Origin of the sequence: Glycomyces sp. NPDC021274, from assembly GCF_040641195.1 — a bacterium.
In the GTDB taxonomy this organism is placed as follows: Bacteria; Actinomycetota; Actinomycetes; order Mycobacteriales; family Micromonosporaceae; genus Glycomyces.
Genome location: NZ_JBFADC010000004.1, coordinates 113,064 through 169,556, shown reverse-complemented (window position 1 = coordinate 169,556; position 56,493 = coordinate 113,064). Strand labels below are relative to the sequence as shown.

Sequence of the window (56,493 nt, the reverse complement as noted above, 5' to 3'; positions counted from 1 at the left end):
CGATCGCGTCGAGGCCGCGTGCGGCGGCTTCGCGCTCCACCGCGGGGGCGACGCCGTGGGCGCTGAAGACCACGAGCGCGTCGGCGGGCACTTCATCGAGCTCGCCGACGAAGACCGCGCCCCGCGACTCCAGGTCCGCCACCACGTGCGCGTTGTGCACGATCTGGTTGCGCACGTAGACGGGCGGGCCGTGCTCTTCGAGCAGGCGCTCGACGATCTCGATCGCCCGCTCCACCCCGGCGCAGAACGACCGCGGCGCCGGAAGGAGCACGCGGCGCGGCTTGCGAGCCATGAATATGCCCTCTTTGCGAAGCTTGCGAGCCATCAATTGGCTCTGTGGACCGTGCTCGCGGCCAGATGCGTCAGTTCTTCCACGGCCTCGGCTTGGAGGCCCGCCACGTTGAGGCTGTCGGTCGCCGCCTCGGTGAGCATCTCGGCGGAGCGGCGGCTCGCCTGCCTGCCGCCGCAGGCTTCGACGAGGTCGGCGGCGCGGCGCAGCTCGGGCTCGGTGAGCTGACCGGTGGCGCCGTAGATCGCGGCGAGCTCGGGCGCGTCGGGGTGCCCGGAGCCGAGCGCAGCGGTGACCGGGAGCGACTTCTTGCGGTTGCGCAGATCCGAGTACACGGCCTTGCCGGTGACGGCGGGATCGCCCCAGATCCCCAGCAGGTCGTCGACGTGCTGGAACGCCAGCCCGAGGCGGAAGCCGAAGTCCCGCAGCGCATCGACCTGCGGCGCGGTGCCGCCGCCGAAGAGCGCGCCGAGTGCGGTCGCGCAGCCCATGAGCGAGGCGGTCTTCGCCTCCGACATCGCGACGCATTCGGCGAGTTCGACCCGCTCGCGGGTCTCGAACCGGGTGTCCTCGAGCTGGCCTTCGATGAGCGCCCGCACGGTCTGGGCGAGCAGGCCCGTTCCCGCGGGGACCTTGTCGCAGCCGGACTCGGCGATGACCTCGAACGCCAGTGCGTGCAGGGCGTCGCCGACGAGGATCGCGTCGTTGACGCCGTAGACCTTCCACGCGGTCGGGCGGTGGCGGCGGAGGCTGTCGCGGTCGATGATGTCGTCGTGGATGAGGGAGAAGTTGTGGACCATCTCGACGGCGACGGCCGCCGGGACGGCCTGCCGCCAGCCGTCCTCGCCGCCGACGGCCTTGGCGGCCAGGAGTGTCAGGAGCGGCCGGAGGGCTTTGCCGGAGTTGGCCTGGACGGGCGAGCCTGAGGCGTCGGTCCAGCCGAAGTGGTAGGCCGCGATGCGCGCGGCGGGGGCGGGGAGCCGGGCGGCGGCGGCGCGGAGTCCCGCGTCGACGGCCTCGCGGGCGGCGGTGTGGTCGGTCAGGACGGTCAAGCGGGGCCTCCCTGGGCGGCGGGGTCTGCGGGGAACGTGGCGGGAGCCCGGGCGGCCGCCTCAGTGCGGAAGCGGCCGCCCGGGGTTCTCAGCGCCCGATCTCGACGTGCTCGAGGATGCCGAGCGCGTCCGGTACCAGGACCGCGACGGAGTAGTAGGCGCTCACGAGGTAGGACATGACGGCCTTCTCGTCGATGCCCATGAACCGCACCGAGAGCCCGGGCTCGTACTCGTCCGGCAGGCCGATCTGGTGCAGGCCGATGACGCCCTGCTCCGACTCGCCGGTGCGCATGCAGAGGATCGACGTGGTGCGCGAACCGGTGATCGGGATCTTGTTGCAGGGCAGCATCGGGATGCCGCGCCAGGCCGGGATGTGGTGCCCGTGGTAGTCCACCGTGGACGGGTAGATGCCGCGCTTGGTGCACTCGCGGCCGAACGCGGCGATCGCCTTCGGGTGCGCGAGCAGGATCTCGGGCTTGCGGCGGCGGCTGATGAGCTCGTCCAGGTCGTCCGGGGTCGGCGGGCCCGTGCGGGTCGGGATGCGCTGGCTCAGGGCCGCGTTGTGCAGGAGGCCGAACTCCTTGTTGTTGACCATCTGGTCTTCCTGCAGTTCGCGCAGGGCCTCGACGGTGAGCCGCAGCTGCTGCTCCATCTGGTTCATCGGCTGGTTGTAGAGGTCGGCGACGCGGGTGTGGACGCGCAGCACGGTCTGCGCGACCGAGAGCTCGTACTCGCGCGGCGCGAGCTCGTAGTCCACGAACGTGCGCGGCAGGTCCGGCTCGCCGGTGTGGCCCGCGGCGACGTCGATCGCGGCCTCGCCGTGCTTGTTGGCCTTGACCGAGCGGCCCGCCTTGTAGCGGTCCAGGTGCGCGGCGAGTTCGGGGATGCGCTCGATCAGCTCGGCCGCGGCGGCGGCCGGGAGCGTGAGGACCGTGACCGGGGTCGCGGCGACCACGTCGTGCTCCCACTTGGCGTCGTCCTCGACGAGGAGTTCCTCGCCGAAGTGGTCGCCGTCGACCATGAGCCCGAGCGAGGACTGGTCCCCGAATGGACCGGCGCCGAACTGCTCGACGCGGCCGTGCGCGATGAGGTGCACGCCGTCGACGGGCCGGCCCTCCTGCGCCAGGTGCTCGCCGGCGCCGACCTCGCGCTGCTCGAAGCGGTCGGCGAGCGCCGTCAGCACTTCCTCGTTCTCGATGCCGCGCAGCTGCGCGATCTCGCCGAGCTCGGTGGGGATGACGCGGACGGCGTCCCCTTCGGTGCTGAACTCGACGCGGCCGTCGCCGACCGTGTGGGTCAGGCGCCGGTTGACGCGGTACGCGCCGCCCTGCGTCTGGACCCACGGCAGGACCTTGAGGAGCCACCGGGAGGTGATCTCCTGCATCTGCGGGGCGGACTTCGTGGTGGTCGCGAGGTTGCGGGCGGCGGCGGTGCTGAGGCTGGTCTGGGGATGCTGAACGTTCGCGGTCTGCGTAGGAACGGCCGGCGTGCTGTCGACGACAGAGTCGGTCATGCAGTCACTTCCTCACATTGGGGCTGCTTTGGCTCGTAGAGCATCTTAGCGTTCACTATAGCTTGAAAGCCAATAATTCACCCATAAGGGTCATTATTGTGAATACTCCGCATCAATGACGTCGAAGCGTTCGATCGCCGTCTCGTACGCCACCGGGTCCGTCGCCCCGCCCCGGCTGAACGGGTACTCCAGCTGGAAGGCCGCGAACAGCATGAGCGCCACCATCCCGGAGATCAGCCCGACGAGCACGAACTGGTACTTGCGGGTCGGCGTGCCCAGCGTGAGCATCACCGCGAACACCAGCAGCGCCCCCGGCACCAGCACCGTCCACATCACCGGACCGAGGCCCCGCTGCGCCGTGAACAGCCGATCGGTGCGGTACTCCTCGACGACCGCCACGCCGTCGCGCACGGTGTCGAGCCGCGCCTGCTCCACATCGTCGTCGGTCTGCTGACCGGACACCGGCGCGCGCATCTCGTCCAGCAGCAGCAGCCCCTCGGAGGACACCGGCTCCTGGTCGCGCATCGCGGGCCACTCGACCTCGATCACCTCGGCCGTGTAAGCCCGCACCGCCGCGCGCACCTCGTCGCGGTCCGCGGGCTCGAGCGCCGCCGCGGACCAGTACACCCCGACCAGCTCGTTCGACTCCTGGAACGTCACGTGGCCCGCCTCGTTCTTGTCCTCCCACGCGGTGATCAGCACGAACGCCAGCACGATCGCGTACAGGACCGTGAGCAGCTCGAACAGCGTCGTGCCCAGCTCGTTGTTGTGCCCGCGGGTGGTGGGCGGCGCGAACTTCTGAAGGAGCGCGACGACCACGCTCGCCGCCGCCACGACCAACAGGAAGAACAGCAAACCTTGCAGCCAAATGGCCATTTGTGCCTACCAAATCTCATAAAGCAGAATATTCACGTGGATACTAGTGAATTCCGGAATCAAGGTCGGAGACGGACATGCGACGGCTCATAGCGCTCGTGATCGGGGCCGTCCTGCTGACCGGCCTGCCCGCCCTCGCGCTGGCCTTCGACGGCGGGTCCGCCCCGCCTGAGCCGGCCACCGAGGGGCGCCACGGTCACCACGGCCACCCGGCCTGGCCGGATTACCCGAGCTGGCCGGACTACCCGACCTGGCCGTGCCTGACCTACCCCCCGTACCCGAGCTGGCCGGACTACCCGACCTACCCCGACATCCCTTGGGAGCGGGCCGAAGGCCGGCATCACCATCACCACCACCACTGCCCCGAGCCTCCGGAACCGTCGCCCGAACCGCCCTCCCCCGAGCCGCCGACGCCTTCGTCGCCGGAGCCCCCGAGCCCGCCTGCGCCTTCGTCGCCGCCTGCACCCGAGCCGCCGAGTCCGCCCGCTCCCGAGCAACCGGAGCCGGAACGCCCTGAACCCGAACCGGCGGCCCCGCCCGCGCCACCGACACCGGCGGCTGCGGAGCCCACGCCGGTCGCGGACCCGCCGAGCGAGGCCGCCGCCTCGCCGCAAGCGCCCGGGCCACTGCCCGAGGCGCTCGCGGTCGAGGAGGAGGCCCCCGCTGCGGTCGCGGAGGAGTCCGATGACGGGACGGCTCAGCGGCGCATGATCGCCGCGATGGTCGGGTTCGTCGTCGCCGTAGGCGGAGGCTCGGCACTGTCGCGCCGCGTCGGCAGGTAGTCCCGCCACGACGGCGGCCGCAGTCCAGCGGTCGCCGTCGCGGGCAGCCGGAATTCCTTGGGGGCCTCGGCCTCCACGGGGACGCTCTGCGGCATCGGCCTGGGCCCGCCCGCCGCTCCGGGTCCCGCCACCATGAGCGGGCGGAGCTTGTCGTCGTCGTAGCGGGCGGTGACGCGGTGCCAGTTGAGGATCGCCGCGTTCCAGTCCCGCAGGCTCACCACGTACGCGTCGACCGCCTTCCTTGCGGCCGAGTCGAGGTCGAGTTCGGCGATGACCGGCGGCAGGTCGTGCTCGGCGATGAACTGGAACTGCTCGACCCGGGCGGTCATGAGCGCGTTGACGACGTCCATCGCCTGGACCGGCCCGCAGCCGAGGTACTCCTCGACGATGGTCACGGCATTGGCGATCTGCCCTTCGAACTCGATCTCCTTGCGGTAGGAGAAGAGGTCGTTGACCAGGCACGACTGGTCCATGGAGGCGGTCTCCATGGCGCGGATCGGCCGGGACTGGAACACCGCGTCCGGCACCTCGCGGCCGGCCTTCAACCTGGCGAGTGCCATGGTGAGGTCGGAGCCGAACGTCCTGCGGCGCATCTCGATGTAGTCGACCGGGTCGGGCACCCGGTTCTGGTTCTCCGAGTTCAGCTCCCAGAGCCAGGACTCGATCATCACCGTGACGGCGCGCTTGAACTCGGCGCGCGCCCGGTCGTCGAACTGGGCGGCGGTGCGCCGCCACAGGTCCGCCAGGCCCTTCTCGATCGGGTTGACCGGGACCGGCGTCGGCCCGAGGTCCAGCGGCAGGAACTCCAGGAGCCGCCGGTGCTGCGCGATCGCGGGGGCGAGGGCACGGCTGCGCCCGAACACCGCCGGGTAGTAGTCGTCCCCGTAAGTGCCCCAGGCGAGCCAGTCCGCGGAGGTGTCCAGCTCCGCCTGCTCCGCGTCGGGGGCGATGCCCGCGGAGCAGATGGCGAAGTCGAAGCCGAGGAACTGCTCCCGGTCCCACAGGCCCGAGCCCGGCAGCGCCGGGTCGGGCGCGAGGAAGCCCATCGCCGCCGCCCACTCCTCGCCGTGGCGGCGAGCCTCGTCGAGCAGCGGGTTGAGCCGCAGCTCGTACGGCAGGTGGATCTCCGGCAGCGTCATCGGCCCGACCTTCCGGAACGGTTCGCGCGTGTGCTGCTTCAGCCCCGACAGCGAGATCCGGGCCGCGCCCGTCCCGATCCCGTTGGGCCCGCCCAGGACCCGCTGCGCCGCGTCGTTCATGTACCGGCTGGACCGCATGTGCCATTCGTGGCCGCCGGCCTGCCAGTCCTGGAGTCCCTTGGCGTACAGGGCGATCGCGGTCTGCTCGGCAGGGTTCAGCCGCCGGTCGGCGGCGAGGACCGGCAGCTCGGTGAGGGCCGTGTTCTCGAACTGGTGGAGCCGCGAGGTGAGGATGTCGTTGACCAGGTTCGCGGCCTGCTGGGTCTCCATGCCGAGGAACCGCTCGAAGACGAGCACGGCGTTGGCGTTCTCGCCTTCGTCGGTGACCTCGCGCTCGTAGGAGAACAGGTCGTTGCGCAGGTGAACGGCGTCGCTGAAGGTGTCGCGCAGGACTTCGAGCGGCCGTTCGCGCGCGACCGTGTCGGGCACTTCGGCACCGACGGCGTACTCGACGATGCCAGCCGACCACGGGGCGCCGCCGACCTTGCGGCGCATCTCGATGTACTCGATCGGGTTGGCGACCCGGTCGGTGGTGATGTTCGTGAGCTCCCACATGGACTCGAACAGCAGGTTGATCGTGCTCTCGAGGAACCGCTCGCGCCAGCCCATCGACATCGATGGCGCCGTGCGCCGCCACAGGTCGATCAGGCCGAGCTCGACCGGGTTCTCCGGCTCCGGCGGTTCGCTGAGGTCGAGCGGCATGAACAGCGGGATGCGGTCGAGGTACGCCTTGGCGCCCTTCATGTCCCGGGTGCGCTTGAACGCGTCGAGGAAGTGGTCGTCGAAGAAGAACACCCACACGTACCAGTCGGTGACGAGGTCGAGCGCGGGCGCGTCGCAGTCGGGGTGCGTGTACGCGCACAGCAGCCCGTAGTCGTGGCGGTCGAGCTCGGCCTCGTCCCAGATGACGCCGCCGCCTTCGGCCGGGGCGTCGAGCATCCCCATCGCCTTGGCCCACACCCGCGCGTGGGCGCGCGCGCCCTCCACGTTCGGATTCAGGCGCGCCGGGTAGGGAAGATAGAACACGGGTAGCTCGAACGGGTGATTTTCTGGCATAGCACTCCCTAGGGGCGAAACCGGCAGTTTGCAACGCCACTGTAAGGCCTCCGGAGTGAAGCCGCTACCCCCAGTTCGGGTTGCGTCGCCCGCGAACGAGTCAGGCGCGCTCCCCGTGCGACGGGAAGCGCGCCTTTGTGTTGCGACGTGCGCTGGGTCAGGCGAGCGTGAGCCGGTCGGTCAGGTCGGCCGGAGTGTCCGGCGGCAGGGTCACGTTCTCGAGGAGCCACCGGAGCGTCGGCACGTCCTTCGGGTCGACGGGCACCTGGGCCCTGACGAGGGCGCTCACGAAGTCGGCCGCGGCAAGGGAGAGCTCACCCACGATCACCTTCTCGCGCAGCGAGTCCACCACCTGGCCGGCCAGCGAGGGCGCGTACTTGCGCACCTGCTCGACCAGCGTGGTCCTGTAATCGTTCTGCACTGTGCTCCTCGATTCCTAGAACAAGAGGCCCTTGTCGTTCACGACGACGCCACTGCTGATGTTGCCCGGGGTCGGGGTCGGATAGCCGGTCCACACGGTCCCGTCCTTGTTGAGGATCACCTTGATCTCGACCCCGTTGTGGACGCCCACGGCCTCATAGCCGCCGCCGTCGCGCGGCTTCATGGAGGTCGGGTTGCGGGCCACGTGCTCGATGCCCTCGATCATCTGGTTCTCCGACCACGTGTCCGGGAATTCGGTGCCGCCGCCCGATCCGGGGGCGTGGCCGCCGCTGATCAGGTCGCCGCCAGTGCCGTATTCACCGTAGAGGATGTGGGTCCTGCGCTTGGAGGTGTCGCCGAGGTTCGGCATGTTCTGCAGTTGCTCGGGGGTCCAGCCGCTGGTGCCCGGCTGGTTCGGCGTCGTCGGGGTGGTCCCGCCGCCGGCCTGGCCCTGGTCGAACTCGTCCCACGCCGCTTTCGCGGCCGAGGAGACGCCGCTGACCGGTGGCTTGACCCGCGGCGGGCCCGGCTTGGGGCCCGGTTTCGGCCCCGGCTTGGGAGTGGCGAACGCCAGAGCGATCGCGGCGACTACGAGGAGCTTGGTGAGCGCGCGCATGGTCACCTAACTGTCGAGAAGCTGCTGGAGAGCCTGGAGGCTCTGGACGAGCGCGATGACGACCCCGACCACCGTCGCGAGGACCTGCGCGATCATGCCCGCCGCCTGTACCGCGACCGCGGGGATGCCGACGCCCGTGGCGCAGAGCCCCAGCCACACCGGGAGGCGGATGAGCAGCGTGGCGACGAGCTGCGCGATGAGGTCGCGCACGAGTTCCCTGGTCACCGTGACCAGCGTCCCGGCGCCGGTGGTCGCGGCGCTCATGGCCGCGCACAACTGGGCCAGCCCATCGGTGCCGACCACGTTGTGCCCCATGTTGGCCTTGTACGCCGCGGCGGCGTCGTCCTGCCAGCCGGCGATGTCGGCGTCGATGAACGCGGTGAGGTCGTCCTTGATGCTCATGAGCTCTTCGGCCATGTTGGTCCACGTCTGGGCGTGGGCGGTGAGGATGTCGGCGTCGCCGGTGAGGTCGTCGAGGAGGTCCCGCAGCGGCTCGATGAGCTCGATGAGCCACGAGACGCCCGTGGAGACGATCGCGCCGAGCGGGTCGAGGAAGCCGACCGCGCTGAGTCCGGCGCCCACACCCGCGAGGGAGGCGTCCACCCACTCCTCGGATTTGATGGCGGCGACGATGTCGGCGATGTCCTCGCCGATGCCCGCGCCCTTCCAGAAGTGGTGCGAGTCCTGGACATCGGCGACCAGGGGGTTGTCGCTCATCTACAGGCCTCCGGTAAGCCGGTCGAAGTCGCTCCCGGTGCTGGCGTCGGACTCCTCGTAGAGGTCGGCGCAGGTCCTGAGGGCCTCGACATGGGTGCCGAGGTTGGTGATGCCCTTGCCGAACAGGGGCTCGACCAGCTGGTGCTTCTCCTCGAGGATCCCGGCCATCCACTCGCACAGCGGCCCGAACGCATCGGGCGCGGCGGTGATCTCGGCGGAGGCCGCCTTCACGGTCTCGAAGCGCTGGATGAGGCCGTCGATGTGCCCGGCGTGGGTGCGCAGTTCCTCCGGGTCGACCTCGATGCCGCCGCTCACGGGCGGCCGCCGAGGCGGCTCTGGAGGTCCTGGGCGACGGCCCGGCCGGTCGCGGAGTCGGCGCCCACGGTGTCGGCGATGACCTCCTGGGTCTGCGCGGCGACCCGCTGCTTGGCGTCGGCGAGGGCCTCCATGAGCGCACGGGAGACGGCTTCGGGGGCAGTGCGCTGGATGCGCGCGGAGAAGTCGGCCTTGAGCAGGACTCCGCTGGAGTCGACGGTGACGGTGGCGAGCCCGTTCGCGTCGCTCGCGGTCGCCGTCAGGGTCCGCATGCGCGTCGCCATCTCCTGGGTCGCCGCCACGGTCTGCTGGAAGGCCGCCTGGCGTTCCTGAAGGCGGGCGACGGCGTCGTCGCCGCTGAGTACCCGTCTGTCCATGCTCGATCACTCCTCGTACCGCCGGCGGTCCGGGTGCCGGCGCCCATCAGGTGGCGAGAATAGCCCAGGTGTTCCAAGGCTCCTCACCTCCCGGACGCCTGCCGTCGGCCCGCGTCGTCCCATGGCTCCGCCCCTGTATCTGCGTTGCCGGTGCTCATGCGGGGTCCTGTTCCGGGCGCGAGCTGTCGAGTGCCTGAAACGGGAGAGTGCGGACTACTTAGCACACGCGAAACATTCACCGCTCGCTCGCGTAACAGCCCCGGGTGAACCTAGACGCCAGTCGGGGACTGACAGCGTCGTCGCCCAGACAGCGCGCGGCGGGCGGGCTTGCGGGAAACGCAAGACAGCGAGCCCACCGCCGCCTACGCAGTCAGTCCAGCACCGGGAGGTCCAGCGCGTGAAGGTCGCGATCGTCGGTTACGGCATGGCCGGGGCCCGTATCGCCCGCGAGCTCGGGCGGCGCGGGGTCGAGGTCACCGTCTTCGGAGACGAGCCCCAGGCCGCGTACAACCGCATCCTGCTCTCGAGCATGATCGCGGGCAAGCAGACCGAGGACGAGATCGCCCTGCCGGCCCCGCCGGAGAACGTCGAGGTGCGCCTCGGCGAAGCGGTCGAGACCGTCGACCTCGAGCGCAAGACCGTCAACGGCGTCGCCTTCGACAAGCTGGTCCTGGCCACCGGCGCGGACGCGTTCGTCCCGCCGATCCCCGGCCTCGACCCCCTCCCCACCGGCGCCTACGTGCTCCGCACGATCGAGGACGCCCGCGCCATCCTCGACGAGGCCGCCAACCGCGCCAGCGCGATCGTGCTCGGCGGCGGGCTCCTCGGCCTCGAGGCCGCCCGCGGCCTCGCCAAGCGCGGCATGGACGTCACCGTGGTGCACGCGGCCGGGCACCTCATGGACCGGCAGCTCGACTCCCTGGGCGCGAAGGTCCTCGCCGACTCCTACGCCGAGGTCGGCGTCCAGTCGATCGTGGACGCGCAGACCACCCGGGTCATCCACGGCGACGACGGCCTCACCCTCGTGCTCGCGGACGGGCGCACGATCACCGGTCAGCTCATGGTCGTGTCGTGCGGCATCCGCCCCAACGCCGACCTGGCCCGCTCGCTCGGCATCGAGTGCGGGCGGGCCGTGAAGATCGACGACCAGTGCCGCACCTCGCACCCGGACGTGTTCGCCGTGGGCGACTGCGCCGAGCACCGCGGCATCCCCTACGGGCTCGTGGGCCCGGCCTGGGAGCAGTCGGACGTGGTGGTCGACCTCCTCTCCGGGGTGAACCCGGACGCGGCCTACGAGGGCTCGCGCCTGGTCACCCGCCTGAAGGCCTCCGGGATCGAGCTCGCCGCGATGGGCGAGGTCGAGGGCGACGAGGTCGTCTCGTTCGCCGACCCGACGCGGGGCACGTACGCCCGCTTGGTGATCGACGCCGACGGCCGCCTCGCGGGGGCGGTCATGCTCGGCGACAACCCGATGGTGGGCCAGGTGGTCCAGTTGTTCGACACCGGTGACCCGGTGCCGCACGACCGCCGCACCCTCCTGATGGGCCGCCCCGGCGAGTCCGTGTCGGTGGCCCCCGATACTCCGGCGTCCATGTCCGACGAGGTCGTGGTCTGCCGCTGCAACAACGTCACGAAAGGGGCCCTGGGCAAGGCGTTCCTCAATGGAGCGCGCTCGCCCGAGGCCCTGTCGGAGGTCACGCAGGCCTCGACGGGCTGCGGCACGTGTGCCGAGGACGTCGCGGGTCTGTGCAAGTGGCTGAACAGCACCGTCGCTGGAATCGGTCAGGCTGCCGAGCAATTGAATGAGGTGTCAGCATGAGCAAGTTGGTAGTCATCGGCGACGGCATGGTCGGCCGCCGGTTCCTGGAGGCGGTCACCCAGCGCGACCCGTCCTGGGAGGTCACGGTCCTCTGCGAGGAGCCCCGCCCGGCCTACGACCGGGTGCGCCTGTCGGCGTTCTTCGACGGGGTCAGCGCGGAGGAGCTCTCGCTCGCCTCGGACCTCGACGGCGTCGACGTGCGCCTGGGTGAGGCGGCCGTCGCGATCGACCGCGAGGCGAAGGTCGTGCGCTCCGCGACCGGCGAGTACGCCTACGACAAGCTCGTGTTCGCTACCGGCTCTTACGCGTTCGTGCCCCCGATGGAGGGCGCGGACCTCGAGGGCGTGTTCGTCTACCGCACGATCGAAGACCTCGAGGCGATCAAAGCCCACTCCGAGGGGCGGCGCCACGGCGTGGTCATCGGCGGCGGGCTGCTCGGCCTCGAGGCCGCGAACGCGCTGAAGCTCCTCGGGCTCGAGACGCAGATCGTCGAGTTCGCCCCTTGGCTCATGGCCCGCCAGCTCGACGAGGCCGGCGGCGGCATCCTCAAGCAGCACATCGTGAAGCTCGGCATCGGCGTCGACTGCGGCACCGGCGGCACGAAGATCGAGGCGGTCGACGGCCGCCTGCGCATGGAGACGAACCGCGAGGGCGTCGCCTACGACACCGACCTGATCATCTTCGCGGCGGGCGTGCGCCCCCGCGACCAGCTCGCCCGCGACTGCGGCATCGAGGTAGGCGAGCGCGGCGGCATCATCACCGACCTGTCGTGCGTCACTTCGGATCCGGACGTGTACGCGATCGGCGAGGTCGCGGCGATGGAGGGCATGTGCTACGGCCTCGTGGCCCCCGGGTACTCGATGGCCGAAGTGGTCGCCGACCGCCTCGCGGGCGGCGAGGCCACGTTCCCCGGCGCCGACATGTCGACGAAGCTGAAGCTCCTCGGTGTGGACGTCGCCCAGTTCGGCGCGATGGAGGGCCCGCTCTCCACCACCTACCTGGACCCGGCGCACGGCACCTACGCGAAGCTGATCCTCTCGGATGACGCCCAGACGCTGCTGGGCGGCATGCTCGTCGGCGACGCCGAGCCCTATCCGCTGCTGCGCGCTTCGGTGGGCGGCAAGGTCCCCGGCAAGCTTGCGGACCTCCTCGGCGGCGGCGAGATCGAGGGCGCCCTGCCCGACGGCGCGCAGGTCTGCTCCTGCAACGCGGTCACCAAGGGCGACATCATGGGCGCCATCCACGAGCAGGGCTGCACCGACGTCGGCGAGCTCAAGGCCTGCACGAAGGCCGGCACCTCCTGCGGCTCGTGCATCCCGATGCTCAAGCAGCTGCTGAAGGAAGGCGGCGTCGAGGTCTCGAACGCGGTGTGCGAGCACTTCACGCAGTCGCGGGCCGAGCTGTTCGACATCGTCAAGGTCACCGGCATCACCACGTTCTCCGAGCTCATCGCCCGCTACGGCACCGGCGCCGGCTGCGACCTGTGCAAGCCCACCGTGGCGTCGATCCTCGCGAGCCTCTCCAACGGGCACATCCTCGAAGGCGAGCAGGCGTCCCTCCAGGACACCAACGACCACTTCCTGGCGAACATGCAGCGCAACGGCACCTACTCCGTGGTCCCGCGCATCCCCGGCGGCGAGATCACCCCGGACAAGCTCATCGTCATCGGCGAGGTCGCCAAGGAGTTCGACCTCTACACGAAGATCACGGGCGGCCAGCGCATCGACATGTTCGGCGCCCGCGTGGAGGACCTGCCGAAGATCTGGCGCAAGCTCGTGGACGCCGGCTTCGAGTCGGGCCACGCCTACGGCAAGGCGCTGCGCACCGTCAAGTCCTGCGTCGGCACCGACTGGTGCCGGTACGGCGTCCAGGACTCGGTGAAGATGGCGATCGACCTGGAGCTGCGGTACCGCGGGCTGCGCAGCCCGCACAAGCTCAAGTCCGCCGTCTCCGGCTGCGCGCGCGAATGCGCCGAGGCCCGCGGCAAGGACTTCGGGGTCATCGCGACCGAGCACGGCTGGAACCTGTACGTGGGCGGCAACGGCGGCTTCACGCCCCGCCACGCCGACCTGCTCATGTCTGATGTGGACACTGAGACGCTGGTGCGGACCATCGACCGGTTCCTGATGTTCTACATCTCGACCGCCGACCGCCTCCAGCGCACCTCGAAGTGGGTCGAGGGCCTCGAAGGCGGCATCGACTACCTCCGCGAGGTCATCGTGGACGACAAGCTGGGCATCTGCGATGAACTCGACGCGCTCATGGAGAAGCACGTCGCGAACTACGCGGACGAGTGGAAGGGCGTCATCGACGACCCCGAGAAGCTCCAGCGCTTCGTGTCCTTCGTCAACGCCCCGGAGGCCCCGGACCCGAAGATCGAGTTCGAGACCGTCCGCGGCCAGAAGTTCCCGGCCGGGTCCACCGAGCGCTCGCACAGCACGCCCGTCGCTCTCGGCACGCCGATAAGGAAGTGATCACCATGCAAACCATCTGCCAGTTCGATCGCATCATTCCCGGCCGCGGTGTGGCCGCCCTCCTGGATGACGGCACCCAGGTCGCGGTGTTCCGACTCCACGACGACAGCCTCTACGCCGTGTCCAACCTGGACCCGTTCATGGACGCGAACGTCATGAGCCGGGGCCTGGTCGGCGACCGCGGCGGCGAGCCGATCGTCACCAGCCCCCTGCTCAAGCAGGCGTTCTCGCTCAAGACCGGCATCTGCCTCGACGACGAGGCGGTGGCCCTGGAGGTCTTCGCCGTCGAAGTCCTCGACGGGCAGGTCCGCGTCGGCGTCAACTCGGAAGTGAAAGCGAGCGCCTGATGGTCGCAGCCCCTGCCCCCTCCCGCGAAGCCGTCGACTCGACGCTGGCGCCGCTGACCGGCTACACCGTGGCCGTCACCGCCCAGCGCCGCGCCGAAGAGCTGGCGACCCTCCTCGAGCGCCGCGGCGCCCGCACGGTGGTCGCCCCCACGCTGCGCATCGTCCCGCTACCGGACGACGAGGCGCTGCGCGCGGCCACAGTGGAGCTCATCCGCGAAGCCCCCGACCTCGTGGTCGCGACCACCGGCATTGGCTTCCGCGGCTGGCTCGAGGCGGCCGAGGGCTGGGGCATGGGCGACGACCTGCTCACCGTGATGGGCCGCGCGCGCATCCTGTGCCGCGGCCCCAAGGCCCTCGGTGCGGTGCGCGCGGCGGGCCTCACCGAGGAGTGGACCGCGCCGAGCGAGACCGGCGACGAGGTCGTCGAGTACCTGCGCGAACGCGGGGTCAACGGCCAGCGGGTCGCGATCCAGCTCCACGGCGACCCCGCGGAGGACTTCATCCAGACCGTCCGCGACGGCGGCGGTGCGGCCGTCGCCGTCCCGGTCTACCGCTGGACCCTCCCCACCGACATCACGCCCGTGCAGCGGCTCGTGGACGCCATCTGCGCCCGCCGCATCGACGCCGTGACCTTCACCTCCGCGCCGGCCGCGAACGCGCTGCTGCGCATCGCGGGCGACCAGGCCGCCGACATGCTCGAGGCGTTCCGCGCCTCCGCCGAGGACAACGGGGTCCTCTCCGTCTCGGTCGGCCCGATCACCGCCGCGCCGCTCACGCGCCTCGGCGTCGAATCGGTGCAGCCGCAGCGGGCCCGCCTGGGCGCGCTCGTGCGCACCGTCGCCTCGGCCCTGCCCAGGCGCTCGCGCAAGCTGCAGCTCGCGACCGGGCACAGCATCGAGCTGCGCGGCCACATGGTGCTCCTGGACGACAAGCCGTTCCAGCTGCCGCCCGCGCCGATGGCCGTCATAAGAGCACTGGCCTCCGCGAACGGCAAGGTCCTCTCCCGCGCCGAACTGCTCGGCCACCTGCCCCGCGGCGCGGACGGCCACGCTGTCGAGATGGCGGTGACCCGCCTGCGCGACGCCGTCCACCTGCGGTCCTGTGTGGAGACTGTCATCAAGCGCGGCTACCGGTTGAACCTCGAGGTCTGAAATCGCTGCTCGCGCCGCCCTGGCCCTCCGGTCAGGGCGGCGTCGGCGTCCTTTCGCAGTTCACCGGCCATTGAGGATGGGTGGCGCGACGCTCGGCGACTCCGTACGATGAGGTTCCTGAGACCGTTACGCCCAGTCCGTCATTGATCGGAGACCGCCATGGCATACCCGCCGGCGCCGCAGTACCCGCAGTCGCCCCCGCCCGGCCCGAGGACCCGGCCGGGGTCGGTCACCGCCGCCGTGTGGACCCACTTCGTCACCGCGGCGCTGCTCGTCTTCACCGGCATCGGCATGTTCGCCGTGCAGGGCGCGGTCAGCGACGCGCTCCTGGAGGAGATGCAGCGGGATCCGGAGTTCGACACCTCGGGCCTCACTGAGTCCGACATCTCCAACGCCGTGACGGTCGGCTTCGTCGCGGTGGCCGCGGTATTCGTGGTCTACGCGATCTTCTACGTCGTACTGGGCCTGCTCAACAACGCGGGCAAGCGGCCCGCCCGGATCCTCAGCTGGATCCTCGCAGGCCTGTCGCTGCTGTGCTGCGGGCCGTACACGATGCTCTCGCAGATCGGCTCCACGATGGGCATGGAGTCCGGCGACCCGGTTCAGGACGAGATGGCGCAGTCGCTGTCGGACGCCACGCCCGGCTGGCTCAACGGCGTGTCGTGGACGCTGGCGGTCGTGCTGATCGTCGGCTCGCTCCTCATCATCATCCTGCTCGCCCTCCCGGCCTCGAACCGGTTCTTCCGCAAGGAAGAGCCCCCCATGGGCCCGTACCCGGGCCAGCCGCCCTACGGCCAGCAGCCGCCGTACGGACAGCCCGGTCAGCCCGGCCCGGGCCAGCCCGGCCCCGGCCAGCCCCCGTACGGGCAGCAGCCGCCCGGCCCGCCCCAGCAGTAGCGACATCGCGACGGCCCCGACGCACCTGCGTCGGGGCCGTCGCCGTGTGCTCAGCCTTCGTACTTGCGGTTGCCCGCCTCCGGCACGGTGAAGCGACGCTCGCCTTCGTACCGCACGACCCGGTCCGGGTCGCCGTGCCAGGCGGCGAGCACGGCGCTCTCCTTCTCGCGGGTGAGGCCGGCCTTCAGCTGCGGCGCAGCGGCGTTCGCGTCCCACCAGCGGCCGACGGTGTCCTCCAGGGGCGAGGCCCGGAACCCCGCGGCCGCGGCGGGGCCGGCGGGGCGGCCCTGCATGCCGTCGTAGTCGGGCGAGGGCACCCACATGCCGAGCGAGTCGGGCCCGGCCCACGGGTTGACGCCGTGCTCGGCCAGGAACTCCTGCGGCACCCATGTCAGGTTCGGGCGCTCGGCGATGACGCCGCGTGCGATGAGCGCGTCGGCGATCCCGTTGTGGAAGTCCCCGAACGGGACCGGTTCGCCGATGGCGTCGATCGTGCCGCTGACGCCCGCGTCGGCGGCGTCGAGGAGCCAGGCCGCGTAGTCATCGACGTCGATCCACTGGACGCGCCGCTCGGGGGTGCCGGGGGCGAGCACTTCGCCGCCTTCGGCGAAGCGCAGCGGCCAGTAGCCGAGGCGGTCGTTGCGGTCCCTGGGGCCGACGATGAGGCCGGGCCGGGTGATGAGGGCCTTGCCGCCCAGGCGCTCGCGCACGAGGGTCTCGCAGGCGACCTTGCTGGGGCCGTAGATCTCCCAGCCGGCGTCGAGCGAGTCGGGCGCGGTCGGCTCGTGGAGCTCGTCGCTCACGACGTCGTTCCGCGCGTACACCGAGATCGTGGACACGAGCGACCAGTGGCCGACCCGGGCGGCGAGGGCGTCGAGCACCGGGCCGATGTGCCCGGGCACCCGCGCGACGTCGAAGACTGCGTCGAACTCCCTGCCGCGCAGGTCATCGAGGCCCTCCCCGGTGGAGCGGTCGAGTCTGCTGAACGCGACCCCTTCCGGCGGTTCGCCGGTGGTGCCGCGCGAAGCGATGTGGACGCGGTGCCCGCGCGCGACGGCGTGCTTCGCGATGGCCTCGGACAGGAACACGGTCCCGCCGAGGACGAGGATGTTCTTCTCGGTGCTCATCACCTGAGCATGGCCCCTGGCCGGGCGGCGGGCAAGGGCCGTTCGCCCTGAGCGGATCGGGTGCGGCGGTGCGGCCGGGCCCGAACGTCGCACCCACCGAATATGCTGGGAGGCAGGCGGAGGCGCAGCGAGGAGGAGGCCATGACCGACGACCTGTTCGACGAGGACGGGACGTTCGACGACGGTTTCTTCTCGTCCCTGGCGGCGCATCCCGGCGACCCGGCATCGGCGTACGAGCCCGTCGCCGGCGGGGGAGCGGGGGAGGACGACTACCACTTCCTCTACGAGTCCGAGGGCGACGGCAGCTTCGAGACCGACGCCGAGGACTTCGGCGACGAGGACTTCGACTACGGCGACGCCTACGACTTCGACCCCGGTCTCTACGCCGACCCGGACGCTGACGCCGAGATCGATCTCGAACCCGACTTCGACCCCGACGGCGACCTCCACCACGAGGGCGACAACGAGTTCGGCTCCGAGTTCGGGCGAGGATTCTGACCGGGCGTCTGAGGCCCTCCGCACCGATCGACCCCTTTCGTTAGGCTTTCGGCGTGAGCGATCAACCCCGAGCCGCCTATGCCCGCCTGCCCCGAGACGAATCCGAAGCCGTCGCGATCCAGACCGAACTGGCCGGATGCGTGACAGTCGCCGACGACGACGCTCCTATAGAGACGGTCGCCGGGCTCGACATCGCCTACGACAAGGACAGCGACACCGCCATTGCGACCGCCGTCGTCCTGCGCCGCGGCGACCTCGAAGTCCTCGACCGGTCGATCGTGCGCGGCACCTCCGACTTCCCGTACGTGCCCGGGCTCCTCGCTTTCCGGGAACTCCCGTTGCTGCTCAAAGCGATCGAAGCGCTCACGGTGACCCCCGACCTCTACGTGTGCGACGGCTACGGACTCACCCACCCGCGCCGGTTCGGCCTCGCCTGCCACCTCGGCGTCGTCCTCGACGCGCCCGCGATCGGCGTCGCCAAGAACCCGCCGCACCTGCCCTGGGACGCCCCCGGGCCCGAGCGCGGCGCGTGGACCGCGATCACCGCGAGCGGCGAGACCGTCGGCTGCGCCCTGCGCACCCAGAACGGCGTCAAGCCCGTCTACGTCTCGGTCGGCCACCGCCGCACCCTCGCCAGCGCCCGCGACCTTGTGCTCGAACTCAGCCCGGCGTACCGGCTCCCCGAGCCGATCCGCGCCGCGGACCAGTTGGGCCGCAGGCAACTCGCCGCGACCGAATGACCACGCGGTAGGGCCGTCCTCACCCCGCACCGGGGCGCTCGCAGGATGGAGCGGGACCTTCCCGGTGCATAGCGTTGCGTTCATGGAAGCACCTGAAACCGTCAAGCACGCCACGCTCCTGTGGGCCACCGCGATCACCGCCGGGATCGTCGAGACCGTGCTCGCCGTCAGCGAGATCGCCCGCGACTCCGAACTCGACGCGGGGGTCTGGATGAACGTCGGCCTCCGCTCGGTCGTCTACCTCGGCGCCTTCGTGCTGGTGGCGTTCTTCGCCCGCGGCCGCCGCTGGGCCCGCGTCAGCCTCGCCCTGCTGCTCTCCGTCGTCGGCCTCGCCGCGATGGTCGTGCCCTCCGCGATGCAGCTGGGAAACGGGGAGTCGCTCATCGCAGCCGTCGGCGGCGACGGCGAGTTCGCCCTCGCGTTCTTCGTGGTCCGGCTCCTCCACGTCGCCGCCGTCCTCCTCGCCACGGGCCTGATGTTCAGCCCGGGCGCGAACGCCCACTTCCGCAAGCCCGCCCTCGCGACCGCCTAGAACGGCGATGCCCCGGCCGCCAGGCCGGGGCACACTCGGCTGGACGGATGCCCGGTCACCGCGCCCCGGGCGCCCGGCCGGGCGCCGCTCACATTCCGCTCAACCAGTCCTTCTCGGCCTGCGGCAGCTCCGGGATCTCGAGGATGCGGGGGACCAGCTCCCGCTCGCCCATCGCGGCCCGGAAGAACATCGCCGCGGTCACCTCGTGATCGGGCCGGTGCACGATCTCCAGATCCGCGCCGGCCTCCACGAATCCGGGGGCGACGACCCGCAGGTACGGACCCGGCCGGGCCTCGCGCGTGAACGTCTTCAACCAGCCGCGCTCGTCGATCCAGCCCCGGAAAGTCCCGCACGGAATCCGCGCTCCGGTCACCTGAAGCACCAGCCCGCCGGGCCCGGCCCACCGCTCGCCGATGAGCGCCGCGTTCACGTCGTACCCGGTCGTGGTCAGGTTCTCCCCGAACGCGCCCGCCCCGAAATCACGGCCGACCAACTGGTTGAAATGCCCGTAATCCTCGGTGCTGTACACGTAGACCGCCTGGTCGGTGCCGCCGTGGTGCTCCACGTCCCCCACCCGGTCGCCCGCGAGCCCGACCGACCCGTCCCCCTTCGGGCCGGGCGAGGTCACCTGCACCGGCCCGTCCACCGGCCGCTTGTCGATATAGGTGGCGCCGAGGCCCTTCCACGGGTTCTCACGAGGGCGGCCCACGTTCACGCTGATGATCTTCACCGCCGGGAGCCTAACGGGACCGCGGCCCGGCCTCAACCGCATTAGCGGTGTCGGACCCTCCGGCTAGGCTTGCGGCGTGGGGGTGAGCACTCGGAAGCTGTTCCGCGACGACGCGGTCGTTCTGCGTACCTTCAAACTCGGTGAAGCGGACGCGATCGTGTCGCTCCTCGGCCGCCAAAGGGGCCGCTACCGCGCCATGGCCAAGGGCCTGCGCCGCACCTCCTCCAAGTTCGGGGCGCGGCTCTCCCCCTTCAGCCACGTCGACCTCCAGCTCATCGAGGGCCGCGCCGAGCTGCACACCGTCACCCAGGCCGTGGGCCTGCACCTCTCCGGCGGCGCGATCGCCGCGGACTGGACCGCGTACACCGCCGCGTGCGTGATCGCCGAGGCCGCCGAGCGGCTCGTCCCCGAAGACCACCAGGCTGACCTCGACGTCTTCCAGCTCACGCTCGGCGCGTTCCGGGCGCTGGCCGAGACCGACCTGCCCGCCGTGCTCGTCATGGACTCGTACCTGCTGCGCGGCATGAAGACCGCCGGGTGGGCGCCTTCGCTCGACGAATGCGCGAGCTGCGGCAAGGGCGGCGAGCACCGGGCCTTCGCCGTCGCGGCCGGCGGCGCGGTCTGCGGCGACTGCCGCCCCGGCGGCGCGACCGTGCCGAAGCCGGCCTCGCTCGAGCTGATGCGCGCCTTGGAGAAGGGCGACTGGGCGCACGCGACGGCCTTCGATCCGCGCCAGCGCTCCGAAGCGGCCGGGCTCATCGCCGCCCACTTCCAGTGGCATTCCGAGCGGCCCTTGAAGACGCTGAAGTACGTGCCGCACCAGTCCTGACCGGCCCGCCGCCTTGACGGATCTACAAGGTGCGCAAGAGGAACGCGACGCTGAGCTCGAGCATCCTGTCGCGGTTCGCCAGCGTCTCGAATCCGTGCCCCATGCCTTCGATCCAGTGCTCTTCGAGCCGGTCGCCCCAGACCTCGCGGTAGGGGTCGATGAGTTCGTCCCGCATCAGCCCGTCCTCGGTGCCGCCCGCCAGGAGCACGGGCCCCAGGTGGCGGCGGGCGGCGGCGAACTGGTCGACGCCCGGGAGGTCGTCGAGGAAGGTCTGGCCGAACGCGATGCCGTTGTAGTCGGCGCGGCCGTGCTCGCGGATCTGGTCGCGGAACCAGTCGCTCTCCCAGAACGGCAGGTTGAGTCGGCCGCCGGCCGGGGCCCAGAGCGCGAGGGACCGCAAGGGCAGGTCGCCGGCGGCGAGCACGGCGACCAGGGCGCCCATGCTGTAGCCGAGTACGGAGATCCGGTCGGGGTTGATGGCGCGGTTGCGTTCGAGCTGGGCGAGGACGGCTTTGAGCTGGGAGGCCTGGTCGGAGACGCTGAAGTCGGCGGGGTCGCCGTCGGACTCGCCGAACGCGGCGAAGTCGAAGCGGTAGCAGGCGATGCCCTGAGCGGCGAGCAGTCGGGAGAGGAGGACGAAGTCGTTGCCGCCGCCGATGCGGTTCCCGCCGAGACCGTGGCAGAGGACGACGGCGGGTGCCGGGGAGGGGTTCGGGTGGGGGAGGTGGAGGACGCCGCGGAGGGTGCGGCCGGCGTGCTCGACATTGAGAGGTTCCACGGCCCGAACGTAACAGAGGCCACAGGCAGGCGCCATGGCAAAAGCGTCGGGGCGAAAGGTGAGCAGGGCGCGGATTCGCGGTCGCCCCCGTTTTCGAAGGTGCCCGGAGGGTCCGACAAGACGGCGGGAGCACTGCGGCGGAGCGTCGTTGTGCGCGGGCGTGCGCCGGTCCGCCGCCCGGGCCGGATTAGTATCGAGGCCCCCGCTGACGACTTGGCCGCCTGGAGGTCCTGTGAGCCGCACGTACGAGCCGCCCAAACCGCACCCCTCGGGGGCGGTCCCGCCCGCGCTGCCGCGCGAGCTCGTGCCCCGGCACGTGGCGCTCGTCATGGACGGCAACGGCCGCTGGGCAAAGGAGCGCGGCCTCAAGCGCACCGAGGGCCACACCATGGGCGAGGCCTCGCTCTTCGACACGATCGAGGGCGCGATCGAGATGGGCATCTCCACGGTCTCCGCGTACGCCTTCTCGACCGAGAACTGGCGGCGCAGCCCCGACGAGGTCCGCTGGCTCATGGGCTTCAACCGCGACGTGATCCACCGCCGCCGCGACGAGCTGCACGCCATGGGCGTGCGCATCCGCTGGGCCGGGCGCCGCCCGAAGCTGTGGAAGAGCGTCATCAGCGAACTCGAAGTGGCAGAGGAGATGTCGAAGCGCAATGACAAGATCACGCTGCAGTTCTGCGTGAACTACGGCGGCCGCGCCGAGGTCGCCGACGCCGCCGCGGCGCTCGCACGGGACGTGAAGGCCGGGAGGCTCAACCCCGAGCGCGTCACCGAGAAGACCTTCGCGAAGTACCTGTACAACCCGGACCTGCCGGACGTCGACCTGTTCCTGCGCCCCTCGGGCGAGCAGCGGACCTCGAACTTCCTGCTGTGGCAGTCCGCGTACGCCGAGATGGTGTACCTCGACGTGCTCTGGCCCGACTTCGACCGCCGCCACCTGTGGCGCGCCTGCGAGATCTACGCGAGCCGCGACCGCCGCTTCGGTGGAGCCGAGCCGAACCCAGTGCAGGCGTAAACGACAGGCGAGGCGAAGGCACCGCGGCGGAGCCGAGCCGAACCCGGTGTCCGCTACCTGAACGGGGTGAAGCCCCGGCCTCGTTCCTGGTCCGCCTGGAGCTTGTCGACGGTGACCTGCAGTTTGTCGATCCGCTCCAGGATGATCGCGGTGTCGGCCGAGATCTGGTCGTCGATGTCGTCGAGGCGCTGCGCCTCCTCCATCGACGCGAGCACCACGCCGAGCAGCAGGTTCACCAGCACGAACGCGCCGAAGAGGATGAACACCACGTAGTACGGCAGGGTCCATGGGTTGTGGGCCATGCTGCCCCGTATGACGTTCCCCATGTCGTCGAACGCCACCAGCTGGAACAGGTTCAGCAGCGCCTTGCCGACGGTGCCGAAATGTTCGGGGTCGCTGCTGCTGAACGCGATCCACCCGACCATCGCCCACAGGTACATGACCACGCCCGTGAGCGCGAACACGCCCGCCGACTTCGGCAGCGACTTCCCGGCCGCGACCAGCAGGACCCGCAGGGACGGCAGCGAGCGGAAGATCCGCACGATCCGCGCCAGCCGCAGCATCCGCAGGATCGTCACGTTCTCGCGAAGGCCCGGCATGAACGACGCGAACACGATCACGAAGTCGAAGACGTTCCAGCCGTCCTTGAAGAACCGCAGCGGTCGGCGGCCGAACGACAGGAGCCCGGCCAGCACCTCGAACGTGAAGAACCCCAGGCACACGTGGTCGACCCAGTGCAGGAACGTCGCCACCTCGGCCGAGTGCGGGAACGTCATGGCCCCCAGCGCGGCCGCGTTCACGAGGATCACCACCATCGACACCATCTGGAACCGCGGGTTCGCCAGCAGCCACCGGCAGGCGGCCGGGACGCGGCTGGGGTCGGTACCTAGGGTGGGAACGCGCACCGCCCAAGAGTAATAAAGCGGAACCCTCACGTACTGGTGGGTCAGGTCGGGCGGGCGTTCGTTCACCTGCGGCCATGCCGCACAATGGCAGCGTGAGCGCCGAACTCGCCGAGACCGAGACCCCAGCCGAGAGATCGGCCACCCCTGCGCCGGCGAGGCGCCGCGGTCTGACCTCGATCGAAGCCCTCGCGCTCCTGCTCATCTTCGGGCTCACCGCCCGCCCCGGCCTCACCGAGCTCTTCGCCGCGCCCGCCGCGCAGGCCTGGTCCGCCCGGTTCGTGGCGGTCTGCGTGCAGGCCTTCCCGTTCCTCGTCCTCGGCGTGGTCCTCTCCGCCGCCATCGCGGCGTTCGTGCCCGCCGGGTTCTTCCACAAGGTCGTCCCCAAGCGCACCGTCCTCGCCGTCCCGGTCGCCGGGGTCGCCGGGGCCGTGCTGCCCGCCTGCGAATGCGCCTCCGTGCCCGTCGCCGGGGCGCTGGTGCGCCGCGGCGTCGCCCCCGCCGCCGCGTTCACCTTCATGCTCGCCTCCCCGGCGATCAACCCGATCGTCGTCGTCTCGACCATCGTCGCCTTCCCCGGCAACCCGGAGATGGTCTTCGCCCGCGTCGCCGCCTCCCTCGCCGCCGCGATCACGATCGGCTGGCTCTGGGCCCGGCTCGGCAAGACCGAATGGCTCAAGCTGCCCAAGCACCACCACCACGACGACGGCAAATGGGCCGCGTTCTGGTCGGCGATCCGCCACGACTTCCTCCACGCCGGCGGCTACCTCGTCATCGGCGCGGCCATCGCCGCGAGCTTGAACACACTCGTGCCCGAGACCTGGCTCCAGCCGATCGCCGACCACCCCGTGCTCGGGGTGCTGGCGCTGGCGATCCTGGCGGTGCTCGTCTCGATCTGCTCGGAGTCGGACGCGTTCGTGGCCGCCTCGCTGACCCAGTTCTCGCCCACCGCGAAGCTGGCGTTCATGGTCGTGGGCCCGTTCATCGACGTGAAGCTCGCGGCGATGCAGGCCGGGACGTTCGGCCGCCGGTTCGCCCTCCGCTTCGCGCCGACCGCGTTCGTCGCGGCCGTGCTCGCGGCCGTCCTGATGGGAGCCCTGCTGCTGTGAGACGCGATGCGCAGGCGATCATCCTGCTCCTGGTCGGCGGCGGCATGCTGCGACTGGCCTGGACGGGGGACTACCTCAACTACGTGAAGCCGTACGCGTTCTGGCTCATCGTCCCGGCCGGGGTGATCCTCCTCGCGGTCGCCGCGATCACCGGCTGGAACGCCTTCCGCGCCAAGCGGGAGGCCGACGACGGCCACGGCCACGGCGAGCCGAAGGTCGCCTGGCTGCTGCTCGCGCCCGTGGTCGGGATGCTGCTCGTGGCTCCGGACGCGCTCGGCTCCTACGAGGCCGAGCGCACCGGCACCGTGGTCGGCGCCGAGGAGAACCGCTCGACCTACCCCGAGCTGCCCGACGACGTGGACCCCGTGCCGCTCACCCTGCTCGACTACGCCGCGCGGGCGATCTTCGACGAGGGCGAGACCCTCGAGGGCCACCGCATCCAACTGCGCGGCTTCATCCTCTACGAAGGGGACGAACCGCAGCTCGCGCGCATGGTCGTCTCCTGCTGCGCGGCCGACGCGCGGCCGGTCAAGATCGGCTTCGAGGGCGACGTGACCGCGAATCTGGAGCCGGACCAGTGGGTCGAGGTCGTCGGCGTCTACACGACCCGCCAGGGCCGCGACGAGATCAACGGCGAGCTGGTGCCGTACATCGAGGTCGAGTCGATGACGAACATCCCGACCCCTGACAACGAATACCAGTGATGCCGGTCATCGGCGAGTGTCGCCGATCCGGTGAGCGCTGAAACGTTTCCGCAGGTCGCGAGGATTGCACCCGTCCCGAGGTCACATATTAGGTGTTGACAATGATTGTCATGACTGGGCAGAGTGCTTCCATGCGCCGTTCCCGATTCATTCTCGTGCCCATCGCCGGTCTCGCGGCGGCGGCCGCCCTCGCCGCCTGCGGCTCCGGCTCCGACGACCCCGCCGCCGACGGCGAGCTCAACGTCGTCACCGCGTTCTACCCCCTCACCTTCGCCACCGAACGCGTCGGCGGCGACCACGTCGCCGTCACCAACCTCACCCCCGCCGGCCAGGAGCCCCACGACCTCGAGCTCGCGCCCTCCGACATCGCCGCGATCGAGCAGGCCGACTACGTCGTCTACCTCGGAGGCTTCATCCCCGAGCTCGACGCCGCCGTGGAGCAGTACGCCCCCGACAAGTCCCTCGACGTGCTCACCGCCGTCGAGACCAGCGAGTACGACTACACGCAGGCCATCGAGGAAGAGGCCGCGGAGGACGACCACGCCGAGGAGGAGCACTCGGAAGAGGGCCACGACCACGAGCACTCCGAAGAGGCCACGGCCTCCGAAGCGCCCACCGAGGAGGCCACGGCTTCCGAGGAGGAGCACGACCACGAGCACGAAGAGCTCGAAGGCGTCGACCCCCACGTCTGGCTCGACCCGATCCGCTACGGCCAGATCGGCACCGCCATCGGCGAGGCCCTCGCCGGCATCGACGACGCCAACCAGGCCGACTACACCGCCGGCGCGGAGGCCTTCAACACCGACCTCACCGCCCTCGACGCCGAGTTCACCGACGCCCTCGCCGCCCGCACCAGCGACGCGATCGTCACCTCCCACGCCGCGTTCGGCTACCTCGCCGACCGCTACGGCCTCACCCAGATCGCCATCTCGGGCCTGAGCCCCGACCAGGAGCCCGACTCCCAGCACATGGCCGAGGTCGCCCACTACGTCGAAGCGAACCAGATCAGCACGATCTTCTTCGAGACCCTCGTGTCGCCCGACATCGCCGACACGCTCGCGGACGAGACCGGCGCCGAGACCGCCGTCCTCAACCCGCTCGAAGGCCTCACCCAGGAGCAGATCGACGCCGGCGACGACTACTTCTCTGTGATGCGCGAGAACCTGGCCACGTTGCAGACGGCTCTGGGCGCGGCATAAGGCAGCATTAGCCCAATGCCCGTTCTCAACGTCAGCGGTGCGACCGTCTCCTACGGCGGTCGCGCCGTCGTCCGCGGCGTGGACCTCGCCGTCGAGCCCGGAGAGGCCGTGGCCCTCATGGGCGCCAACGGCTCCGGCAAGTCCACGCTCATCAAGGCCGTCGCCGGGCTCGTGCCGCTCGCCGGCGGATCGATCGAACTCTTCGGCACCCCGCAGAAGCGCTTCCGCGCCTGGAAGCGCATCGGCTACGTGCCCCAGCGCACCGGCGCCGCCTCCGGCGTCCCCTCGACCGCCGCGGAGGTCGTCTCCCAGGGCCGCCTCGCCCACCGGTTCCTCGGCATGCCCCCGCGCCGCGCCGACCGCGACGCCGTGCCCCGCAGCCTCGCCGAAGTCGGCCTCGCCGACCACGCCCACTGCTCCGTCGACACCCTCTCCGGCGGCCAGCAGCAGCGCGTCCTCATCGCCCGCGCGCTCGCCACCGACCCCGACCTGCTCATCATGGACGAGCCCACCGTGGGCGTCGACGCCGAGACGCAGGCCGCGCTCGCGCGGGTCGTCTCGGACCGCATCGACGCCGGGTGCGCGGTCCTCCTCGTCACCCACGAGCTCGGCCCGCTCACCGACCGGCTCGACCGCGCCGTGGTCCTCGCCGACGGCAAGGTCGTGCACGACGGCGCCCCGCCCCGCCCGGTCGGCGAGCACGCCGACCCCCACCACGAGCACGCCCACCCGCACGCCAACGGCGACAGCGCCGACGAACCCTTCTGGGGCGGCAAATGAACCTCGGCCTCCTCGACTACTTCCAGTTCGAGTTCATGCAGCGCGCCCTCATCAGCGCGCTGGTCGTCGGGCTCTGCGCCCCCGCCGTCGGCGTCTTCCTCGTCCAGAAGCGCCTCGCGCTCATCGGGGACGGCCTCGGCCACATCGCCCTCACCGGCGTCGCCATCGGCTTCCTCACCGGCACGGCTCCGATGTGGACGACGCTTGCGGTCACCGTCGCCGCCTCGATCGTCATGGAGATCCTCCGCAGCCACTCCAAGACCTCCGGCGACGTCGCCCTCGCCATGATGTTCTACGGCGGCATCGCCGGCGGCGTCTACCTCACCGGCATCGCCTCCGACAAGGGCGTCGCGAACCTCCAGCAGTACCTGTTCGGCTCGCTCCTCACCGCCGGGTGGGACGAGGTCTGGACCATCGCGGTCGGCGGCGCGATCGTCGCCGTCCTCATGCTCGTGCTCCGGCCCTGGCTCGCCGCGATCTGCGCCGACGAGCAGTACGCGCGCGTCTCCGGCCTGCCCGTCGCCGCGCTCAACCTGCTGCTCCTCATCACCACCGCCGTGGTCGTCTCGGTCTCGATGCGCGCGGTCGGCCTCCTCCTGGTGAGCGCCCTCCTCGTCATCCCCGTCGTCACCGTCCAGCAGTTCACGCGCTCCTTCAAGGCCACCATGTTCGCCGCGATGGCCGCCGGCTTCCTCATCGCCGGCGCGGGCGTCGTCGCCTCCGCCGTGAAGGACGTCCCGCCCGGCTCCACGATCGTGCTCATCGGCGTCGCCGTCTTCGTCGTCACCGCCGTCCTGGCCGCCGTCGTGCGCCGGGTCCGGCGCGTGCGCCGCGGGCATCTCCCGCCCGAAGGCGAGCCGCTCGAGGTCGAACTGCCCGCCGCGAACGCATGACCGGAGCGGGACCCGCGCCACCTGGGCCCTCCGACGGCCCCGGGACGCGATATTTTTGCAGTGTGCGCCACGAGCTCGAGCTAGCCGAAGAATCCACCCCAGCCGACTATGAGGCGGCGGGGGAGCTCCTGCGCGCCCTCGCCGCCCCGCTGCGGATCGCGATCGTCATGGAGCTGGCCGCCGGGCCGAAGTACGTCCACCAGATCGTGGAGACCCTGGGCGTCACCCAGCCGCTCGTCTCCCAGCATTTGCGGGTGCTCCGGGGAGCGGGTATCGTGCGCGGCACCAGGTCGGGCCGTGAGATCTCCTATTCGCTCATCGACGACCACATCGCGCACATCGTCACCGACGCCGTCCACCACGCCCGAGAGGAACGCTAGTGGCCACCAAGCCTCCGGCCGAGAACATGGCCCGCTCCACCAAGCAGCGGACCGCGATCCTCGAACTGCTCGAGCACGACGACGCGTTCCGCTCCGCCCAGGACGTCCACGCGATCCTCCGCGAGGCCGGGTCCAAGATCGGTCTCACCACCGTCTACCGGACCCTCCAGGCCTTCGCCGAGGCCGACATCGTCGACGTCATGCGCCTGCCCGGCGGCGACCACCTCTACCGCCTCTGCTCGGCCGAGGAGCACCACCACCATCTCGTGTGCCGCTCGTGCGGCAAGACCGTGGAGGTCGCCGGGCCCACCGTCGAGCGCTGGGCCAACAAGGTCGCGGCCGACCACGGCTTCACCGAGGTCGGACACACGCTCGAACTCCACGGCCTCTGCGCCGAGTGCTCACGCTCGTTCAAAGCACAGTAGGGTGGCTCCGTGCTGGTTGTATATCGTTTCGCCGTAACCGAAGGCGAGACGGAGGCCTTCGCCCGCGACGCCGAGGGCGCGCTCGCGGCGCTGGCCTCCTGCGGGGGCTACGAACGCGGCGGCCTGGGCCGCGCGCTCGACTCCTTCACTGACGGCGAGGACGCCACCTGGATGCTCTGGACCGAATGGAACGACGTCGGCTCCTACCGCCGGGCGCTCTCCGACTTCCAGGTGAAGATGGCCACTCCGCTCCTCTCCCGCGCCCTGCCAGAGGCCTCCGGCTTCGAGGTGCTCGCCGAATGCGAGCCCGGCGGCGAACCGCGGCGCACCGGCTCCGACCGCGCGGCCGACCCCGCAAGGCCCGCTGACGACCGCCCCCGCCGGGAGACCGCCCGATGACCGACCGGCCGAACCCCGAAGGGCCCGAACAGCACCGCGAACCCGACGCCGCGTCCCCCGCGCAGGAACCGGCCGCCGCGGAAGCCTCGCCGCCCGAACCGGTGCCGATGTCGGTCCCGGTCGAACCCATCCCCCTGGAACCGACGCCGCCGCTGCCGACCGAGACCGCCTCGCCCGCACCCGAACCGGAGTGGTCGCCATCGCGCGAGCCGCTGCAGGCCGAGCCGCACACGACCGTCGCGCCCGTGGCCGAGCCGTCCGCTCCCGCGCAGATCGCACCCGAGTCCGGCGCGCCCCCGATCCCGATGGCGCCCGAACCCTCCGTCCCCGAGCCGGTGTCGCCCGAACCGGGCGCGCCCGTCGCGCTCTCGCCCGAGACCGAGCAGACGCTCGCGCTCCCGCCCACCACCAAAGAGGTCGAGCCCGCGCCGGTTCCTTCGAGCCCGCCGCCGCCCACCGGCGTGCCGGTCCCGTTCGCGGCCCCGCCGACCGGGCGCTCCCGGTTCTTCGGCCTGAAGCTCGGCCTCGGCATCGGCGGCGGCACGCTGGGCGTCATCCTCGTCGTCGTCGCCGTCTTCGCCGCCGTGTTCGTGTACATGAACTCGATCGCCGACAAGGTCGAGGACACTGCCGAGGACTTCATCGGCGCGATCGCCGAGGACGACTGGGACTCCGCCTACGCGATGCTCTGCGACTCCTACCGCGAGCGCCCGGTCGAGGAGTACACGGACGAATGGGACGCCTGGGACGCCGCGGGCGCCGAGGTCCAGTCCATGAACCCCACCACCGGCAATGTCACGGTCGAGTTCGACGACGGCTCCGCGATCGAACTGGTCATCCCCGTCGAGCAGACCTCCGAGAGCCTCGACACGAGCGTGTGCGGCTGGAGATCGGTGACCGTCTAGGACCGGGTCTAGTACCCGCCCCCGTAAGGCGGTTGCTGCGGCGGGTACTGCTGCTGAGGCGGCTGGTACCCGGGCTGCGGCTGCTGGCCGTACGGGCCCTGCTGCTGCGAAGGGCCTTGCGGCGCTTGGATTCCCGGCTGCGGTGCGTATCCCGGCGGCGGACCGACGGGCGCTCCCTGCGGCATACCGGCCTGCGGCGCGCCGCCGCCCACCGGCCGGTATTCCACGATCGTCGTCGTGCCCGAGGTCCAACTGCGGACACCCTGCTTGAACAGCAGGATGAACGCCCAAAGTGCCAGCACGAAGGCCGCGAGCGCTACCGCGGCCATGGCGACGTTGACCCGCTGCCCGGTGATGTCGTCCGGATCCGGCGCGTCGATCGCCAGCGCGGCGAGGATCGCCGAAGGGGCGAACCAGACCAGTGCGCCGACCGCGGCCAGCCCGCCCCAGACCGCACTGAAGACCCGGGCCCAGAAGCGGCCGCGCTGGAGTCCGACCGCCGAGATGACCGCCAGGACCGACAGGACGACCACACCGATCAAGGCCCACAGCGCGGCCACGCCGAAGTCGGAGACCATGAACTCCTCCAGCGAGGGGCTGTAGCCGCCCGGACCGCCGAAGCTGATCTCGTCGGCACGATGCCAGGCCAGGAGCACCGGTATCCACACCAGCAGCGACAGGGCCACCGCCCAGAGCATGAGCTGCACCGCGGTGACCGAACCGGGTTTCGTGTCCGGCCGGTCGGTCTCGACCTCGACCGCCACCGGCACCATGCCCGGCCCCGGCGTGCCGTGGACCGGCACCTCGCCTCTTTGGATGCGGTGCATGAGGATCCACGCGCGCGCCGACTTGGAGCTCAGCAGGATCGTGAGGGTCAGGTAGAGGCCGCCGAGCACCACCCCGATGAGCACCGGGACCGGCGTCACCTCGATGACGCTCAGCCCGAACACGATCGCGAAGGCGGCGATCGCGAGGCCGAGGATGGCGCTCACCAGCGCCCAGATCCACGCCCAGCGCTTGCCGCGGGTGATCTGCACGGGCGTGATCATCGACTGGATCGTCGAGTACACGGCGAACGCCAGGCCGATGAGGGCGAGCGGGTTCTCGTACTCGATCGCGTTCATCGCCGAGAACAGGTCGGCGATCGCGGCGAGGGCCGCGAAGATCCACAGGATCACCTGGATGCCGAGGATGCTCCGGGGCTTCGCCATCGTCATCTCGGGCGGCGGCAGTTGACCGGGTACCGGCTGGCCGATCGGGGTGTCGACGGGCCCGTACGCGCCGCCGGGCCCGGCGAGCTGCGGCCCGCCGTACGGACCGCCGGGCTGCATCCCGACGCGGTCGGGCGGGGGAGGCGGGAGCTGGTTGTAGGACATTGCCTGCCTTGGGGATCAGTACTGGGGCGGGTACGGCGGTTGCTGCTGGTACCCCTGCTGGGGCTGCTGCTGCGGGTAGCCGCTTTGCGGCTGGCCGTACGGGCCGGGCTGCTGGTGTGCCTGCGGCTGTCCCATGGGGACCATCATGATGAGCGGGGCCGAGGGGGCGGGGGGCGTCCAGGCCTTGACACTGGGGATGAGCAGCGTTATGAAGGCGACGACCGCCAGGACGGCCATCGCCGCGGTCACGATCAGGATGCTCCTCAGCGGGTTGGGGCCGATCGGCGGGTACAGGCGGAAGTAGTCGTAGACGAACACGACCGCGTAGCCGATGACCGCGACCGCGAGCGGGGACCAGATGAGCCCGAACACCCTGCCGCCGAACTTGCCCTTGAGGACCAGCAGTGCGGTGATGACGGCGCACAGGAGGAACACCAGGTAGGCGGCGAGGAAATGCCCGAACTGCGGGAACGCTCCATAGAAGAGGCGCCCGAAGAGCCCCTGACCGCCGTCGAAGCCGTTCTCCTCGGCCCACCGCATGGATTCGAGCGTGTCGCTCACGATCGTGTAGGACTCCCAGGCGAGGAGGGCCGCGAGGAGGCCGAACACGATGGCGGAGAAGGTGGCGGAGCCCGGCCGTGCCTCCGGCCGCTCCTGCGCCGCCGGCCCCTGCTGGGCCACGCCGCCCATGGGCGCCATCCCGCCCATGCCCGCGCCGGGCATCTGCACCTCGCCTCTCTGGATGCGGTGCATGAGGATCCACTGCCGAGCGGACTTGGTGCAGAGCAGAATGAGGAGCGTTCCGTAGAGGCCTACGAGCACCGCGGCGATGGTGAGCATCATGTCGCCGCCCGAGTCGAACATGATGACGCCGTAGACGAACCCGGTGAGGCTCAACGCGAGGCCCAGGATCGCGCTGACGAGCGACCAGATCCACGCCCAGCGCTTGCCGCGCGCGATCTGCACGCCGCTGGCGAGCGACTGGATCGCCGAGTACACGGCGAACGCGAGGCCGATGAGGCTGAACGGGTTGAAGAACTCGACCATGCTCATGACCGAGAAGACGTTCCCGACCGCGCTGACGGCCAGGAAGATGTAGAGGATGACCTGGATGCCGGTGATCGTGCCGGGCTTGCTTATCGACAGGCCGACGGGCATCTGGCCAGGGACCGGTTGCTCGGGGGAGTACTGCGCCGGGCCGTAGGCGCCGCCCGGGCCCATCTGCTGCGGTGGTGGCGGTGGGACGGGCTGGTACTGGAGGTGCATCCGGTCCGGGGGCGGGGGCGGCATCGTCATGGGGGCGCGTTCCTCTTGGCTTCTGGGGCTTTGGTAGCGGTCACCATACCGGATCGTGACCATGTGAACCGTGCCGATCCGGGCGGTGCGGGCCGGTTCGGGTGGTTTCGGGCGGCTCCGAAGGGCCGCGAGCGCGGCGCGTCCCGGTTCGTCCTGAGGGTCCTTTTCACGCGTTCCCGCGATGCGGCGGTTTGCTAGTCTGACTGACGCCGAATGACCTCCGAGTGAAGCAGGACGCGCTGTGGCTGAGACGACGCCCACTTTCCATACCTTCCAAGTGGACCTGCGCGGCCTGGTGGACCTCTTGTCCCACCACCTGTACTCCTCGCCGAAGGTCTACGTGCGCGAGCTGCTGCAGAACGCGGTCGACGCGGTCACCGCCCGCGCCCAGGCCGAGCCGGGCTTCGCGCCGGGGGAGCAGCATGTCGCGATCGTCGCCGACGGCAGGCGGCTGCGGATCACCGATCCCGGTGTGGGCCTGACGATCGAAGAGGTCCACAAGCTGCTCGCGACCATCGGCGGCTCCTCCAAACGGGACGAGGAGATCGAGGGCGCGCGCCGAGACTTCTTGGGCCAGTTCGGGATCGGCCTGCTCGCGTGCTTCACCGTGGCCTCGGCCATCACGGTGACCTCGCGTTCGGCGAAGGACCCTGCCGCGCCGGTGGTCCGGTGGACCGCCCGCGACGACGGCTCGTACACCGTGACGGAGGTGCCGCTCGGCGAGCACCCCGAGCCGGGCACCACGGTGCAGCTCGAGGCCCGCCGCGGCGAGGACTGGCTGCGGCCCGAGCGGGTCGCCGACCTCGCCCGCGAGTACGGGTCGCTGCTGCCGGTGCGCATCACCGTCTCCGACGGCGGCACGCCGGTCGAGATCACCGACACGCCGCCGCTGTGGGAACGGGCGCACCCGACCCCGACGGCCCGCCGCCTCGCCCTCAACACCTACTGCGAGCAGGTGCTGGGCTTCCCGCCGCTGGACGTGATCGACCTCGACGTGCCGCTCGCCGGCATCAAGGGCGTGGCGTTCGTCCTCCCGCACGCCACCTCGCCCTCGACCCGCCCGGCGCACCGCGTGCACCTCAAGCGGATGCTCCTGACCGACACCGCGGACAACCTGGTCCCCGAGTGGGCGTTCTTCGTCCGCTGCGTGATCGACACCGACGCCTTGCGCCCCACGGCCTCCCGCGAATCGCTCTACGACGACGAGGCGCTCGCGGTCGCCCGGGACGCGATCGGCGCGCAGATCCGCGAGTGGATCTCCCGCCTCGCCGCCGAGGACCCCCACCGCCTCGAGTCCTTCCTCGCCGTGCACGAGCTCGGCGTGAAGGCCCTCGCCCGCCACGACATGGAACTGCTCGCGGCGATGCTGCCGTGGCTGCGGTTCGAGACCACCGCCGGGCACACGAGCCTCCCCGACTTCGCCCGTGCCTTCCAGCCGATCTACCTGGCCTCCAGTGTGGACGAGTACCGGCAGGTCGCCCCGATCGCCGCCGCGCAGGGCATCGGGGTGGTCAACGGCGGCTATACCTACGACGCGGAGCTCGTGCAGGCCCTGCCGCGCCTCGACCCGCAGGTCAAGGTCGAGCAGCTGCAACCGGGGGTGATCTCGGCGAGCCTCGACCCGGTCGACGCCGGCACCGAGCTCGCCCTGGCCTCGTTCCTCAACGCCGCCCGCGCCCGCCTCGACGCCGTCGACGTCGACGTGGTCGTGCGCGAGTTCAACCCCGTCTCGGTGCCCGCGCTGCTCCTCGACGACCGCGAGTCCCGCCGCGAACGCCAGCGGGCCGAAGCCGAGGCCGAGGCCGACGACCTCTGGGGCGGTATCCTCGCCTCCATCAAGCAGCACGCGCCGCGCGCGCAGCTCGTGCTCAACCACCGCAACCCCACCGTCCGCCGCGTCAGCGCCATCGGCGACCCCCAGCTCGCGGGCACCGCGGTCGAATCCCTGTACGGCCAGGCGCTCCTGATGAGCCACCGGCCGCTGCGCAGCGCCGACACCGCACTCCTCAACCGTTCCTTCATGAACCTGCTGGAACACCTCACCCAGGACTGAGCCGTCCCCATCGCTCGACCCCGCGGCTCACTCCTCACATAGGACATTTAAGGACTGGTATGGCCACTCCCGACCCCGACGAGATCTGGCGACTGCTCAACGAGGCCCGCTTCGAAGAGGCCAGTGAGGCGAAGGTCGCGGCCCTCGAGCGGGCGGTCGAGGCCGCCGACGCCGTAGGCGACCCCGAACTGCAGAACTACGCCCTCAACGGCCTGGTCGACGCCTACGAGTTCTCGCGCGACTCCACCCGCCTCCTCGTCCCCTTCGCGCGGCTCCTGCGCAACTTCGACTCCAAGCCCGAGCACTTCGACGCCTACCTGACGCGCTCCCTGTACTGGACGTTCAAGTGGATCGTCGACACGATGATCGAGCAGCCCGACGTGCCGCTCGAATCCATCGAGCACTGGCTCGAGGAGATGCGCCGCCGCTACCGCGAGGCCGGCTACTCCATGCACGCCCCGTCCGCCTACGAGATGCAGCTGGCCTACCACGTGGGCGACTACGACCGGGTCGCCGCCGCCATCGAAGCCCTCGGCGAAGCCGAGGAGGACGAGATGTCCGACTGCACCGCCTGCCAGTACACCGCGCTGGCCACCATCGTGTTCTACGCCGAGGAGGACGCCGCCGACGCCGCGATGGAGATGCTCGAACCGGTGCTTTCCGGCGAGCAGACCTGCGCCCACGAACCCCACTACGGGCTCGCGCTCTCCCTCCTGCCCCTGGTCGAGCTCGGCCGCATCGACGAGGCCCGCGCCAACCACCTGCGCGGCTACCCGATGTGCAAGGGCAAGGAGGACATGGTGCCGATGGTGGCGCTGCACGTCGAGTTCTGCGCCCTCACCGGCAACGAGCACCGCGCCGTCGAGATCCTCGCCGACCACGCCCGCTTCTTCGACCTCGACCTGGGCGTGCGCGACCGCCAGCGCCTCATGGAGGTCACCGTCCTCACCTGCCGGCGCCTCACCGCGCTCGGCCTCGCCGGCACTGCGATGCCCGGGCCTACCGGCACCGAGTGGACTGCGGCGGCCCTCCACGACTGGGCCGAGGCCGAGCGGGCCGCGATCTGCGCCCGCTTCGACGCCCGCAACGGCAACGACCACCACTCCCGGATGTCCGCCTGCGTCATCGAATCCACCCCCTACGACAAGCCGGTCCACCTGGGCCTCAAGGAGCCCAAGCCCGAGCCGGCCGCGCCGCCGCTCGCCCCCGAGGAGGTCCAGGGCCCCGACCTCGACGCCGCCATCGACGCCGCGTACGCCGCGTACGACGACTGCTCGCCCGACACGTGGAAGGCCTGGCTGCGCGTCGGCGCCCTCGCGGACGCGCTCGGCATCGAGCTCATCCCCGAGCACCGCGCCGAGATCGCCCACGCCGAATCCGCCCAGTCCGACGAGCCCGCGACCGTCGCCGCCGGGCTCACCCGCGCCATCGAGCTCTTCGGCCTCGCGGGCCAGCCCGGCCGCGCGCTCGTCGCCGAGTCCTTCCTCCTCATCCACCGCTCCGACGCCGAACCCGAGGCCATCGGCGACGGCGCGGCCCGCATCACCGCCACCGCCCGCACCTTGAACGCGGAGCAGCGCATCGACGACCGCAGCTTCCACACCAGCCAGGTCCTCGCCATGCGCGCCGAGTACCTCGCCGCCACCGCCAGGCCCGACCTGCTCCCGGCCGACCTCGACGAGCGCGCCCGCGCCCTCGAAGCCGAACTCGCGGCCTTCCCCGACCGGCGGTACGCGCTCATCCGCCGCTGCGACCTCCTCGACCTGCGTGCCCGCCTCGAACCCGAACCGGCCGCGAAGACCGCGCTCCTGGCCGCCCAGATCGAGCTGGCCCGCGCCGCCGGCGCCGGCTGGGCCGTCGCCCGCGCCAGCGCCGACCTCGCCGACCAGGTCGGCCTCACCGGCGATTACGAAGCGGCCCTTGCCATCTGCCGTGAAGGCCTCGCCGCGCTCGGCGGCGAACCCTCCCACACCGTCGCCGCGAAGCTCCACCTCCAGGCGGCCGAGTTCACGATGCGCGCCGCCGACCACAACGCCACGTACGAGCACGCGCTGGCGGCCTCCGTCCACTGCGACGCCGTCGGCATGACCGTCCCGGCCGCCGTCGCCCGCCACCTCATGGGCGTGGCCCTGGTCGAACTCGACCGCCGCGCCGAGGCCGTGCCGCTCCTGGAAGCCGCCCTCGAAGACCTCCCGGGCCACGAGCTCTGGCGGATCTGCAACGTGCGCTTCAACCTTGCCGAGTCCTACGACCGCCAGGGCGACACCCGCCAGGGCGTCGAGCACGGCCTCGCGGCCCTCGCGCTCATGGAGTCCGCCGAGGAGGACTACCTCGTCAACCTGTACGCCGACACGCTGTTCCTCACCGGGGAGCTCCTCCAGAAGCTCGGCGAGCACGACCACGCCCTCGAGGTGTACACCCGCGCGATCGAGGCCGCCGACGCCGTGGGCGACCTCGCCTGCTGGACCCGCGTCAGCCGCTCCCGCGCGTGGCTCCTGCGCACCATCCTGGGCGACGCCGCGTTCGGCGAGGGGCTCCAGACGATGGCGCAGATCGCCGCGCGCCTGCACACGGTGCGCGCCGACCCCGAAGCGCCCGAGACGCTGCGCGAGGCCGCCCGCTTCGAGCTCGGCGAGACCTACCGCCAGCATGCCCAGCTGACCTTCCAGTTCCTGGAGAGCCAGGCGGGCGAGCAGGGCCTGCGCCGCGATGAGGCCGAGCCGGTGCTCGACCTCCAGCGCCGCGCGCTGGCCGTGTTCCGGGAGGGCCCGCTGCTGCTGGAGCGGGCGAGCCTGACCGCGCACCAGACCATGTGGCTGCTCGCCGAGCTCGGCGACACGCAGGGCGCGATCGAGGTGGGGGAGGACGCCCTGACCTGGCTCACCGCGCCGGAGTCCGCCGAGGCCAGGGAGGGTTTCGAGGGGCACCTGGCGGACCTGCGGCAGGTGCCGGGCGCCGATTTACGGCCCGCGAACCCCGCCGAGGGGGCTTGAGCGGGGCGCTGTGAGGCGGTGACCCGCCGAGCGGGCCGCGGCGAGTCCCAGGTCTGCTGCGAGGTACGCTTGCTCACTGGCGGACCGTACTTGACGTGCGTCTCGGGCACGACTCAGCAGCGAAACTGGGTTGACCGGGTATCCGCCGCCTGGGCAGTCTGTCCAGAGGATCTCAACCGAGAGCAATCATCCGCAGTCTCACCGACCGCCAGCCGGATCGAGAGGAATCATCGTGTCCCAAGATCGCACCGAAGCGCTCATCAGCCTGTCCAAACGCCGCGGCTTCGTCTTCCCCAGTTCCGAGATCTACGGAGGCACCCGCTCCGCTTGGGACTACGGCCCGCTCGGCGTGGAGCTGAAGGAGAACATCCGCCGCGAATGGTGGAACGCGATGGTGCGCGAGCGCGACGACGTGGTCGGCCTCGACTCCGCCGTCGTCCTCAACCCGCAGGTGTGGGTCGCCTCCGGGCACCTCGAGGAGTTCACGGACCCGCTCACCGAGTGCCAGTCCTGCCACAAGCGCTACCGCGCGGACCACCTCATCGAGGCGTACCAGGAGAAGCACGACGGCCGCGAGCCCGAGAACGGCCTCGCCGACCTCACCTGCCCGCACTGCGGCGCCCGCGGCTCCTTCACCGAGCCGCGCATGTTCAACGGGATGATGAAGACCTTCCTCGGCGCCACCGAGGACACCGAGAACACGCACTACCTGCGCCCCGAGACCGCCCAGGGCATCTTCGTGAACTTCACGAACGTCATGACCGCGTCCCGCCGCAAGCCCCCGTTCGGCATCGCGCAGACCGGCAAGTCCTTCCGCAACGAGATCACGCCGGGCAACTTCATCTTCCGCACCCGCGAGTTCGAGCAGATGGAGATGGAGTTCTTCGTCGAGCCGGGCACCGACGAGGAATGGCACGAGTACTGGCTGCAGACCCGCTGGGACTGGTACGTCGACCTCGGCCTCAAGGAGGCGAACCTGCGGCGCTACGAGCACCCGAAGGACAAGCTCTCCCACTACTCCAAGCGCACCGTCGACATCGAGTACAAGTTCAACTTCGCCGGCAGCGAGTTCGGCGAGCTCGAGGGCATCGCCAACCGCACCGACTTCGACCTCTCGACCCACTCGAAGCACTCGGGCGCCGACCTGTCGTACTTCGACCAGGCCAAGGGCGAGCGCTGGACCCCGTACGTGATCGAGCCGGCGGCGGGCCTGACCCGCTCGGTGCTGGCCTTCCTCATCGAGGCCTACGACGTGGACGAGGCCCCGAACACCAAGGGCGGCGTCGACAAGCGCACCGTGCTCCGCTTCGACCCGCGCCTGGCGCCGGTCAAGGCCGCGGTGCTGCCGCTGAGCCGCAACGAGGACCTCTCGCCGAAGGCGAAGGACCTGGCCGCGACCCTGCGCAAGCGCTGGAACGTCGACTTCGACGACGCCGGCGCGATCGGCCGCCGCTACCGCCGCGCCGACGAGATCGGCACGCCGTACTGCATCACCGTCGACTTCGACACCCTCGAAGACCAGGCCGTGACGATCCGCGACCGCGACTCGATGAAGCAGGAGCGCGTCGCCATCGACCAGGTCGAACGGTTCCTTCTGGAACGCCTGTAAGCCGTCAGTACCTGCTGGGGCCGATCTCGATCCGATCGAGGTCGGCCCCTTCGGGTATCCACTGCGCCGCCACATCCACGTACTGGTCCGACTCGCCCTCAGGGAACGTCCGGAACGCGCCTGTGTAGAACTCCGAGTCGCTGCCGGCCGGGAGCCCGCCGAGCAGCTCGCCGTCGCCGTCGCGGAAGAGCACCGCGATCTGCGCGTCCGTCTCCTCCGCGGTCTCGGCGCGGAAGTGCACCCGGTACCCGTCCGGACTCGCCATCGGCTCGAGCCCGGTGAACGCGAACGCCGGCAGCGCCCCCATCTCGAACCACTCCGCGCCCTCCACGCCGTCCAGGTAGTCCGCGGGGTAGAGGATCGCCGGCTCCTCCTGCTCCAGCGACAGCTTCTCCACATCGACCCCGGTCACGTCGACGGCCATCACGTAGCCGAGCGCGGCCGTCGAATGCGGCGGGATCGAACCGAGGTACATCGTGTCCAGATTGACCGGGTAGCCGCGCTTGGTCTCGGTCCGGATCGACAGCGACCCCGGCACCAGCTCGCCGTCGTGCGGATTGCGCACCACCACGGCGACGAGCACCTGCTCCGCACCCCACTGGTCGACGATCTTGCTGAAGCCGTGCTCGACGATCTCGAGCTCGACCTCCTCCTCGACCATCGCCGGCTCGTCGGTGTACTCCCCGGGGTCCGCGGAGGTCTGCTCGTCGACCGAGGCGACCTTCGCGTCCGTCCCCGGGCGGTGCTCGACCGCGGCCACCAGCGCCACCGCCGACACGACGAGCGCGATCACGAACGGCAGGCTCGGCAGGAGCTCCGCCCGCATGTGGGCATGGCCCACCTGGTCCCGCACCGCGCGGGCGAGACGCCTGGGCCACCGGTTCGAGGGCATGGGATTCCTAGCTGAGGCCGCTACACTTTCACAGCAACGGTAGCAGTCGAGCCATGGGAGCGAGGGTGTCGGAATCCGCCTCTCCGCAGCGGTGGGGCGAGGAGCACATGATCGATCTGGGCGCCGTCGGCCAAGCCGATCCGGAGCCCGAACCCGCCCCCTCGCCACCCCGCCGTTTTCTGCGGATACCCAACGCCGCCTTGGCGTACGCGGCCATCGCGATCGCGCTGGCCGCCACCGTGGTCACGGTCGTCAAGTGGTCCCCGCTGCACCGGCCGCTCGCCGAGTCCACTGTCACCGGATTCCTCGAAGCGGTCCACGACGGCGATGTGGAGGGTGCGCTCGCCTTCACCGACCAGAAGGGCGCCGAAGGCGAGTACCTGGTGCCCGAGGCGCTCGATGCGCGCTGGGAGATCACCCAGGTCGCCCAGGTCGCGTACACCGACCTCGGCGACGGCCAGGCCAAGGCCGAGGTCTACGCCGAGATCGAGGGCCCGGACGATGCCCTCGTCGGCCACCGCTACCACGTGATCATCGACCGCGGCGAGGCCGAGATCCAAGGGGCCATGACCGAGCACGAGGCCTACGGGACCTTCGACTACCTCGACCTGAACGGCGTCAGGCTCGACATCGACCTGCAGGGGCATCCGACGTACCTCATGCTCCTGCCCGGGTACTACGAGTTCTACCCGGACATGCCGTCCACCATGGAGTTCGAGGACGGCGGCTCGATGCTGGTGCTCGGCAGCAAGTTCCTCCAGATCGAGTCCGGCATCGTCGACGAGTGGATACCGTCGCCGTGGGTGGTGGTCTCCCAGGAGGGCGAGGACGCGGTGAACGCGGCCCTGCGGGAGTTCTACGACGGCTGCGCCGCCGACCCGGCCGCGGAGGGCTGCCCGTTCAAGTTCCCCGAGGACCCCGCGCGCGACGTGGCACTCGCGCCCGGCGCGCAGTGGCAGGTCGCGACCTATCCCGAGGTGCGCTCCGAACGGCTCTGGTACGAGCACGGCGCGGGCTTCGGCCTCGATTCGTCACTGCCGGGCGAGGCCCGGGTGCAGGTCGAGATCACCGAGGACGGCGAGACGCGCTCGGCGCTGGTGAGCTGCCCCATCTGGGTGAACGGGCTGTACGCGGCGTTCGACTTCGAGGCCGGCTTCTCGATCGACGCCGGCTACGAGATGTTCGAGGACCGCTGCCGCTCGCTCATCGAGGTGGAGGCGTAGGGCCTCTGCGATTCAGGGAGCGGCGGGCGCGCTATTCGCTGTGGATGACGCAGCCGCAGTCGATCCAGGCGTGCTCGGCCTGGTCGGTGTGGGTGATGGAGTAGTTCGCACGGCTCTCCGACGCCCACAGGGCGGCGGGGCTGGCGGGCACGTCGGCGGCGGCGGTCGCGGCGAGCGGGTTGGGCTCGGTCGCCTCTGCCGGCGTCGCTGTCGGGGCGGTCTCCAATTGCTGGGCCATCGCTCTTAGACTCCTTCGTTCATCGAGTCAAACGCAGGAGGAGCTCACATGGTTCCGGGCTTGAGAGCAGTCTCACAGCGCACTCGCAATGCCCAGACTAGCGCCCCCTTGCGACAGTCGTATAACGCTTTCATTCCACGGTGTCGCAAGAGGGCGCCGACCTGGTACGGCATTTGACCGGTGTGCGGTGAATTACTACCAGGACGCTTTTCGCACTCCGGGCAATTCGCCCCGGTGGGCCATCTCCCTGAGTCGGACACGCGACAGTCCGAACCTGCGGTTGAACCCGCGCGGGCGCCCGTCCACGACGTCCCGGTTGCGCAGCCGCGTGGCCGAGGAGTCCCGCGGCAGCTTCTGCAGCTTCACCACCGCGGCCGCGCGGACCTCGGGGTCGGTGCCCGGGTGGGCGACGAGCCGCTTCAGCTCGGCGCGCTGCTCGCGGTGGCGCTCGACGAGCACCTCCCGCCGCTGCTGCTTGGCGATCATGCTCTTCTTTGCCACTACCGCTCCTCTCTGAACTCGACGTGCTTGCGCACGACTGGGTCGTACTTCTTCAGGACCATGCGGTCCGGGTCGTTGCGGCGGTTCTTGCGGGTCACGTACGTGTAGCCGGTCCCCGCGGTCGACCGCAGCTTGATCACGGGCCGCACATCGGTGCTCTTGCTCGCCATCTAGACCTTCTTCCCCTCGGCGCGCAGCCGCGCCACGACGGACTCGATCCCGTCGCGGTCGATCACCTTGATGCCCTTGGCGGACACCCGAAGCCGCACGTGCCGGCCCTCGCTGGGCAGGTAGTACCGCTTGCTCTGCAGGTTGACGTTCCACTTGCGCCTGGTCTTCTTCTTCGACCACGGCACGTTGTTGCCGAAGCCGGGCCCGGCGCCGGTCACCTCGCATGTTCTGGACACGGTCGGTCCTCCTCTCGCGAACGCTAGTATAATGACAATCGTTTTCAAATAGATCGGAGGCCTCATGAGCCAGCTCGCCCAACCCGGTTCCTCTGTGTCACCGGCCGACCTCCGGCCGGCGCTGACACTCCTGACCGGCTTCGCCCCCAAGGCGACCCGCGAGGCCGCCGACCTGCTCACCCTCGCCGACCCGAGCCTCCTGGTCGTCACCTACGACCTCGCCGAACTCCTCGACAACGGCACCGTCCGCCGCCTCGTGCACGACGGACGCGGCCCCATCGAAGACGAGCGCGTCACCCTCGAGCACGGCTGCATCAACTGCACCATCCGCGAAGACCTCCTCCCGGCCCTCGTGCGCCTCGCCCGCGCCCGACCCGCCGCGGACCTCGCCCTCGTCCTCCCGCCCTCCATGGAGCCCGAGGCCGTCACCACCGCCTGCGGCTGGTGCCACGTCGACGGCGCGCCCGTCTCCGACGCGATCCGCATCGACTCCGTCGTCGCCGTCTGCGACCCCGGCAGCCTCCTCGAAACACTCGACTCCGACCAGGACCTCGCCGACCGCAGCCTCCAGGCCGCCGACGACGACACCCGCTCCGTCTCCGAAGTGGCCGCCCGCCAGATCGAATTCGCCGACACCGTGCTCCTCTGGGCCCCGGAATCCGAGCTCGACTACGAGCACACCCGCCTCTCAGTGCTGCTCCAGCGCCTCAACCCGTGGGCCCGCCACCTCGTGCTCGACCTTCCCGAGCCCGCCTGGCTGTCCGCCCGCATCCGCCGCAGCGGACGCTTCGACCCCGAAGCACCCGAACCGCACGGCCGCGCCCTCGAGGGCTACGCCGTCGGATGCCACGAGCCCGAACCCGACTGCGGCGTCGTCGCCACCGTCTACCGCGCCCGCAGGCCCTTCCACCCCGAGCGCTTCCACCAGGCCCTCCCGGCCCTCGCCGGCCGCACCCTCCGCGGACGCGGCCACCTGTGGCTCGCCGGGCAGCCCGACACGATCGTGGCCTGGGAGTCCAGCGGCGGCGGCGTCTCCATGGGCGACCTGGGGCGCTGGCTCGCGGCCACCCCCGACGAGGAGTGGGAGGAGTCCAGTCCCGAGCGCCGCGTCAACGCCGACCTGCACTGGGACGCGGACTTCGGCGACCGCGGGATTCAGCTCGCGTTCGTGGGTATCCACTTCGAGGCCGACGAGCTCACCGCCGTGCTCGACGCCTGCCTGCTCACCGACGCCGAAGTGGCCGAAGGCGCCGCCGCCTGGCGGGAATACCCCGACCCCTTCGAAGGTTGTTTCGAAAGCAAGGAGAGGAACCAGGAATGAAGCAAGGTATTCACCCGAAATACGACTACGTCGTCTTCCGCGACCGCGCCGCGGACTTCGCCTTCCTCACCCGGTCGACGGTCGGCTCGGCCGAGACCGTCGAGTGGGAGGACGGCAAGACCTACCCGGTGATCGACGTCCAGATCTCATCGGCCTCGCACCCGTTCTGGACCGGCAAGAGCCGTGTCCTGGATGACGAAGGCCGTGTCGCCAAGTTCTACAAGAAGTACGGCAAGACTCCCGCCGAGTAACGGCGGGCACGAGCGAAGGGGAGGCCTCCCGGCACCGGAGGCCTCCCCTTTTTCGCCTATGCGGCTTGCCTTCGCCCAGGTTCATTTGGTTTCATGGTTCTTGCTCCGGGGGGAACCGGTTTCGACCGTGTTCGGCATTCACTGCCCTTCTGTAACCCCGATCGCGAAGGTTCCAGCCGAGATGGACGACACCGCCTCTCCATTCCCTCCCCGCGACGAGCTCGCCGAGCAGCTCCCGGGATACCTCCTCGACCCCGAACCCATCAACGCGACCAACATGAGCCAGGTCTTCCTGGCCACCGACAGCAAGCTGCACCACCGCAAAGTGGCCGTCAAGATCATGGCCGACTACCTCGCGCAGCACCCGGTCTACCGCAAGCGGTTCCTGCGCGAAATCCAGCTCATGGCGAGCCTCGAACACCCCAACATCATGTACGTCATCACGGCCGCCGCCGAGAACGGCCGCCTCCTGTACCTGGTCATGCCCCGCGCCCACCACGACCTCAAGCACCTCCTCAACGACGGCCGGCTCGACTTGGCGAAGACCGCCGACGTGATCGCCCAGACCGCCAGGGCCCTCGACCACGCCCACGAGCGCGGCGTGGTCCACCGCGACGTCAAACCCGGCAACATCCTCTTCGGGACCGACGGCCACGTCTACCTCACCGACTTCGGCGTCGCCAAGGACCGCTTCGGCGAAGACCTCACCGCGACCGGCGAATCCATCGGCACCCGCCGATACACCGCCCCCGAAGTGTTCGACGCCCGCGCCGGCGACGCCGCGACGACCGATCCGCCCGCCGAAACGCGCCTGCTCCCGTGCACCCCGCGCGAACGCTCCGGCGACGTCTACTCCCTCGGCGCCGTGCTCTACCACTGCCTCACCGGTCGAAGGCCCTTCGACCAGGTGGACGAGCACGCCGCCCTCGACGCGCAGCGCCGCGGCGACCTCGTTCCGGTGACCGCGATCCGCGAAAAGGTCTCCCCCCAGATCGACGCCGTGATCGCGAAGGCCATGCACCTGGACCCGGACCAGCGCTACGGCAGCTGCGGCGAACTCGCCGTGGCCGTCACGCAGGCACTCGGCCTCACCGGGGCCGGCGCGGCGCTGCCGATCCTGCGCGACATCCAGGACCGGCTCCGCGCCGAATCGACCGGCCGGGACCGCACGACCGCCTACTCACAGCCCATGCCGCCCACCGGAGCCGAACCGCCCCCGGCCTCGACCGCGCAGACCCGCAACATGCTGCTCAGCACCCTGGCCGCGGTGCTCGCCGTCGCGCTGGCGGGCGGCCTCCTGCTGTACCAGCTCTTCACTCCCGACGACGCCGGGGCCGCCGGGGATGCGGCGGCCGTGCAGGCGTCGATCGACGCGGCCGCGTCGTCCCAGTCCGCGGCGGACGCGGCCGCCCTGCTGGAGCACGAGCCGCCTCCGCCGACCGTGGAGCCGGTGACCGGGGACGCGCAGGTGGAGCGGATTCCGGTCGAAGGCGAATGTGTCACCGACTCCGACATCTGGACCGTGGTCGCGTGCGACTCGCCGCTCGCAGATGAGCTCATCTTCAAGATCGTGATGAACCCCGACGACCCGAACCCCAAGCAGCCCGATCACGACGACGCCGCTTGGGAGGCGTGCAGCGGCGAGGGCTACGACTTCGACTACGAGTGGTACTGGAGCGACTCGCTCGACGAGGACGAGACCGACCGCGAGTGGGATCCCGAGATCGACAGCATTCGCTACATCATGTGCTATGTGGAGCTCTGACGGCTAGGACAGGCCCTAGGGCTCAGCGCGCTCGGCGACGTCGAACGGTTCGATGTCGCCGGGCGTGATCGTCGTGCTCTGCAGCAGCGCGCGGATCAGGTTGTCGTTGAGCGCGTTGCCGAGCGGTTCGCCGAACACCTCGCTGCGGAGCAGGCCGTAGACGCGGTGCTTGTACCCCGGGGCCGACAGCCGCTCGCGCACCGAGGCGACGACGCGGGCGACGGTCCGCTCGTTCCAGTCCCGGTCCTTCAGACCGGGCAGCCGCTGCATGTCCTCGGCCACGTGTTTCCAGGACACGGGCTGCGGATGCGGGAGGCCTCGCAGGTACCGCTGCGCGAGCGAGGCGATCACGAGCCGCTCCGTCCGGCTCAGCTTGTGCACCACCGGGACCGCGGTCTCGTCCTCGGGAGTCGCCTCGCCGTCGGGGCGCTTCCCGCCGATCACGCGGACCTCGAGGAAATGGACCTCCTCGCGGGGATTGCCTATGTAGACCGGGGTGTAGGCGTCCTCGACCAGGCGCTCCTGACCCTGCAGGAGCATCGAGTCGCCGGGGAACAGCATCGGCAGCCGGCCCTCGTTGCGAATGGTCCACTCGCTGCCGTGGCAGATGAGGCGGCCGTGGCAGCGGCTGATCCGGTCGTCGGCCACGCCGAGGGGGATGTTCACGTTCTTCTCGTCGCGCCCGAAGAGCAGCTCGAACGGGCGGGGCGGTACCGCCCAGCCGAGGTGGGCCGAGAGCGCGAAGACCGTTCCCAGCGGCGGGTACGGCAGCGGATCCTCGTCCTCGGGCGCCTCCGGCACCCCCGCGGCGAGGCTGCGCACCCACGGCGGGAGCACTTGCGGGAAGAACGCCTGCTCGTCGGTCATCGGATACCGTCCTCTCGGGGCTGGTCGGGCTCGGTTCCCATTGTGCCGTCACCAGGTGCGGGACCCCTCCCGCCGAGAGTGGGTCAGCCGCCGGACGATTCGATCTCGGCGCCTTCGGGGACGGTGAGGTCGTCCCGGTCGTCGAGCCAGCCCTCCGGCAGGGTCACCTTGCCGGGGCTGTTGGTGCGGCCGCGCGGCTTGCCGATGGTCGACTCGGGGAACGGCGCGTCCGCCTCGAGCTTGCCGAGGAGGTCTTCGAGCTCGTTGAGGTGGGAGACCATCGAGAGCGCCCGGCGCATGTCGCCGCCGACCGGGAAGCCCTTGAGGTACCAGGCCACGTGCTTGCGGAACTCGCGGCAGCCGTGCTCCTCGGCGGCGATGTTCCGCCGGGCCTCGTACGACTCCGCGCCCGCGATCCACTCGACCAGCAGTTCGGCGTGCCGGTACATGACCTTCGCGACCTCGCCGAGGGACGGCATGATGCGCTGTTCCCGGCCGTTGAAAGCCGCCTCGAGGTCCCCGAAGAGCCACGGCCTGCCCAGGCACCCCCGGCCGACCACGACGCCGTCGCAGCCGGTCTGCTCGACCATGCGCAGCGCGTCGTCGGCCTCCCAGATGTCGCCGTTGCCGAGCACCGGCAGGTCCAGGTGCTCTTTGAGGCCGGCGATCGCCTCCCAGTCGGCGGTGCCGGAGTACCGCTCGGCGGCGGTGCGGCCGTGCAGCGCCACCCAGGCGACGCCCGCGTCCTGGGCGATCTTCCCGGCCTCGAGGTAGGTGAGGTGGTCGTCGTCGATGCCCTTGCGCATCTTCACGGTGACCGGGATGCTCCCGGCGGCGTCGACCGCCGCGGTCACGATCTCGCGGAACAGCCGCCGCTTCCACGGCAGCGCGGAACCGCCGCCGCGGCGGGTGACCTTCGGGACCGGGCAGCCGAAGTTGAGGTCGATGTGGTCGGCGAGGTCCTCGTCGGCGACCATCCGCACGGCCTTGCGCATCCCGGCCGGGTCGACGCCGTACAGCTGCAGGCTGCGGGTCTGCTCTTCGGGGTCGAACTCGATCAGCCGCATCGTCTTCGGGTTGCGCTCGGTCAGCGCCACCGTCGTGATCATCTCGCACACGTAGATGCCGGCACCCTGTTCGCGGCAGAGCTTGCGGAACGGGAGGTTCGTGATCCCGGCCATGGGTGCGAGCACCACCGGCGGGTCGACCGGGGTGCCTGCGAGCGAGAGCTGCTGTGTCACCGGTCCATTATTCCAGCGGACTCGGCGAGCCGCCCCGCCCGGTGACGCGCCGCACCTCGGTTTCGGGCCCTCAGGCGGCGAACTGCCTGTCATCCGCGCTGAACGACGAAGGCCGCCCGGCGCATCGCCGGGCGGCCTTCGATCGGTTGCGTCTATGCGAGGTCCACGGTCACCGAGGCGCCCCACGGATTGCCCGCGACCTCGTAGGCCCCGGCGTAGGAGAACCCGTCGCCGCCGACGGTGCCGCCGCCGGGGATGGTGGCCTGGCCGTCGAGGTACGAGTGGAGCTTCTGGCCCGTGTAGTCCGAGACCAGGACGACCGCGGCGGTGCCGTCGTAGCCGTTCACGTCCAGCGCAGGCGTCTCGGAGGCGCACAGCGGGTCGGCCATCCGCGAGTCGGCGAGCTCCTTCACGACCTCGCCGCCCGAGACCCAGCTGACCGTGGCCTCGCCGCGGCTCGTGGCGATGAACGCGCCGCTCTGCGCGCCCACGACCAGGCAGGTCGGGTTCGCGCCGACCTCGGTCGCGGTGGTCTCCTTGAGCGAGCCGTCGAGTTCGCGGACCGTGCCGTCGCTCGTGGCGACGGCCGAGGTCCCCTCGGCGGCGGCGACGTCGGCGACCCCGCCGTCGAAACCGACCGCCTCACCGGCGGTCGCGTCGAACGCGAACTCGGTGCTGTCGTAGTGGAGGGCCGCGAGGCCTTCCAGGGTCGAGGCGAGATCGACCGCCGCGACCTGGCTCGCGCTCAGGTCGCCCACGATCGCGTAGCCGGCGGTTGCGACCTGGTCGCGGCCGGCGCCGCCTTCGACGTCGCTGCGTTCGGCCGAAACCGAGCCGCTCGAGTTCGACCACGCGTCGACCGAGGTCGGCGCGGTGAACGGCAGCTCGACGGTGCCCACGATCTCGGCCTCACCGAAGTGGCCCGGGTTCGGCAGGCCGGGGTAGGCCTGCGACCAGCTCGACTGGTACGAGTCCTTCTTGTCGCCCAAGGCGATCACGACCAGCGAACCGGTCTGCGACTCGGGCGTCCAGGTGGTGACCAGCGCGAGCTCATTGCCGTCGGTGAGCGCCACATCGGTCGGGACCTGCCCGCCCGGCAGCTGGAGGCAGGTGCCGCCCTGCGCGCCGCTGATGCCGGCCGTCGCGACGATGCCCGACGAGAACGCGATCACGGAGTGCGCGTTGACCTCGGCGCTCTGCTCGGGCCGCGCCATGGCGACGGGCCTGCCGAGTTCGCCGCCGAGGCCGCTGATGCAGTCGGCGGTCGCGCCTTCCTGCAGTTCGAGTTCGGGCCTGCCCTCTTCGGTGAACCTGCCGCCCGCGCGGGGTGTGAGGCCCAGCGACTCGTCGGTCGACTCGACGACCGTGACGTGGTCGATGCCGGTCAGCCCGGACTCGTCGGTGACATAGGCGAGCTGGCCCTGGATGCTGCGGTCGGCGTCGCCGAGCAGCGGTTCGGAGGCGAGCACGTCGCCGCTCGCCGCGGCGAGCTCCTCGGCGCCGTTCTCGCCCGCTTCGCCGTAGCGCCACGAGAACCATTCGGCGGTGCCCGCGGCGGCGGCGAGTTCGGTGTAGCGCTCGGGAGTCAGGGCCTCGTCGGAGCCGGGGCTCTCGGCCGAGGAGTCGCCGTCGCCCTCGCCGTCCCCCGGCTGGGTCGGCTCGCGCGGCGGTTCGGCGCCGAGCATGAGCACGATGCCGATGATCAGGCCCAGGGTGATGAGGCCGCCGATGCCGTAGATGGCGTAGCGGACGCCGCGGTGCGTCGGCGGGGCGACGCGGATGGGGCCCGACGGCGAATCGGTCGGAGCCTCGGCCTTCTCGGCGGTCTCGCCGCTGCGCTGCGCGGGAACGGCGTCCGGTCCCTCGCCTGGTACGCCCTGCTCGGCGTAGGCCGACTGCGTGCCTTGATCGGCATACGCCGTCTGCGTGCCCTGCTCGCCGTAGGCCGACTCCGGGAACGGCTGCTGGTCGCCGTACGCGGCCGGTGCGCCGTACGCGGACTGCGGCGGGGCCGGGACGGCGTCCTGGCGCGCGTACGGGTCCTGCTGCGGCACGGCCGCGAACGGGTCCTGCTGTGCGAACTGGTCCTGCGGTGCGGCCGCGAACGGGTCGGGCTGCTGCTCAGCGCCGCCGACCGGGCCGAACGCGTCAGCGCCCGAACCGAACGGCGCGCCGGTGCGCTGCTCCCCATAGGACGGCTGCGGCGGCACGGGCGGGAACGGCTCGGACTGCTGCTGCGCCTGGTACTCCTCGCGGGCCTGCCGGGCCTCGGCCTGCAGCCGCTCGGCCTGGTACGGGTCGGACTGGTAGAGGTCCTGGCCGCCCGAGTCGCCCCGGTACTGGTTGTGGCCGTAGACATCAGCCTCGTAGGGGTCGGAGCGCAGCTCCGGGAACTCGAGGCTCTCGCCCTGCCCGGGCTGGCGCGGTGCGTCGTAGGTCGGCGGGTCGTACCCGGGGGCCTGCTGCGGCGCGGCGAACGGCGATCCAGCCTGCTCGGGACGGAACGACTGCTCTGCGGACGTTTCAGGTGCGGGGGCCGCGGCCGGCGGCGGGATGTCGCCCGCGCCAGTCCATGCGGCGCCGCCGCTGGTCAGGCCCCATCCGGTCTGGGACTGCTGCTGCATCCACTCCTGGCTCGACTTCGGCGGCCAGTCGGGTGCGTCGCCTTCGTTCTGCCCGTTCCAGTCGCCTTGCGGCGCAGGAGGCTCCTGATGAGCAGACTGCTGGTAGCCCGGCTCGGGAGCGCCCTGACCGCCGTACTGCGGCGCCTGGCGCTGCACGCCGCCGAACGGCGCTTCACCATACGGTGCGCCGCCCTGCTGGGGTCCCGGCTGCTGCGGCACCTCCGGGGTCGCGTCGTCGAACGCGCCCCATTCACTGCGGCGCGCCTCAGGGTCGAGCTCCTCGTACGGACCGGCCTGCGGGGGTTCACCGTAGGCGCCTGCGCTCGGCGGCGGCCGCATGAAGCGGTCGGCCGCCGAAGGCTCGTCCTCCGGAGTCGCGGGAACCGGCGTTTTGGAAGGCAGGTGGCCCACTCCGCGCGCGGTGATTCGGGGCGGATTGGTGGGTGTGGCCGCCGGTTCACTGGTGGGAGGCCAGGAGGGCGGCTGCTCGGGCGATGGGTCCGGCATGATAGGCGACTCTAGCGGATCGGACCGCGCTCGCGTGAGGCGTGGTCGGGAGCATTGCTGACCAGAACCATGGTACAGCGGGCGTGCTCACCGGTTCTGATCTGCGCCAACGGCTTCCGTGAACCCGGTTCGCGACGTGACCTCCGCGACCCGTCCATGGTGGCCGATCACTCACCTGCGGTACCGCAACGGGGTCGGACCGCTACGCAGCGCGCGTGAACCGGGGGCCGCTGCGACTTCGGGGCTCACACCGGGCGGCGTCTGCGGGCGGGTTGTCAGGGGGACCGGGCAGAATGGTGGGGCAGCGAGAAGAGGTGAACAGTGGCGGGGCGAATCCGGGACGCCGATATCCAGCTGGTGCGCGAGCGCGTGGATATCGCCGATGTCATCGGCGAGCGCGTCACCCTGCGCAACGCCGGCGGCGGCAATCTCAAGGGCCTGTGCCCGTTCCACGACGAGCGCTCGCCGAGCTTCAACGTCACGCCCGCGCGCGGCGTCTACCACTGCTTCGGCTGCGGCGTCGGCGGCGACGCCATCACGTTCCTCACCGAGCTCGACGGCCTCACCTTCATCGAGGCGGTCGAGCGCCTCGCGGCCCGCGCCGGCCTCAAGCTCACCTACGAGGACGTCGACGGCCGCGTCCAGCGCGGCCCCTCCGGCGCGCCCGGCCTCAAGCAGCGCCTCCTCGACGCCCACACCGCCGCTGCGGAGTTCTACACCGCCAAGCTCCTCTCGCCGGAGGCGCTGACCGCCCGCCAGTTCCTCACCGCGCGCGGCTTCGACCGCGAGGCCGCGGCGACCTTCGGCTGCGGCTACGCGCCCGATTCCTGGGACGCGCTCGCGAAGCACCTGCGCGCCAAGGGCTTCACGGCCGAGGAGCTGAACACGGCGGGGCTCGCCAAGCCGTCGCGCACCGGCAACCTCATCGACCGCTTCCGCCGCCGCCTCGTCTGGCCCATCCGCGACTCCTCCGGCTCCGTGATCGGCTTCGGCGCCCGCAAGCTCTTCGACGACGACCAGGGGCCCAAGTACCTCAACACCCCTGAGACGCCGCTGTACAAGAAGTCGCAGGTGCTCTACGGGATCGACTTGGCCCGCAAGGAGATCGCCAAGACCGGCCGGGTCGTCATCGTCGAGGGGTACACGGACGTCATGGCCTGCCACCTCGCGGGCGTGCCGATGGCGGTCGCCACCTGCGGCACCGCGTTCGGGCCCGACCACATCCGCATCCTGCGGCGGTTCCTGTTCGACTCCGAGACGGCGGACGGGCGCATCATCTTCACGTTCGACGGCGACGAGGCCGGCCAGCGCGCCGCGCTCAAGGCCTTCGACGAGGAGCAGCGCTTCGTCTCCCAGACGTACATCGCGGTCACGCCCGGCGGGCAGGACCCGTGCGAGCTGCGCCAGAGCGCGGGCGACGCGGGGGTGCGGGAGCTCATCGAGCGGCACACGCCGCTGGTGCAGTTCGCGTTGGAGCGCGCGATCGCCAAGCACGACCTGGACACCGCCGAGGGCCGCCTGCACGCCACGCGCGCCATCGCGCCGCTGCTGGCGCGGGTCAAGGACCGGGGCCTGGTCGAGGAGTACATCGGCGTCTACGCCGGGCGGCTCGGCAAGGAGAAGGCGGAGCTGCGCCGCGCCGTGCAGGGCGCTGCCGCCGGTCAGCAGCCGGAGGCCCCCGAGGGGCCCAAGCGGGTGCAGCGGACCGACTCGACGCAGCTGCGCGCCCAGCGCGAGGTCTTGAAGGTCGCCCTCCAGCAGCCGCAGATCGCCGGTCCTTACTTCGACGCGGTCGACGCCACGCCGTACACGGACCCGAACTACCGGGCGGTGCGCGAGGCCATCGCCGCGGCCGGGGGAGCGGCGCACGCCGCCGCCGGCCCGAACTGGATCGCCGCGGTCCAGAGCGCGTGCACCGAGATCGCCGCGGGTGCCCTGGTGAGCGAGCTCGCGGTCGAGGAGCTGCGCCTCGCGGGCGAGCCCGACGGCCTCTACGTCCGCACGATCCTCGCCCGCATCCAGCGCCCGGTGGTCGAGGCCGAGGTCGCCGACCTGAAGCGCCGCCTCCAGCGCATCAACCCCAGCACTGACAAGGACGAGTACATGAAGCTCTTCGGGCAGCTCATGGGCCTGGAGCAGCACGTGCGGTCCCTGCGCGACCAGGCGGCGAACGCGGTCGAGTAGACCGGGACCGGGAACCGGGCGGTATCCGAGACAGTCTCTCGTTCTCGTGTTGTGATGCAGGTAACAGGTATGCCGTTTCGTCGTTGAATGTCCCATCGCAGCGCGTTCGGCAGCCGCATCTTGAGGGGGAGTCATGTCCCAGCCGCCTGCCTCGCCGCCGCCCGAGCAGTCTCCGCCGAACGAGCCGTCTCCCGCGTCGGCGTATGAACCGCCGCCCCCAATGTCGGGGTACGAGCCGCCTGCGTCGGCGTACGCGCCGCCCCCCGGACCCCCTCCTTATCAACCGCCTCCGGGACCGCCGCCGTACTATCCGCCGCCACCCGGCCCGCCGGCGGGTGGTGCGGGGGCGCCCCCCAAGACCATTGCGATCCTCGCCTTGGTCTTCGGCGGTGCGGCACTGCTGTTCGGCATCATCCCCGTCGCAGGGATCTTCATCGGCGGGCTCTTCGCGCTGGCCGGCATCGTGCTCGGCATCGTCGGGATCTTCAAGTCCCACCGGCTGATGTCGATCATCGGCATCGGCCTCGCCGTACTGGGCCTGATCGTCACGGTGATCGTGACCGTGGCCCTCGGCAAGGCGGCCGAGGACATCATCGAGGACTGGCCGACGGACTACGAGACCGAGAGCGAGACCGACGAGGGCTCCGGCCACGGGGACGCGCCGACGGAGCAGGCGGCGGACGGGACCGACCCGACCGCGCCGCTCCCGGCGGGCAGCGAGATATCCACTGGCAACTGGACCGTGGTCATCAGCGAGGTCGTGCCGGACGCGACCGAGCAGGTGCTGGCTGAGAACGAGTTCAACGCGCCGCCGCCGGAGGGGGCCCAGTTCTTCATGTTCCGAGTCGACGCCACGTATCAGGGCGAGGCGTCGAGCTTTGCCTGGTCCGACCTGCTGTTCGGGGTTTTCGTCGAGGACAGTGTTCACAGCGGGACGTGCGGTGTCGTTCCCGGCGACCTCTTCGACGCCCCTGAGGTGTTCGCGGGCGGGACGGCGACGGGGAACGTCTGCATCAGCGTGCCGACCGCCGGCGTCGAGACCGCCGCGATCGGCGTCGAGGATTCCTGGGCCCAAGGCGAGCGCTACTTCGTCGCCGCCGAGTAGGTGCGTCTTTTCTTGCGGCGCAGTGGTTCCGGGGCAAAATGTGAGTGTCTTGCACACGTGTGGGTGATGACGGCCGGTCTTGCATTGGGGATAATTGAGGTACGTACAGGGACAGGAAATTCGTACAGGTGCCGGGTAGGTGCAAGCAGACTACGACAAGCCTCTGGCTGAACCGGCAAACCGACTTGTTTCGAGGCACTCAGCCCCCACCGGGGGTTCCAGATCTCATCCCAGTGCTATCGCCCGCAGCTGTCCGCGCCCCCGATGGGCCGTGACTGGGTGGACGATCCCCGTCAGGATCACCCTCACGGGAAGGCGTCGTCTCACACGGAGACGCACGCGATTTGAGTTTGATCGTCTGCTCCGGAATGGATCTCCTGCACTAGGGTGTGCGAAGGCCGTCTCCGCCTTTCAACGCCCCCATGAAGGACATGTACATGACCGATCCATTCTCGGTGCCCGACGGCGACCAACGGCCGCTGCCGCGCAATGGGCTCACCAAGGCGCAGAAGGTCGCATCGGTCATCGGCATCGCGCTGGTGGCAGCGGTGCCGGTCGTGGCGGTCATGTCGTTCAACTACTTCGATTCGCCGGAGGAGGACGTCGAGACCGACGCCGCTGAAGTCAGAGACGTCGAGACCACGGAGCTGAACACCACGGTGACCGACGGCGATCTCGAGTTCACGGTCGTCAGCGTCGAGCAGGGATCCACGCAGATCATGGCTGGGGTCGACGAAACGAAGGCGGACGGCGAGTACGTGTTCATCGAGGTGACGGTGAAGAACCTCAGTGAACATGTGTTCCTTACCTTCAGCGACACCCATCAGCAGCTGTTCGACACCGACGGGAACGTATACGAGTCCGACTACGATGCGGCATCGATGGTGTTGGGCAATAACGTCCATCTCGCCGTCATCCCCATCGGCGAACAGATCGAGGGCTGGATCGTCTTCGACGTCCCGGTCGGGACGGAACTGGCGACGCTCGAACTGCACGACAATCGCGAAGACGGGGGAGTCGAAGTCCCCCTGCACTAGCCGTTTTTTTGCGACTGCGTGACAGCGCAAACGGAAAGGGCCCGGATCGCATCGCGATCCGGGCCCTTGCTCGAAGGTCTATGCGGCGTTCGACGGCTGCGGGTTGCGCAGGGGTTCGCCGTGGGCGTGGAGTTCGGTGAGGGCTTCCCGCCAGGACTGGATGAGACCGGTCGCGTGGTAGGGGATCTCCTTCTCCTTGCAGAACTCCTCGACGATCGGCTGCGCCTTGGCGAGGTTCACCGAGGGCATGGCCGGGAAGAGGTGGTGCTCGATCTGGTAGTTCAGGCCGCCGAGGGCGAAGTTGGTGAACCAGCCGCCCTTGACGTTGCGGGAGGTCAGCACCTGCTTGCGGAGGAAGTCCAGCTCGGTCTCGCCGACGAGGGTCGGCATGCCCTTGTGGTTCGGCGCGAAGACCGAACCCATGTACAGGCCCCACACGGCCTTGTGCACGAGGAAGAAGACGATGGCCTTGCCCGGGGAGAGCACGATGAACAGTGCGCCCAGGTAGGCGGCCCAGTGGAGGGCCAGGAAGAGGGCCTCCCAGCCGCGGTTCTTCAGGCCGGGCTTGATGACGGACCTGATGCCGGACCAGTTGAGGTTGATGCCCTCGAGGAGGAGGATCGGGAAGAACAGCTCCGCCTGGTACTTGCCGAAGAACCGGCTGAAGCCCTGCGCGAAGCCGGCCTGGCGCTTGGACCAGGAGAACAGGCCCGGGGAGACGTCGGGGTCGAGTTCCTCGTGGTTGGGGTTGGCGTGGTGGCGGTTGTGCTTGTCGTTCCACCAGCCGTAGCCCATGCCGTTGGCGAGGTTGCCGGTGAACCAGCCCAGGCGCTCGGACGTGGCGCGGCTGCGGATGACCTGGCGGTGCGCGAGGTCGTGGCCGAGGAACGCCACCTGGGTGCTCACGAGGGCCATGAACACGGCCGTGAACATCTGCATCCAGGAGTCGCCGATGAGGGCGAAGGCGGTCCAGCCGCCGACGAAGACGGCAGACATGAGCGCGAAGCGGATCACGTAGTACGCGGGGCGGCGGGCCATGAGCCCGGCCTGGTTGATCCGCTTGCCGAGTTCGGCGAAGTCGCTGCCGGTCCGCGGCTTGTCGGGGGCCTGCGGCGCCTTGTCGGCCATGAGCGTCATGAATACGTCCGTTCTGTC

At 70.5% G+C, this 56,493-nt stretch carries 55 protein-coding genes (1 of these 55 cut by a window edge); 30 read left to right on the top strand and 25 right to left on the bottom strand.

Translation table 11 applies throughout. The features are described from left to right. From ispH to AB0I03_RS11675, 4 genes are all read right to left on the bottom strand, one after another. On the bottom strand, positions 1-292 hold the beginning of the coding sequence (gene ispH, locus AB0I03_RS11690) for a 4-hydroxy-3-methylbut-2-enyl diphosphate reductase (protein ID WP_360410423.1). Its footprint begins 668 nt before the window's first position; the window shows 292 of its 960 coding nt (coding positions 1-292); its start codon is at positions 290-292; its stop codon lies off the left edge, out of view. A 32-nt stretch (positions 293-324) separates the two neighbouring features. Beyond that, positions 325-1,341, bottom strand: coding sequence for a polyprenyl synthetase family protein (locus tag AB0I03_RS11685; RefSeq protein ID WP_360410420.1), 1,017 nt, complete (start codon positions 1,339-1,341; stop codon positions 325-327). A gap of 88 nt (positions 1,342-1,429) precedes the next feature. Next, positions 1,430-2,854, bottom strand: coding sequence for a family 2B encapsulin nanocompartment shell protein (locus tag AB0I03_RS11680; RefSeq protein WP_360410417.1), 1,425 nt, complete (start codon positions 2,852-2,854; stop codon positions 1,430-1,432). 93 nt (positions 2,855-2,947) lie between these two features. Then, the gene (locus tag AB0I03_RS11675) at positions 2,948-3,730 is read right to left on the bottom strand and encodes a hypothetical protein (RefSeq protein WP_360410414.1); all 783 of its coding nucleotides are present in this window, start codon (positions 3,728-3,730) and stop codon (positions 2,948-2,950) included. 77 nt (positions 3,731-3,807) lie between these two features. Here AB0I03_RS11675 and AB0I03_RS11670 point away from each other — a divergent pair, with 77 nt between their 5' ends. Beyond that, a complete protein-coding gene (locus AB0I03_RS11670) occupies positions 3,808-4,512 on the top strand; it encodes a hypothetical protein (RefSeq protein ID WP_360410411.1) in 705 nt (234 codons plus the stop codon). Here the strand turns inward: AB0I03_RS11670 and AB0I03_RS11665 are convergent. The 6 genes from AB0I03_RS11665 to AB0I03_RS11640 all read right to left on the bottom strand — a co-directional run bounded on the left by AB0I03_RS11665 (position 4,428) and on the right by AB0I03_RS11640 (position 9,212). Further along, positions 4,428-6,767, bottom strand: coding sequence for a germacradienol/geosmin synthase (locus tag AB0I03_RS11665; RefSeq protein ID WP_360410408.1), 2,340 nt, complete (start codon positions 6,765-6,767; stop codon positions 4,428-4,430). The genes AB0I03_RS11670 and AB0I03_RS11665 overlap by 85 nt on opposite strands. Positions 6,768-6,924: 157 nt before the next feature. Next, complete coding sequence (locus AB0I03_RS11660; RefSeq protein ID WP_360410405.1) at positions 6,925-7,188, bottom strand: hypothetical protein; 264 nt, start codon at positions 7,186-7,188, stop codon at positions 6,925-6,927. A 15-nt stretch (positions 7,189-7,203) separates the two neighbouring features. Next, positions 7,204-7,803, bottom strand: a complete 600-nt coding sequence (locus AB0I03_RS11655; RefSeq protein WP_360410402.1) for an EndoU domain-containing protein — start codon at positions 7,801-7,803, stop codon at positions 7,204-7,206. Between the two features lie 6 nt (positions 7,804-7,809). Next, entirely contained in the window at positions 7,810-8,520 is a 711-nt protein-coding gene (locus AB0I03_RS11650) for a hypothetical protein (RefSeq protein WP_360410399.1), read from the bottom strand. Then, complete coding sequence (locus tag AB0I03_RS11645; protein ID WP_360410396.1) at positions 8,521-8,835, bottom strand: type VII secretion target; 315 nt, start codon at positions 8,833-8,835, stop codon at positions 8,521-8,523. Next, positions 8,832-9,212, bottom strand: coding sequence for a YbaB/EbfC family nucleoid-associated protein (locus AB0I03_RS11640; RefSeq protein WP_360410393.1), 381 nt, complete (start codon positions 9,210-9,212; stop codon positions 8,832-8,834). The genes AB0I03_RS11645 and AB0I03_RS11640 overlap by 4 nt, the downstream gene beginning before the upstream one ends. 397 nt (positions 9,213-9,609) lie before the next feature. On the opposite strand from AB0I03_RS11640, the gene AB0I03_RS11635 reads away from it, so the two are divergent. The 5 genes from AB0I03_RS11635 to AB0I03_RS11615 all read left to right on the top strand — a co-directional run bounded on the left by AB0I03_RS11635 (position 9,610) and on the right by AB0I03_RS11615 (position 15,900). Next, positions 9,610-11,031, top strand: coding sequence for an FAD-dependent oxidoreductase (locus tag AB0I03_RS11635; protein WP_360410390.1), 1,422 nt, complete (start codon positions 9,610-9,612; stop codon positions 11,029-11,031). Then, the gene (gene nirB, locus AB0I03_RS11630; protein ID WP_360410387.1) at positions 11,028-13,505 is read left to right on the top strand and encodes a nitrite reductase large subunit NirB; all 2,478 of its coding nucleotides are present in this window, start codon (positions 11,028-11,030) and stop codon (positions 13,503-13,505) included. The genes AB0I03_RS11635 and nirB overlap by 4 nt, the downstream gene beginning before the upstream one ends. Positions 13,506-13,510: 5 nt before the next feature. After that, the gene (gene nirD / locus AB0I03_RS11625; protein ID WP_360410384.1) at positions 13,511-13,852 is read left to right on the top strand and encodes a nitrite reductase small subunit NirD; all 342 of its coding nucleotides are present in this window, start codon (positions 13,511-13,513) and stop codon (positions 13,850-13,852) included. Continuing rightward, positions 13,852-15,003 (top strand): uroporphyrinogen-III synthase, encoded by a 1,152-nt coding sequence (locus AB0I03_RS11620; protein ID WP_360410381.1) that lies wholly within the window; start codon positions 13,852-13,854, stop codon positions 15,001-15,003. Before nirD ends, AB0I03_RS11620 begins: the two co-directional genes overlap by 1 nt. A 159-nt stretch (positions 15,004-15,162) precedes the next feature. Then, entirely contained in the window at positions 15,163-15,900 is a 738-nt protein-coding gene (locus tag AB0I03_RS11615) for a hypothetical protein (protein ID WP_360410378.1), read from the top strand. A gap of 50 nt (positions 15,901-15,950) precedes the next feature. Here AB0I03_RS11615 and AB0I03_RS11610 read toward each other — a convergent pair whose 3' ends face one another. Next, complete coding sequence (locus tag AB0I03_RS11610) at positions 15,951-17,027, bottom strand: NAD-dependent epimerase/dehydratase family protein (RefSeq protein ID WP_360410375.1); 1,077 nt, start codon at positions 17,025-17,027, stop codon at positions 15,951-15,953. 141 nt (positions 17,028-17,168) lie between these two features. Between AB0I03_RS11610 and AB0I03_RS11605 the strand changes: the two genes are divergently transcribed. From AB0I03_RS11605 to AB0I03_RS11595, 3 genes are all read left to right on the top strand, one after another. After that, positions 17,169-17,525 (top strand): hypothetical protein, encoded by a 357-nt coding sequence (locus tag AB0I03_RS11605; protein ID WP_360410371.1) that lies wholly within the window; start codon positions 17,169-17,171, stop codon positions 17,523-17,525. Between the two features lie 53 nt (positions 17,526-17,578). Continuing rightward, the gene (locus AB0I03_RS11600; RefSeq protein WP_360410368.1) at positions 17,579-18,265 is read left to right on the top strand and encodes an endonuclease V; all 687 of its coding nucleotides are present in this window, start codon (positions 17,579-17,581) and stop codon (positions 18,263-18,265) included. An 82-nt stretch (positions 18,266-18,347) separates the two neighbouring features. Next, a complete protein-coding gene (locus tag AB0I03_RS11595; RefSeq protein WP_360410365.1) occupies positions 18,348-18,797 on the top strand; it encodes a hypothetical protein in 450 nt (149 codons plus the stop codon). Positions 18,798-18,885: 88 nt separating this feature from the next. Here the strand turns inward: AB0I03_RS11595 and AB0I03_RS11590 are convergent, their stop codons facing one another. Continuing rightward, positions 18,886-19,527, bottom strand: a complete 642-nt coding sequence (locus tag AB0I03_RS11590; protein ID WP_360410363.1) for an MOSC domain-containing protein — start codon at positions 19,525-19,527, stop codon at positions 18,886-18,888. Between the two features lie 76 nt (positions 19,528-19,603). Between AB0I03_RS11590 and recO the strand changes: the two genes are divergently transcribed. Beyond that, complete coding sequence (recO, locus tag AB0I03_RS11585) at positions 19,604-20,356, top strand: DNA repair protein RecO (RefSeq protein WP_360410360.1); 753 nt, start codon at positions 19,604-19,606, stop codon at positions 20,354-20,356. A gap of 22 nt (positions 20,357-20,378) precedes the next feature. On the opposite strand, the gene AB0I03_RS11580 is transcribed toward recO, so the two are convergent. Beyond that, positions 20,379-21,134 carry an alpha/beta hydrolase gene (locus AB0I03_RS11580; protein ID WP_360410357.1) on the bottom strand — a complete coding sequence of 252 codons (756 nt, stop codon included), beginning with the start codon at positions 21,132-21,134 and terminating at the stop codon, positions 20,379-20,381. Positions 21,135-21,366: 232 nt separating this feature from the next. Between AB0I03_RS11580 and AB0I03_RS11575 the strand changes: the two genes are divergently transcribed. After that, entirely contained in the window at positions 21,367-22,152 is a 786-nt protein-coding gene (locus AB0I03_RS11575) for an isoprenyl transferase (RefSeq protein ID WP_360410354.1), read from the top strand. 53 nt (positions 22,153-22,205) lie between these two features. Here the strand turns inward: AB0I03_RS11575 and AB0I03_RS11570 are convergent, their stop codons facing one another. Continuing rightward, entirely contained in the window at positions 22,206-23,057 is an 852-nt protein-coding gene (locus AB0I03_RS11570; RefSeq protein ID WP_360410351.1) for an ion transporter, read from the bottom strand. A gap of 92 nt (positions 23,058-23,149) precedes the next feature. Here AB0I03_RS11570 and AB0I03_RS11565 point away from each other — a divergent pair, with 92 nt between their 5' ends. The 9 genes from AB0I03_RS11565 to AB0I03_RS11525 all read left to right on the top strand — a co-directional run bounded on the left by AB0I03_RS11565 (position 23,150) and on the right by AB0I03_RS11525 (position 29,848). Next, positions 23,150-24,163 carry a permease gene (locus AB0I03_RS11565; RefSeq protein WP_360410348.1) on the top strand — a complete coding sequence of 338 codons (1,014 nt, stop codon included), beginning with the start codon at positions 23,150-23,152 and terminating at the stop codon, positions 24,161-24,163. Further along, positions 24,160-24,867, top strand: coding sequence for a TIGR03943 family protein (locus AB0I03_RS11560; RefSeq protein ID WP_360410345.1), 708 nt, complete (start codon positions 24,160-24,162; stop codon positions 24,865-24,867). The genes AB0I03_RS11565 and AB0I03_RS11560 overlap by 4 nt, the downstream gene beginning before the upstream one ends. Before the next feature lie 131 nt (positions 24,868-24,998). Beyond that, positions 24,999-26,066 (top strand): zinc ABC transporter substrate-binding protein, encoded by a 1,068-nt coding sequence (locus tag AB0I03_RS11555; RefSeq protein ID WP_360410342.1) that lies wholly within the window; start codon positions 24,999-25,001, stop codon positions 26,064-26,066. A 15-nt stretch (positions 26,067-26,081) separates the two neighbouring features. Then, positions 26,082-26,846: a metal ABC transporter ATP-binding protein gene (locus AB0I03_RS11550; protein ID WP_360410338.1), complete on the top strand. Its 765-nt coding sequence runs from the start codon at positions 26,082-26,084 to the stop codon at positions 26,844-26,846. Continuing rightward, on the top strand, positions 26,843-27,739 hold the full coding sequence (locus AB0I03_RS11545; RefSeq protein WP_360410334.1) for a metal ABC transporter permease: 897 nt from the start codon (positions 26,843-26,845) through the stop codon (positions 27,737-27,739). Before AB0I03_RS11550 ends, AB0I03_RS11545 begins: the two co-directional genes overlap by 4 nt. A 62-nt stretch (positions 27,740-27,801) precedes the next feature. After that, a complete protein-coding gene (locus AB0I03_RS11540; protein WP_360410331.1) occupies positions 27,802-28,119 on the top strand; it encodes a metalloregulator ArsR/SmtB family transcription factor in 318 nt (105 codons plus the stop codon). 26 nt (positions 28,120-28,145) lie between these two features. Next, entirely contained in the window at positions 28,146-28,544 is a 399-nt protein-coding gene (locus AB0I03_RS11535) for a transcriptional repressor (RefSeq protein WP_360411056.1), read from the top strand. Positions 28,545-28,553: 9 nt separating this feature from the next. Further along, positions 28,554-28,943, top strand: a complete 390-nt coding sequence (locus AB0I03_RS11530) for an antibiotic biosynthesis monooxygenase (RefSeq protein ID WP_360410328.1) — start codon at positions 28,554-28,556, stop codon at positions 28,941-28,943. Then, complete coding sequence (locus AB0I03_RS11525; protein ID WP_360410325.1) at positions 28,940-29,848, top strand: hypothetical protein; 909 nt, start codon at positions 28,940-28,942, stop codon at positions 29,846-29,848. The genes AB0I03_RS11530 and AB0I03_RS11525 overlap by 4 nt, the downstream gene beginning before the upstream one ends. An 8-nt stretch (positions 29,849-29,856) precedes the next feature. On the opposite strand, the gene AB0I03_RS11520 is transcribed toward AB0I03_RS11525, so the two are convergent. Then, positions 29,857-31,224 carry a hypothetical protein gene (locus tag AB0I03_RS11520; RefSeq protein WP_360410322.1) on the bottom strand — a complete coding sequence of 456 codons (1,368 nt, stop codon included), beginning with the start codon at positions 31,222-31,224 and terminating at the stop codon, positions 29,857-29,859. A 15-nt stretch (positions 31,225-31,239) separates the two neighbouring features. Beyond that, complete coding sequence (locus tag AB0I03_RS11515; protein ID WP_360410320.1) at positions 31,240-32,520, bottom strand: hypothetical protein; 1,281 nt, start codon at positions 32,518-32,520, stop codon at positions 31,240-31,242. A gap of 241 nt (positions 32,521-32,761) precedes the next feature. Here AB0I03_RS11515 and AB0I03_RS11510 point away from each other — a divergent pair, with 241 nt between their 5' ends. From AB0I03_RS11510 to AB0I03_RS11500, 3 genes are all read left to right on the top strand, one after another. After that, complete coding sequence (locus tag AB0I03_RS11510; protein ID WP_360410317.1) at positions 32,762-34,573, top strand: HSP90 family protein; 1,812 nt, start codon at positions 32,762-32,764, stop codon at positions 34,571-34,573. A 59-nt stretch (positions 34,574-34,632) separates the two neighbouring features. After that, entirely contained in the window at positions 34,633-37,566 is a 2,934-nt protein-coding gene (locus AB0I03_RS11505) for a tetratricopeptide repeat protein (RefSeq protein ID WP_360410314.1), read from the top strand. 232 nt (positions 37,567-37,798) lie between these two features. Beyond that, the gene (locus AB0I03_RS11500) at positions 37,799-39,175 is read left to right on the top strand and encodes a glycine--tRNA ligase (protein WP_270117524.1); all 1,377 of its coding nucleotides are present in this window, start codon (positions 37,799-37,801) and stop codon (positions 39,173-39,175) included. A gap of 4 nt (positions 39,176-39,179) precedes the next feature. On the opposite strand, the gene AB0I03_RS11495 is transcribed toward AB0I03_RS11500, so the two are convergent. After that, positions 39,180-40,067, bottom strand: coding sequence for a hypothetical protein (locus AB0I03_RS11495; RefSeq protein ID WP_360410311.1), 888 nt, complete (start codon positions 40,065-40,067; stop codon positions 39,180-39,182). Between the two features lie 107 nt (positions 40,068-40,174). On the opposite strand from AB0I03_RS11495, the gene AB0I03_RS11490 reads away from it, so the two are divergent. Then, entirely contained in the window at positions 40,175-41,290 is a 1,116-nt protein-coding gene (locus AB0I03_RS11490) for a hypothetical protein (RefSeq protein WP_360410308.1), read from the top strand. 31 nt (positions 41,291-41,321) lie between these two features. Here the strand turns inward: AB0I03_RS11490 and AB0I03_RS11485 are convergent, their stop codons facing one another. The 4 genes from AB0I03_RS11485 to rpmB all read right to left on the bottom strand — a co-directional run bounded on the left by AB0I03_RS11485 (position 41,322) and on the right by rpmB (position 42,436). Beyond that, entirely contained in the window at positions 41,322-41,528 is a 207-nt protein-coding gene (locus AB0I03_RS11485; RefSeq protein ID WP_360410306.1) for a hypothetical protein, read from the bottom strand. A 195-nt stretch (positions 41,529-41,723) separates the two neighbouring features. Beyond that, positions 41,724-42,029 (bottom strand): 30S ribosomal protein S14, encoded by a 306-nt coding sequence (gene rpsN, locus AB0I03_RS11480; protein ID WP_360410303.1) that lies wholly within the window; start codon positions 42,027-42,029, stop codon positions 41,724-41,726. Continuing rightward, positions 42,029-42,199 carry a 50S ribosomal protein L33 gene (rpmG, locus tag AB0I03_RS11475; RefSeq protein WP_289954950.1) on the bottom strand — a complete coding sequence of 57 codons (171 nt, stop codon included), beginning with the start codon at positions 42,197-42,199 and terminating at the stop codon, positions 42,029-42,031. The genes rpsN and rpmG overlap by 1 nt, the downstream gene beginning before the upstream one ends. Then, the gene (gene rpmB, locus AB0I03_RS11470; RefSeq protein ID WP_360410300.1) at positions 42,200-42,436 is read right to left on the bottom strand and encodes a 50S ribosomal protein L28; all 237 of its coding nucleotides are present in this window, start codon (positions 42,434-42,436) and stop codon (positions 42,200-42,202) included. Positions 42,437-42,500: 64 nt separating this feature from the next. Between rpmB and AB0I03_RS11465 the strand changes: the two genes are divergently transcribed. From AB0I03_RS11465 to AB0I03_RS11455, 3 genes are all read left to right on the top strand, one after another. After that, positions 42,501-43,757 (top strand): GTP-binding protein, encoded by a 1,257-nt coding sequence (locus AB0I03_RS11465; protein ID WP_360410297.1) that lies wholly within the window; start codon positions 42,501-42,503, stop codon positions 43,755-43,757. Beyond that, positions 43,754-44,008: a type B 50S ribosomal protein L31 gene (locus AB0I03_RS11460; protein WP_270117537.1), complete on the top strand. Its 255-nt coding sequence runs from the start codon at positions 43,754-43,756 to the stop codon at positions 44,006-44,008. Before AB0I03_RS11465 ends, AB0I03_RS11460 begins: the two co-directional genes overlap by 4 nt. 181 nt (positions 44,009-44,189) lie before the next feature. After that, positions 44,190-45,773, top strand: a complete 1,584-nt coding sequence (locus tag AB0I03_RS11455) for a serine/threonine-protein kinase (RefSeq protein WP_360410294.1) — start codon at positions 44,190-44,192, stop codon at positions 45,771-45,773. 15 nt (positions 45,774-45,788) lie between these two features. On the opposite strand, the gene AB0I03_RS11450 is transcribed toward AB0I03_RS11455, so the two are convergent. The 3 genes from AB0I03_RS11450 to AB0I03_RS11440 all read right to left on the bottom strand — a co-directional run bounded on the left by AB0I03_RS11450 (position 45,789) and on the right by AB0I03_RS11440 (position 51,012). Beyond that, entirely contained in the window at positions 45,789-46,640 is an 852-nt protein-coding gene (locus AB0I03_RS11450; RefSeq protein ID WP_360410291.1) for an FHA domain-containing protein, read from the bottom strand. A gap of 83 nt (positions 46,641-46,723) precedes the next feature. Continuing rightward, positions 46,724-47,881 (bottom strand): tRNA dihydrouridine synthase DusB, encoded by a 1,158-nt coding sequence (gene dusB, locus AB0I03_RS11445; RefSeq protein WP_360410288.1) that lies wholly within the window; start codon positions 47,879-47,881, stop codon positions 46,724-46,726. A 152-nt stretch (positions 47,882-48,033) separates the two neighbouring features. Next, a complete protein-coding gene (locus tag AB0I03_RS11440; protein WP_360410285.1) occupies positions 48,034-51,012 on the bottom strand; it encodes a hypothetical protein in 2,979 nt (992 codons plus the stop codon). A 321-nt stretch (positions 51,013-51,333) separates the two neighbouring features. On the opposite strand from AB0I03_RS11440, the gene dnaG reads away from it, so the two are divergent. From dnaG to AB0I03_RS11425, 3 genes are all read left to right on the top strand, one after another. Next, positions 51,334-53,196 (top strand): DNA primase, encoded by a 1,863-nt coding sequence (dnaG, locus tag AB0I03_RS11435; RefSeq protein WP_360410282.1) that lies wholly within the window; start codon positions 51,334-51,336, stop codon positions 53,194-53,196. Between the two features lie 376 nt (positions 53,197-53,572). After that, complete coding sequence (locus AB0I03_RS11430; RefSeq protein ID WP_360410279.1) at positions 53,573-54,301, top strand: hypothetical protein; 729 nt, start codon at positions 53,573-53,575, stop codon at positions 54,299-54,301. A 437-nt stretch (positions 54,302-54,738) separates the two neighbouring features. Next, on the top strand, positions 54,739-55,338 hold the full coding sequence (locus tag AB0I03_RS11425) for a DUF4352 domain-containing protein (protein WP_360410276.1): 600 nt from the start codon (positions 54,739-54,741) through the stop codon (positions 55,336-55,338). Positions 55,339-55,416: 78 nt separating this feature from the next. Here the strand turns inward: AB0I03_RS11425 and AB0I03_RS11420 are convergent, their stop codons facing one another. Continuing rightward, entirely contained in the window at positions 55,417-56,466 is a 1,050-nt protein-coding gene (locus tag AB0I03_RS11420; protein ID WP_360411053.1) for an acyl-CoA desaturase, read from the bottom strand. Between the last annotated feature and the right edge of the window lie 27 nt (positions 56,467-56,493).

Bases quoted from the DNA above. Each gene is read 5' to 3' on its own strand.
- nirB (WP_360410387.1), top strand. From the start codon at position 11,028: ATGAGCAAGTTGGTAGTCATCGGCGACGGCATGGTCGGCCGCCGGTTC.
- AB0I03_RS11515 (WP_360410320.1), bottom strand. From the start codon at position 32,520: ATGACGATGCCGCCCCCGCCCCCGGACCGGATGCACCTCCAGTACCAG.
- AB0I03_RS11655 (WP_360410402.1), bottom strand. From the start codon at position 7,803: ATGCGCGCGCTCACCAAGCTCCTCGTAGTCGCCGCGATCGCTCTGGCG.
- AB0I03_RS11465 (WP_360410297.1), top strand. From the start codon at position 42,501: ATGAGCCAGCTCGCCCAACCCGGTTCCTCTGTGTCACCGGCCGACCTC.
- rpmG (WP_289954950.1), bottom strand. From the start codon at position 42,199: ATGGCGAGCAAGAGCACCGATGTGCGGCCCGTGATCAAGCTGCGGTCG.
- AB0I03_RS11555 (WP_360410342.1), top strand. From the start codon at position 24,999: ATGCGCCGTTCCCGATTCATTCTCGTGCCCATCGCCGGTCTCGCGGCG.
- AB0I03_RS11525 (WP_360410325.1), top strand. From the start codon at position 28,940: ATGACCGACCGGCCGAACCCCGAAGGGCCCGAACAGCACCGCGAACCC.
- AB0I03_RS11670 (WP_360410411.1), top strand. From the start codon at position 3,808: ATGCGACGGCTCATAGCGCTCGTGATCGGGGCCGTCCTGCTGACCGGC.
- AB0I03_RS11420 (WP_360411053.1), bottom strand. From the start codon at position 56,466: ATGGCCGACAAGGCGCCGCAGGCCCCCGACAAGCCGCGGACCGGCAGC.
- AB0I03_RS11675 (WP_360410414.1), bottom strand. From the start codon at position 3,730: ATGGCCATTTGGCTGCAAGGTTTGCTGTTCTTCCTGTTGGTCGTGGCG.
- AB0I03_RS11485 (WP_360410306.1), bottom strand. From the start codon at position 41,528: ATGGCCCAGCAATTGGAGACCGCCCCGACAGCGACGCCGGCAGAGGCG.
- AB0I03_RS11620 (WP_360410381.1), top strand. From the start codon at position 13,852: ATGGTCGCAGCCCCTGCCCCCTCCCGCGAAGCCGTCGACTCGACGCTG.
- AB0I03_RS11680 (WP_360410417.1), bottom strand. From the start codon at position 2,854: ATGACCGACTCTGTCGTCGACAGCACGCCGGCCGTTCCTACGCAGACC.
- AB0I03_RS11550 (WP_360410338.1), top strand. From the start codon at position 26,082: ATGCCCGTTCTCAACGTCAGCGGTGCGACCGTCTCCTACGGCGGTCGC.
- AB0I03_RS11495 (WP_360410311.1), bottom strand. From the start codon at position 40,067: ATGCCCTCGAACCGGTGGCCCAGGCGTCTCGCCCGCGCGGTGCGGGAC.
- AB0I03_RS11450 (WP_360410291.1), bottom strand. From the start codon at position 46,640: ATGACCGACGAGCAGGCGTTCTTCCCGCAAGTGCTCCCGCCGTGGGTG.
- AB0I03_RS11440 (WP_360410285.1), bottom strand. From the start codon at position 51,012: ATGCCGGACCCATCGCCCGAGCAGCCGCCCTCCTGGCCTCCCACCAGT.
- AB0I03_RS11460 (WP_270117537.1), top strand. From the start codon at position 43,754: ATGAAGCAAGGTATTCACCCGAAATACGACTACGTCGTCTTCCGCGAC.
- AB0I03_RS11665 (WP_360410408.1), bottom strand. From the start codon at position 6,767: ATGCCAGAAAATCACCCGTTCGAGCTACCCGTGTTCTATCTTCCCTAC.
- AB0I03_RS11520 (WP_360410322.1), bottom strand. From the start codon at position 31,224: ATGTCCTACAACCAGCTCCCGCCTCCCCCGCCCGACCGCGTCGGGATG.
- AB0I03_RS11595 (WP_360410365.1), top strand. From the start codon at position 18,348: ATGGAAGCACCTGAAACCGTCAAGCACGCCACGCTCCTGTGGGCCACC.
- AB0I03_RS11545 (WP_360410334.1), top strand. From the start codon at position 26,843: ATGAACCTCGGCCTCCTCGACTACTTCCAGTTCGAGTTCATGCAGCGC.
- AB0I03_RS11535 (WP_360411056.1), top strand. From the start codon at position 28,146: ATGGCCCGCTCCACCAAGCAGCGGACCGCGATCCTCGAACTGCTCGAG.
- AB0I03_RS11610 (WP_360410375.1), bottom strand. From the start codon at position 17,027: ATGAGCACCGAGAAGAACATCCTCGTCCTCGGCGGGACCGTGTTCCTG.
- AB0I03_RS11615 (WP_360410378.1), top strand. From the start codon at position 15,163: ATGGCATACCCGCCGGCGCCGCAGTACCCGCAGTCGCCCCCGCCCGGC.
- AB0I03_RS11490 (WP_360410308.1), top strand. From the start codon at position 40,175: ATGATCGATCTGGGCGCCGTCGGCCAAGCCGATCCGGAGCCCGAACCC.
- AB0I03_RS11505 (WP_360410314.1), top strand. From the start codon at position 34,633: ATGGCCACTCCCGACCCCGACGAGATCTGGCGACTGCTCAACGAGGCC.
- AB0I03_RS11640 (WP_360410393.1), bottom strand. From the start codon at position 9,212: ATGGACAGACGGGTACTCAGCGGCGACGACGCCGTCGCCCGCCTTCAG.
- AB0I03_RS11605 (WP_360410371.1), top strand. From the start codon at position 17,169: ATGACCGACGACCTGTTCGACGAGGACGGGACGTTCGACGACGGTTTC.
- AB0I03_RS11425 (WP_360410276.1), top strand. From the start codon at position 54,739: ATGACCGATCCATTCTCGGTGCCCGACGGCGACCAACGGCCGCTGCCG.
- AB0I03_RS11650 (WP_360410399.1), bottom strand. From the start codon at position 8,520: ATGAGCGACAACCCCCTGGTCGCCGATGTCCAGGACTCGCACCACTTC.
- nirD (WP_360410384.1), top strand. From the start codon at position 13,511: ATGCAAACCATCTGCCAGTTCGATCGCATCATTCCCGGCCGCGGTGTG.
- AB0I03_RS11455 (WP_360410294.1), top strand. From the start codon at position 44,190: ATGGACGACACCGCCTCTCCATTCCCTCCCCGCGACGAGCTCGCCGAG.